We start from the raw sequence: 48,703 nt of genomic DNA, 5'->3' as shown, positions 1-48,703 counted from the left end.
GCAGCAGGTCGAGCTCGGCCCCTCCTCCGTCGGCGTCGTACTGGCGGCGCAGCAGCTCGGCGGCGGTCTTCTCGACGCCGTCGACCAGTGAGCGCATCACGTCCCGGATGTGCTCGTCGTAGTGGCTCAGCATCCGCAGCACGGCTTTGCGCAGCGCCGGAGCCACGGCGTTGCGTCCGCCGCCCGCGCCGACATCGGGTGCGCGGTGCAGCGCGTGCCGAGCCGCCAGCAGCGGGTGCAGCGGGTCGTCGAGGTCGCCGTGGCGGTCCTTGGCCCATTTGGTGCGCCAGTTGCGGTAGGCGTGCTCGACGTGTTCGCGGAGCCGCGCGGCGGCATCGCCGACGTTGTGCTCGGCCAACAGGTGGTCTCGGGCGGAGAGCCCGAATTCGGCGGTGCCTTCCGGGTCGTCCGCGGCCGCGCGCAGCATCGCGGATGCGGCGTCGATGTCCGGCTCGCCCTGGTCTCGGCAAGGCACCAGTTTGGCGCCGCGGGCACCGAGGAGTTCGCTGACCGCGCCGTAATCGCCGCTGATCACCGGCACGCCGTGCGCGGCCACGTCGAGCAGCCGCATCGCGTAAGCGTCGCCGCCCTCGGCGCGGTGCAGCGAGCAGACGCAGTCGGAGGCGGCGAGCAGCACTCCGGCGCCGATCTCGTCCTCCACCAGCCGGATGCGGGGATCGGAGACGGTCGCCAGCCGGAGGCGCTCGGCTGCTTCGGGGTGCTCGGCCGCGCCGGTGACGGCGATCAGCAGGCAGCTGTCGTCGCGGTCCGGGAAAGCCGCGAGGAACGCGGTCACCAGGCCGAGCACGTTGTCGCGGTGCTCGTCGGCGTGATCGGCGAACGCGCCGATCACGAACTCATCGGAGAGCCCGTAGCGGGCGCGGGCGCCCTTGCGGGTCGGCAGGTCGACCGGGCCGGGATCGAGCACCGGTAGCGACACGACCCGCGCGGCCGGACCGCCTGCCCGCCGCGCCTCCTGCCGGGTGGCCTCGGAAAGCACCCAGGTTTCGACCGATTCGGTGGTCGTGTCGGGGTGCACGTCGATCAGGTGGCGCCCGGCGGGCACCGCGAGGCCGGGTTCGCAGCGGAGCACGACCGGGTAGTACGGCGTGTCGGCGGAGGGCAGGCCGGAGGCGCGCACCGCGGCGCGCACCAGTTCCGCGGTGCGCCCGGAGCCGAGCACGGCGACTCCGAGCTGGTCGACCAGTGCGGAGCGCTCGGTGTCGCCGAGCCGCCGGACGGCGGCTTCCGGTACGCGACCGCTGGCCACCCCGACGCCCGCGCACCAGTCGTGGAACGCGTCCGCGTCCGCGCCGAACGGGTCCGGGTAGTCCTTGCGCAACACCGGATCGTCGCACCACACGGCGGCGGTCCAGCGCGAGCCGCCGTGCCCGCGCTGCTGCTCGTCAGCCGGTTCGCAGGCCCAGCCGAGGAATTCCCGCGCGGCGTCGCCGGACTGGAAGGGGCTGGCCGGTGCCGCATCGCGCTGCCAAGCGTCGAGGTAGTCGCGGCGCAGCGCGTCCGGCAGCGGTGTGCCGTCCGGCAGCGCGTCGTAAGGATGTGGCTGTTCCCGGGTGTAGCCGGCTTCGACCAGCGCGTTGCGGTAGCTGGCGCAGAGCCCCGCCAGCACCGGGTGCTCGGACAGCAGCACTCGCGGTCGATCCGCGTAGTGCGTCGACAGCAGCCACGGCCGCTGCGGCTGGAAGCCGTCGAAGTGCACGCTGCGCAGCAGCGAGCCGTCCACCGCGTGATCGCCGTCGCCGGTGGTGATCAGTTCGCGCTGCGCCGCGTTCCACACCGACAGGCCCACGCCCGGATCGCGCAGCACCAGGTGGTCGACCAGCGCCGGGGCGCTGTCCAGCAGCATCCCGACGGTCGGGTCGGCGCGGACCTGGTCGGACCAAGCGTTGAGGAAGTCCTCGGCGCCGGGCCGGACCGCGAGCACGCCGGGATCGAACGGACCGCACTCGGCGAGGTCCGTCGCGCTCGGGCGGAACCCGTCCGCGTAGAGCGTGCGCAGCACCCGCGGCACCAGCGCGACCGGGCGGTCCGGGGTCAGTTCCCGCAGCAGGTCGTCGAATTCGTTGAAGACCTGCACCGACGGTTCCAGGTACAGCACGGTCGCACCGGAGGCGAGCAGGTGCTGCAGCAACCTCGGGCGCAGCACCGCGCGCAGCTGCTCGGCCGTGCACGCCATGGCGAGCCGGGCGAACTCGTCCGCGGCGATCCCGACCCGGTGCGGCGGGACGACCTCGCCGGGCATGTCCGCCGAGTCCTCGAGCGCCAGCACGACGAACCGCGCACCCGGGTGGTTGCGCAGGAAGGACTGCCCGAGCACGCGGGCGGCGGGCAGCTGGCTCGGGCCTGCGACCGTGCATCCGACCAGGAGTGCCTGCTCGGCGTCGCCCGCGGGTTCTGCGAAGCCGCCTGCGGACGCTTCGGCCTCGTCGGGGTTCTCGGCGGGCCACTGCGGCTCGTCCGACCGGTGCTCCAGCAGGTCGGACGTTGCTTCGGGGTCGGGACCACCGGAGGGCTCGGGGTGCGCCTGCGAATCAGTCACGGGCCGAACCTATCGCCCCGCGGTGCGTGCGCCGACAGCGTGATCCCCGGCGGCGTGGTGCCGGGCGGGATACCCCGGGCGCGGGATGGCGCACGCACCGGACGATCACAGCATCGGCATGAGGCTCTGCAGCTCGTACGGCGTGACGCGGCTGCGGTAGTTGTTCCACTCCTCGCGCTTGTTGCGCAGGAAGAAGTCGAAGACGTGCTCGCCGAGGGCTTCGGCGACCAGCTCGGAGTTCTCCATCTCGGCCAGGGCCTCGTTGAGGTTCTGCGGCAGGCTGTCGTACCCGGCGGCCTTGCGCTCGCCCTCGGTCAGCGACCACACGTCGTCCTCGGTGGCGGGCGAGAGCTCGTAGCCCTTCTGCACGCCCTGCAGGCCGGCGGCGAGGGTCACCGCGTACGCCAGGTACGGGTTGCACGCCGTGTCGAGGCTGCGCACCTCCACCCGGCGCGACGAGGACTTGCCCGGCGAGTACATCGGCACCCGCACCAGCGCGGAGCGGTTCGCGTGCCCCCAGCAGACCGCGGTCGGCGCCTCACCGCCGACGATCAGCCGCTTGTAGGAGTTGACCCACTGGTTGGTCACGGCGCTGATCTCGCGGGCGTGCGTGAGGATCCCGGCCACGAACGCGCGGCCGGTGTCGGACAGCTCGTACGGGTTCTCCGCGTGGTAGAAGGCGTTCTGGTCGCCTTCGAACAGGCTGAAGTGGGTGTGCATCCCGGAACCGGGCTGCGCGCTGAACGGCTTGGGCATGAACGACGCCTGCACGCCCTGGGTCAGTGCGACCTCCTTGACCGTGTACCGGAAGGTCATCACGTTGTCGGCCATGGTCAGCGCGTCGGCGTAGCGCAGGTCGATCTCCTGCTGGCCGGGCGCGCCCTCGTGGTGGCTGAATTCCACCGAGATGCCCATCTGCTCCAGCGTCTCGATGGCGTTGCGCCGGAAGTGCGGGGCCGCGTCGTGGCTGGCCTGGTCGAAGTAGCCGCCCGAGTCGGCGGGCAGCGGTTCGGAACCGTCGGTCGGCTTGTTCTTCAGCAGGAAGAACTCGATCTCCGGGTGCACGTAGCAGGTGAACCCGGCTTCGGTGGCCTTGGACAGGGTCCGGCGCAGCACGTGCCGCGGGTCGGCCCAGCACGGCGACCCGTCGGGCATCGCGATGTCGCAGAACATCCGCGCCGAGTAGTGCTCGCCGTCCGGGGTTTCCCAGGGCAGCACCTGGAAGGTCGTCGGGTCGGGTTTGGCGACCATGTCCGACTCGTAGATGCGCGAGAACCCTTCGACGGCCGAGCCGTCGAACCCGATGCCCTCGTTGAAGGCCCCTTCCAGCTCGGCGGGCGAGATCGCCACCGATTTCAGGATGCCGAGGACGTCGGTGAACCACAGCCGCACGAAGCGGATGTCACGTTCCTCCAGGGTGCGGAGCACGAACTCCTGCTGCCGGTTCATGCTGGCAGCCTAAATCCTGGCCCCGGCGCAGCGTCCGGCCGTGCGTGTTGCGGCCGGGTCACCGCGGGATTCGTGCACGCGGCGTGACCGGATGTTGCTCGCGGGGTCAGCCGCACCGGGTGCCTTCCGCGGGCAGTTCGAGTTCGGTGAGGTAGTCGATCCCGGCCTCGTCGACGCAGCTGTCGCCCTGCAGGAAGGCGGTGTGCTGGGTGCCTTCGTAGGTCAGCAGCCGCCCGTGCAGTGCCTTGGCCAGGTTCACCCCGGCCTGGTACGGCGTGGCCGGATCGCCGGTGGTGGAGATCGTCAGGGTCGGCGGCAGGCCCTGCACCTTCGGCTGCTCCGCCTCGCCGGTCACCGGCACCGGCCAGAACGCGCAGCTGTCGGTGTCGCTGCCCGCCGGGCGGCCGTCGTCCAGGAACGGTGCCGCCTCGCGGTAGCGGCGGTCGGCTTCGCGCAGCACCGCGGGATCGGTGATCCGCTGGTCGTCGACGCAGCGCACGGCGTTGAACGCATCGGTGACGTTGGTGTAGGAGCCGTCCGGTTCGCGCCCGTAGTAGGAGTCGGCCAGCGACAGCAGCAGGCTCCCGTTGCCCTGCTTGAGCTGCTGGAGCCCGGTGTTCAGCGCGGGCCAGAGGCTCTGCGCGTACAGCGCCTGGATCGTGGCGGTGGTGGCGTCGCTGTAGGACAGCTGCCGGTCACCGGACGGCGCGGGGTTTTCCAGCAGCGGGCGGGTGAGGCGTTGGAACTCGCCGACCGCCTGCGCCGGGTCGGTGCCCAGCGCGCAGTCGTCCTCCCCGGCGCACCAGTGCGCGAACGAGTCGAACGCGCGCTGGAAACCGTCGCCTTGGGCGACCTGCGAGTCGATCGGGTTCTGGGTCGGGTCGATCGCGCCGTCCAGGATCATCGAGCGCACGTTCGCGGGGAACTGCTCGGCGTATTCGGAGCCGATGCGGGTGCCGTAGGAGTAGCCGAGGTAGTTCAGCTTCGGGTCGCCGAGCGCGGAGCGCAGCACGTCCATGTCCTTGACCACGTCGCGGGTGCCGACGTGCGCGAGCACGTCCGCGCCGGTGCGCTGCACGCACTTGTCGGTGTAGTCGCGCACTTCCTGCGCGGTCTGCGCCACGCCGGAGCCGGAGCCGTCGGAGCCGGAACCCAGGCGGTCGGCGTCCTGCTCCGGGCCGTTGAGGCACTGGACGTCGGGCTCGCTGGCGCCGATGCCGCGCGGGTCGAAACCGACGAGGTCGAACCGCTCGCCGAGGTCGTTGCTGCGCACGGTGCCGGCCAGGCTGGCGGCCGAGCTCATCCCGGAGGCACCGGGCCCGCCCGGGTTGACCATGAGCGAGCCGATCCGGGAGTCCTGGTCGGTGGCCGGTTTGCGCAGCACGCCGATGGTGACCTGCTTGCCCTGCGGTTGCTTGTAGTCCAGCGGCACGCGCAGGCGCGCGCATTCGAGCGTGCGGTCCTGGTAGGCGCTGCGGTCGCTGCTGCTGGTGGCGTACTCGGTGCAGGGCCCCCAGGCGAGTTCCTGGCCGTAGTACTGCTCCAGCCCGGCGGGCACCGGCCCGGCCGGACCGCTGTGCTGCGTCCGCGGCGCTAGTTCGGGTCCCTCGGAAGGTCCACAGGCGGCGGCGCCGCTGAGCAGCAGCAGTGCGCAAATGGCGGGCAGCAGGCGACTCATCCGGGGGATGGTGTCACGCGCACGGCGTCGAGTTCGTCACGGGCGGTGGGCCAGCGCGGAGCTGGTGCGCGAAGATTGCGCCATGCCGCAGTTGCGACTCGCTCTCGCCCAGGTCAACGCGACGGTCGGGGACATTTCCGGGAACAGCGCGATGGTCCTGGAGTGGACCCGCAAGGCCGTGCAGGAAGGCGCCCACGTGGTGGCCTTCCCGGAGACGGTGCTGGCCGGCTACCCGGTGGAGGACCTGGCGCTGCGCAAATCGTTCGCCGCGGCGAACCGCGCCGAGGTGGAGGCGCTGGCGGTGCGGCTGCGCGAAGCCGGGTGCGGTGACGCGCTGGTCGTGGTCGGGCACCTGGACCGCGACGACGAAGGGGTGCGCAACTCCGCGTCGCTGCTGCACGGCGGCGAGGTCGTGGCGACCTACGACAAGTACCACCTGCCGAACTACGGCGTTTTCGACGAGGCGCGGTACTTCGCGCCGGGCTTCGATCTGCCGATCGTGAAGCTGCACGGCCTGGACGTCGGCGTGGTGATCTGCGAGGACATCTGGCAGAACGGCGGGCCGGTGGCCGCGCTGGGGCAGGTGGGCGTGGATCTGGTGGTGTGCGTGAACGCCTCGCCGTACGAGCGCGCGAAGGACGACGTGCGGCTGCCGCTGGTGGCCCGCCGGGCCGCGGAGGCGGACGCGCCGGTCGCCTACGTGAACATGGTGGGCGCGCAGGACGAGCTGGTCTTCGACGGCGATTCGATCGTGGTGGACGCCGCGGGCGAGGTGCTGGCGCGGGCGCCGCAGTTCACCGAGCACCTGACGGTGCTGGACGTGGACCTGGCCGCGGGCGGCCACACCTCGACGACGGTCCCCGACGAGCCGGGACCGATCCGGATGCCCGCGTTCGACGTGAGCCGCACGGTGCTGGCGCCGGATCCGCTGCCCGCCTACGAGCCGCTGCCCGCTCCGCGGCCCGCCGAGCCGCTGTCCGACGCAGCCGAGGTGTGGGCGGCGCTGGTGACCGGGCTGCGGGACTACGTGCACAAGAACGGTTTCCGGTCGGTGACGTTCGGGTTCTCCGGCGGGATCGACTCGGCGTTGTGCGCGGCCTTGGCCGCGGACGCGATCGGGCCGGACCGGCTCTACGGCGTTTCGATGCCTTCGCACTACTCCTCGGAGCACTCCAAGTCGGACGCCGCGGACCTGGCGCGGCGGCTGGGCTGCCACTTCGAGGAGGTGCCGGTCGCCGACAAGGTGGCGGCGTTCGTGCAGCCGCTCGGGCTGACCGGGCTGGCCGAGGAGAACGTGCAGGCCCGCGCCCGCGGCGTGACGTTGATGGCGATGTCGAACCAGCACGGGCACCTGGTGCTGGCGCCGGGCAACAAGACCGAGCTCGCGGTCGGCTACTCCACCATCTACGGCGACGCGGTCGGCGGTTTCGCGCCGATCAAGGACGTGCCGAAGACGCTGGTGTGGGAGCTGGCGCGGTGGCGCAACGCGGAGGCGGAAAAGCTCGGCGAGGTGCCGCCGATCCCGGAGAACTCGATCAGCAAGGAGCCGTCGGCGGAGCTGCGGCCGGGCCAGGTCGATCAGGACTCGCTGCCGCCGTACGAGGTGCTGGACGTGGTGCTCAGCGGCTACGTGGAAGGCGATCTGGGGTACGCGGACCTGGTTTCCGAGGGGTTCGACGCGGAGCTGGTGGAGCGGGTGATCCAGCTCGTGGACCGGGCCGAGTACAAGCGGCGGCAGTACCCGCCAGGCACGAAGATCACGTTGAAGGCGTTCGGCCGGGACCGCCGCCTGCCGATGACCAACCGCTGGCGGGAGAGCCGCCCCTGACGTTCGCGGCGGGAGTCCGCACGACTACGTGGCCGACTCCGATCCCCGGTGCGGTGAGCTCCGGGTGTGTCGGGCGCGGACCGCGGCAGCTCATCCCGGCGCGGGCTCGTCCCCGAACGCGCGAGCATCGTCGACCTCGGCGAGCGCGGCGTCGACCCGCTGCTGTTCGGCCCGGGTGAGCGAGAGGCCGGCCAGCTCGTGGCGCAGCGCAGGAGCTTCGCGCTCGTCGTCGAGTGCGACCGCGAGCGTCAGCAGTGTTGCGATGGCGAGTGCTCGGTCCACGGCCGGGGCATCGTCGCGATGCCTGCGCAATGCGGATTTGAGATGCCGGAAGGCGGCGCGGTCGTCGCTTTTGAACTCGCTGTAGATGCGCGCGTTGTCCAGCGCCTTGGCCAGGCCCGTCAATGTCGCAGACCCGCCGTACTCCAGTTCAACAGGCTCGTCGCGCCGGACGAGGACGATGTTGTTGCCCGACGGGTCGAAGAGGCTGAACCTGGAGGCTCCGGGACGCAGCCTGGTGATCCTGGGCAGGCCCTTCGCGAGGATCTTGCCGTGCGCAGCCTGCATCGCCGCCACGAAGGCCGCGTAGTACGGGGTGACGGCGTCCACGAACACGATGGCCGCGCCGCCGTCCTCATCGGCCGGGTCGATGCCGCGCGGGGCCTTCCGGAAGTGCAGTTCGAATCCGCTGAAGGCGACGACCAGGTAGCGGTACGGCCGGTGCTGCTCGTAGGTGGTGCGAAATCCCAGGCATTCGTAGAAGTTCTTCGTTTCTTCCACGGACACGCACGGCAGGATCGGTGTGGTCGACTCGTTCGCGATGACGCTCGGGCCCAGCCCAGCAGCGGCGTCCGGCGTGGTGGGATCGGTTGCCATTCCTCGACTTTAAGGACGCGGCGGCGCCGACGGCGACCTTTCGTGATCCTTCCCCGCAGCGCTGGCCTGCGGAAACAGTTTGCTATCGAGCACTCGAACTCGGCGCTTTCGAGCACTGCGCCGATGGGTTTCGATCCCGCCGTCGAGCGCGGCTCGGCAACCACGGCGCTTGAATCCGGAACACACCACCCGAGGCCGTCTCGGCTCAGCCGAGACGGCACGACCGTTCTTGCGGCGAACGGTCCGCTCACTCCCATCGGGAGCGGTGCGTTCGGGTGGTGTGCGGGCGTGTCGGCAACGGCTTGTGCAGCCGTGCCGGTCAGTGGAAGGAGTGCTCCGGGGCCGGGAAGGAACCGTTGCGGACGTCGTCGGCGTAGCGGGACGCGGCGTCGGCGAGCTGGCCGCCGAGGTCGGCGTAGCGCTTCACGAACCGGGCGGTGCGCCCGGTGTTCATCCCGGCCATGTCGGTCCACACCAGCACCTGCGCGTCGGTGTCCGGGCCGGCTCCGATGCCCACGGTCGGCACCCGCAGCTCGGCGGTGAGCCGCTTGGCCGACTCGGCGGGAACCATCTCCAGCACCACCGCGAACGCGCCCGCCTCCTGCAGCGCCTCGGCGTCCGCGAGCAGTTCGTCCGCCTGGTCGCCGCGGCCCTGCACCCGGTACCCGCCGAGCCCGTGCTCGCTCTGCGGGGTGAAACCGAGGTGGCCCATCACCGGGATGCCGGCCGCGACCAGCGCTTCGACCTGCGGCGCGTAGCGCCTGCCGCCTTCGAGCTTGACCGCGTGCGCGCGGCCTTCCTTCATGAACCGGCTCGCGGTGGCCAGCGCCTGCTCCGGCGATGCCTGGTAGGAGCCGAACGGCAGGTCGGCCACGACCAGCGCGTGCTCGGCGGCTCCGGTCACCGCGCGGACCAGCGGCAGCAGTTCGTCCACGGTCACCGGTAGCGAGGACTCGTAGCCGTAGACGTTGTTCGCCGCCGAGTCGCCGACCAGCAGCACCGGAATCCCGGCCTGGTCGAAGATCCGCGCCGTGTACATGTCGTAGGAAGTGAGCATCGGCCAGTTCTCGCCGCGCTCCTTGAGCTGTTGCAGGTGGTGGATCCGCGTGCGGCGCCGCGCCGGGCCGGTGCCGTAGGGCGCCGCGGTCTCACCGGGCGAATGTGCAGCAGTCATCGTCGACCGTCCTTTTTCCTCAAGGCCCGCCGAGCGGGTCCCTGGGCGTTGGAGAACGTCTTGCACCGCCAGCGTCGCACGGTCCGCGCGGCATCCGGAGGGCTCGACGACGGAAGTCACAGCGCTGGGCGGTGGCAGCCGCCGGGCGGCCGCAGCGCGAGGCACCGGTGAACCGGTTCGGGTCGGGCCCGCGCGCGGAGCTGATCATCAGCGGGACCATCCGGCGGTGACCGCGCGCAGCGAAGGAGGGGTATCAGGATCCCGATCGGCGCAGTGCGCTGCGCCCTCCGGGCCATTTCAAGATCCACTACTGGACGCTGTTCTGCGAGCCTGCTTAGCCTGATCAGGTTTCGCACCGCACCATAGAGGGAGCAGCATGACGGCCCCGCCCAGCGAAGCCCCGGACATCCTTTCGCCGGAGTTCCACGCCTGCCCGTACCCGTCGTATCAGATCCTGCGGGACGAATATCCGCTTCTTTGGCACGAGCCGACGCAGAGCTACATCGTCTCCCGCTACGACGACGTGAAACGCGCTTTCCGCGAACCCGTGTTCACCACGCAGAACTACGACTGGCAGCTCGAACCGGTGCACGGCCGCACGATCCTGCAACTGGACGGGCGCGAGCACGCCGTGCGCCGCGCGCTGGTCGCGCCCGCGTTCCGCGGCAGCGAGTTGCAGCAGAAGTTCCTGCCGGTGATCGAGCGCAATTCCCGCGCGCTGGTCGACGAATTCCGCGGGACCGGCCGGGTCGACCTGGTCAGCCAGTACGCGACCCGCTTCCCGATCAACGTGATCGCGGACATGCTGGGCCTGCCGGAGGAAGATCGCGTCCGGTTCCGCGGCTGGTACACCTCGATCATCGCGTTCCTCGGCAACCTCAGCCAGGACGAAGAGGTCGCCGCGGCGGGCCTGCGCACCCGCGAGGAATTCGCCGAGTACATGATCCCGATGATCCAGCACCGCAGGGAGAACCTGGGCGACGACCTGCTGTCCACGCTGTGCACCGCCGAGATCGACGGCACGCGGATGAGCGACGAGGACATCAAGGCGTTCTGCAGCCTGCTGCTGGCCGCCGGTGGGGAGACCACGGACAAGGCCATCGCCAGCATGTTCCGGGACCTGCTGCAGAACCCGGAGCAGTACGCGGCGGTGCAGCGAGACCGCGAGCTGATCCCGCAGGCGTTCGCCGAGTCGCTGCGGTTCTCCCCGCCGGTGCACATGATCATGCGCCAGCCCGCCGAGGACGTGGAGCTCTCCGGCGGCGTCGTGCCCGCGGGCAGCACCCTCACCTGCCTGATCGGGGCGGCGAACCGGGACGACCGGCACTACACCGAGCCGGAGAGCTTCAACATCTTCCGCGAGGACCTGCCCGCGCGCACCGCGTTCACCGCCGCCGCCGACCACCTGGCGTTCGCGCTCGGCAGGCACTTCTGCGTCGGCGCGCTGCTGGCCAAGACCGAGATCGACGTCGGGATCAACCACCTGCTGGACGCGATGCCGAACGCCGAACTGGAACCGGACCACGAACCGGCGGACCACGGGGTGTTCACCCGCGGCCCGGTGTCCGTCCCGGTCCGATTCACGCCCGCATAACGCTGGGCCGAGGGAGCGCAGGCGCCGGACGCGGCCGGCGCCTCACCCGGCGACGTTGCCCGCGCTGAACTCGACCGGCAGCGCCGCCAGCCCGCGCATCCACACCGAAGGCAGCCACATCAGATCGTCCGGCTCGATCGCCAGGTCGACGTCGGGCAGCCGGTCCAGCAGCACCTCGATGGCGGTGCGGGCGATCTCCGCACCGATCTCCGGCCCCGGGTGCGGGCAACCGTGCTCACCGTGCCCGAACGACATGTGCGCGTGGTTGCCCACCGAGTCGGAGTAGGCGTCCGGGCGCACCTGCGGGTCGGTGTTGGCACCGGCGAAACCGAGCACCAGCATGTCGCCGGTCTGGATGCGGTGGCCGCCGAGCTGGGTGTCGCGGCTGGCGAACCGGCCGATGAAGTTCTGCGTGGGGGTGTCCTCCCACAGCACCTCGTTGAGCGCCTGGCCCACACTGCGGCGCCCGCCCGCCAGGGTGATCGCGAACCGTTCCTCGGTGAGCATCAGCCGCAGCGCGTTGCCGATCCAGTACGCCACCGGCTGCTGCGCGGCGGTGAGCACCACCAGCAGGTCCTGCACGATCTCGTCGGCGGTCATCCCCGCGGAGTGCGCCAGCAGGCGGGACGGCACGTCCGGGCCGGGCCACTCCCGCTTGCGCTCGACCAGCCGCACCATGCGGTCGTTGATGCGCTGGTGCGCGGCGACGCCGTCATCGCTGGCGACGGTGTCGGTGAGGTCCTGCATCAGCGGCGCGGCCTCGGCCTCGGACAGCCCGAACAGCCGCGCCATCACGTACAGCGGCATCGGGTGGGCGAACTGGCTCATCAGGTCCGCCGAGCCGCTGCCAGCGAAACCGTCGATCAGCCGGTCGGCGACCCCTTCGCACAGCTGGCGCAGCTCGAACTGGTCCATCGCGTCCAGCGCTTCCCCGATCGCGCCGGTGCGGCGCTGGTGCTCGGCGCCTTCGGTGAACATCAGCGACGGCTGGTAGCCGACGAACGGCAGCAGCGACCAGTTGTCCGGGACCCGGTCCCAGCTGTTCCAGCGCCGGGTGTCCCGGGCGAACAACTCGGGGTTCGTCTCGACCTGGTGGATCTCGCGGTAGCCGAGCACCAGCCAGGCGGGCAGCCCGCCTTCCAGCTCGATCGGCGCCACCGGGCCGTACTGGTTGCGCATTTCGCGGTAGAGCCTGGCCGGGTCCTGCTGGAACCGCGGCCCGTAGAGGGGGATGGAACCGTTTTGCACCGGGCACTGTTCGGGGTCGGTGCCGGTGGCCGGAGGCCAGATCTGTTCGTCGGCCGAAGGGTTCGTCATGGGGGTGGGAACTCCCGGATTTCCGTGGACTGGAAGGGCGTGCCGTGCCCGGTTCGCAACACCGTGCTGTCGGGGTCCGGTGCTGCGGAGGGCCTGCGCGTTCGGATGTCGGCAGGCGACGCCGGCTCGACGGTGCCCGGCAGACAGGCCGGAGCGCCGCCGCTGCCGCCGGCGACGGGAGTCGGCATCCGCCGCGCGCTCAACCCGAGCTGAACTCGAGCGGTCGGCCCGCGCATCCGCGCCGGCCGCGGTGCCGTCCTCGCCCGGCCGGCCCGCCCCGTCCTCGGCGGTGGGCCTGCCGGGCGACGGGCTCGGTCATGACATGGCCTCCTGGGTGGCCGTCGACAACGCGTACAGGTGGTTGACCAGCGTGATCAGCACCTGCTTGCTGGAGTCGCGGGCCCGCGCGTCGCAGTCGATCAGCGGCACGCCTTCGGGCAGCGACAGCGCGTCGCGCACGCTGTCCAGGCTGTGCTCCTGATCGCCGAACTTGTTGCGCGCCACGATGAACGGCATCCCGTGGTGCTCCAGCCGGTCGATCGCGTACCAGGAGTCCTCCAGCCTGCGGGTGTCGACCAGCACGACCGCGCCGAGCGTGCCGGAGAACAACCGGTCCCACAGGAACCAGAACCGCTGCTGGCCGGGGGCGCCGAACAGGTACAGCACCCGCTTGGCGTCCAGGCTGATCCGGCCGAAGTCGAACGCCACGGTGGTGGTGGTCTTGTCCTGCACCCCGCTGGCGTCGTCGATGCCGAGGCTGGCCTGGGTCATGGTCTCTTCGGTGCTCAGCGGCCGGATTTCGCTCACCGACCGGACCATGGTGGTCTTGCCGACCCCGAAACCGCCGACGATGACGATCTTCAGGCCGTCGTTGGCGGTGCTGCGCAGCGGTGCGCGGGTGTGCTCAGAGGTTGTGGAGTCCAACGAGAACCTGCTTCAAGATGTCGGGATCGGGCAGTTGCGCCTTCTTCTTCGACGCGGACGACGGGTGCCGGGCGGTGATCCGGTTGGTGTCCAGCAGGTCGCACAGCAGGATCTTCACCACGCCGACCGGCATTCCCAGGTGCGAGGAGACCTCCACGACCGCCATCGGCTGCTGGCACAGCTGCAGGATGCGGACGTGCTCGGACTGCATCCCCGGGGACGGGTCGCACTCGCTGACGATCAGCGTGACCAGGTCCAGCGAGTCCTCGTCGACGCTGCTGCGGCCCTGGGTGACGGTGTAGAGCCGGTCCGGGTCTTCGTTGTCGAGGGGCCGCGGGCTCATGACAACCCGCTCGGCTGGGCTTGCCGGGGCGGCGCGCTGAGGTACTCCCCGATCTGCTCGACCAGTTCGTTCATGTTGTGCCCGATCACGCCGACGTCGGCGTCCTCCTCGGCGAGCACCGCCAGGTGGGCGCCTTCACCGGCCTCGACGATGAACAGCAGCCCGCCGTGGAACTCGTTCATGGACTGGCGGACGCCGCCGCTGCCGTCGCCGAATTCGACGGATGCGCCGTAGGACAGGCTCTGGATGCCGGAGGCGATGGCGGCGAGCTGGTCGGCCTGGTCGACGGACAGGCCCGGCGAGTGGCAGACCTTCAGGCCGTCCTTGGACAGCACCAGCGCGTGCTTGGTCCCCGGAGTGCGCCCCAAGAGGTTCTCCAGCAACCAGTCGAGATTGCGGTCGGTCATGAGTGTCGGAGCCGGCGCTGCGGTGGCGGCCCCTACCTCCAATCTTCGTGTGCTCGTGGGGGTCTAGCCGTTGTCTTGTAAGCGGCGAAGCCGCTTGCGGTGGGGGACTCAGCCGGCACCGCCGCGGGTTCTCAGACGTCTTCTGGCGAGGACAGCTCAGACGCCGAGTAGGGAGCTACTTAAGGATGAGATCCCGGAGCCAGAAGGCGTCTGAGGTTCCGCTACGCAACCCACTAAGCAAACCACTCTCAATCAACTTCATCCCCTAGCGCGCGTCGTCGGAGTCGCCGGGCTGGCGGTTGCTGGCCTGGCGGAACGCACCGAAGCGGTCGCCGGGGTTGGGGCGGGGCCGCTTGGGCAGCTCGGATGACGCGTCGCCGGCGGATTCGGTCTCGTCGTTCAACAACGCAGGCGAGGTCGCGGCGAGGGTTTCGCCGCGACGCCGTTTCGGCAGGTCGTGCACGTTCGCCTCCGTGCCTTCGGCCGCGGGTTGCTCGGTGGTGGGCCGTTCGTCGCGGGTGAGGGTGCCGGTCGCGGCGGGCGGCCGGGAACCTGCGGCTGCGGGCTGCGCGGATTGCGCGGCCTGCGCCGCCTGCTGCGGGTTGCCGACGGCGCCGACCGAGCGGGTCGGCACGGTCAGCTCGTCCTGCTTGCGCGGCTGGGTGACCAGTTTCCGCGGGATCATCACGATCACGCCGGTCCCGCCGCGCGAGGACGGCCGGAACGAGACGGTGAGCCCGTGCTTGCGCGCCAGGCAGCCGACCACGGCCAGCCCGAGCCGGGTGCCGTTGAGCGTGGTGAGGTCCAGCGGTTCGGGCCCGACGGCGTGCACCGCGCGGTTCATCGCGGCCTCGCTCATCACCAGGCCGCCGTCCTCGACGGTGACGACGATGCCGGAGTGCACTTCTTCGACGTAGACGTGCGCGAGCTCGGACGGCGGCGAGAAGCTGGTGGCGTTGTCCATCACCTCGGCCAGCGCGTGCATCACGCCTTCCGCGGCGTAGCCGACGATCGCGGCGGTGCTGGTGGAGTGCAGCCGCACCCGCTTGTACGCGGCGATCCGGCCGACAGCGCCGCGCAGCACGCTTTCCATGACGATCGGTTTGGTCCAGCGACGCCCGGAGCGGGCACCGGTGAGCACGGCGATGCTGTCCGCGAGGCGGCCGGCCTGGGCGGTGGTGTGGTCGAGTTCGAGCAGGTCGCCGAGCACGGATTCTTCGTGCCGGTCCTCCATCTCGCGCAGGCTGGCGAGCATCCCGGTGGACAGCGCCTGCATCCGGCCCGCGGCGTTCGCGCAGGCGAGCATGGCCGCGGCACGGGCGCGTTCACCGTGCCCGATCTCCTGGCCGAGGGTGCGCAGGATGCGCTGGAAGGCGGGATTGCGCGGGTGTTCGATCTCCGCGAGCGCAGTGTCCACAGAGGACCCGGACCGGAGCCGGGTGACCAGCGCGGGCAGCGTTTCGTCGGCGAGCTTGCCCGCGGCACCGTCGGCCTTCTCGGCCCGGGTGCGGTAGTAGGAAGCCGTCTGCAGGCCCCATGCGGCGAGCCCGGCGGCGGCGGTCAGCAGCACGGCGGCGACGCCGGTGCTCCACGCGACCAGCACGCTCGCCGAGTCGGGCACGGCTAACGCGGCCCAGGTGCACAGTCCGGCGGTGACGACCGCGGAGACCAGCACTACCAGCAGCGTTCGAGCCGCATGTCGGCGTTTCGCCGCGGATTGGGTGGGGGTGGTTGGGGACATCGAATCAGGTCCTCGTCGCGGTCGGTGGCTCTGGCCGGCGCACCGCTGGCGCTAGCGGTGCGCCGAGGGGTTCCGGGCGTGGGTGGTGTCAGCCGGCTGACCCCTGTTCCGGCGCACCGTCCACAGCGGAACCACGCGGGCAACCCCTCGGGTTCGCCGATGCTACTCAATAACGGATCTGCGGGAACACCGGCGGGTGATTCTAGGTGTGCCGGCGAGCGTTCCGAAGATTGTTGTGCCATGTGGACGGTTCGGTTGGCGGATCGTTACCGGGTGGTCATCCGATCCAGGGCGTGGTGATGCGGTCGTAGGTTCCGTCGTGCGTGCGCAGGTGCAGCCATTGGTTCACGAATTGCTGGAAGACCACGTCGCCGCGCGGCAGCAGATACGCCTTCTCGCTGAAGCTCAGCGGCCGCTCCGGGTGCACCGCGCACAGTTCCGGATGCTGCTTGGCCTGCCATTTCGTCTCGGTCGCGTCGGTGAGCATGACATCGGCGCGGCCGCTGCGGATGTCGTCGAAGATCCGGTTGTTGTCCGGGTTCAGCCGGATCTCGGCGCGGTGCAGATGTTTCCGCGCGAACTGTTCGTTGGTGCCGCCGGGATTGACCACGGCGCGGACACCCGGCCGGTCGATCCGCTCCAGCGCGCCGAACCTGGATGCGTTGGCGCACAACGTGATCGGCGCCTTGCCGTCGACGAGGTAGGGCTCGCTGAAGAACGCCTCCCGCGCCCGCTTCAGGGTCACCGACACGCCGCCCGCGGCGATGTCGCAGTTCTGCTGGAAATCGCGACTCAGACCGGACCAAGTTGTCGGCACAATAGTTGCGCGCACACCCAGTTCTTGCGCCAAGTCGCGCGACATGTCGATGTCGATACCGCTCCACGTGCCGTCCGGGGCGCGGTAGGTGAAGGGCCGGTAGTCGCCGGTGCTGCACACCCGCAGCTCCCCGCGGCGGATCACTTCGTCCAATCTGGACGGAGCGGGATTTCCCGCAGTGGGGCCGTTCGGCTGCACCGTTGCAACGTCCGGTTGCCCTGTTGCATCGTTCGGTTGGCCCGCTGCGTTTTCCGGCGGCGCCGCGTCCTCGCGCCCGCCCGCCGGGCGCCCGCCCGCCGGGACACTGCATCCGCCGACCGCGAGCACCGCGCTCAGCACCGCGCCGAAAACGGCTTTCCGCCAACCCATGGCGCACCTCCCCTCCGGCCGCGGCGCGGCCGGTGGGCACGCTATCGGACATCCGGACCGGCTCAGCGCATGAACCGGTCCAGAAAGTGCCGCCATGCGGCGGAATCGAAGCTCAGCCGCGGGCCGGACGGATCCTTGGAATCGCGGACGTCCATGCCGCGCGGGGTGCGGCGAGCTTCCACGCAGCTGTTGTTGTAGGTGCCGCTGTAGCTGCTCTTGAACCAGCCCTGCACACGCTCATACGCGGGCATCTGCCAACTCCTCTGCCTGCCGGGCGACGAAGGCGCGAGATTCGTCGAGGCCGAGCGCGACGGCACGCAGCTTTTCGAATGCGTGCGAGCACATGTCCACGTCCGAAGCGTCGACGAGATAGGCGCCGCCTCCGAGGAAGGTTGACTGGTGCGCGACATCAGCGGCAACCCCGCCGAAACGAAGAATCTCGATATTGCATCCGAGCAGCGGATGGTCCGTTGCTGCCAATGGCGCAACCTGCACGAAGACGTGCGAGTGCCCTTCGATCAAATCCAGCAGGTGCGCGAGCTGGCCGCGGAGTACGGATTCTCCGCCGACCGGGCGACGCAGAGCCGCCTCGCCGATCACGAACCACATCCGCGGCGGTTCGGCCTTGGCGAGAAGTTCGCTGCGCTCCATCCGGAACTGGACGCGGGCTTCGACGTCGTCCTGGTGCGGTTTGAAAGCACTCGGCTTGCCGAACTCGACCACCGCTCGCGCATAATCCTCGGTCTGCAACAGCCCCGGGATGAGTTCGCCCTCGGAGCACAGGATCTCGGTCGCGTCCTGTTCGTGGTCGCTGAGGCGCCGGAACGCGCCGGGCATCGCATCGGAGTACATCCGGCGCGGCTGGCGCTGCCGCGCGATCCTGGCGAGCGCGGTGATCTGCGCGCGCTCGGCGGCGGGCACCCTGTAGAGGTCCAGCAGCGCTTCGATCTCGCGGACCTTGAACGAGCGGTCGCCGCTTTCCACGCGGCTGACCTGGCTCACGTCGCATTCGAGGACGCGCGCGACCTCCTGCTGCTGCTTCTCGGCGGCTTCGCGGAGCCTGCGGAGTTCGGCGCCGAGCTGCCGGCGCTCGAGGGTGGCGCGGGTTCTGCCCATCTCGAAGATCAGCCTTCCGGGGACATGTGGCAACGCACGTGGCCGCTATCGCACGATTCCGCAGCGTGATCGAAAACATGCGGTACGTAATCATAGCCACCCCGCGAGGACGTGATCCAAGTGCGGGTCCGCTGCTCGTTCGTGCAGCGGCGAGGACGAACTTCCAGCCGTGCACGCCGAACGCGCCACGCGAGCACCGCGACGCCCGCGGCGCTGCCGTGATCAGCCGAAGGGCGAGCCGCCGAGGGCTTCGCGCCCGTGCGGGGTGTGCCAGCCGGACAGGTCCGGGCCCGCGGGGATGATGCCGGTCGGGTTGATCTGCGCGTGCGTGCCGTAGTAGTGCCGCTTGATGTGCTCGAAGTCCACGGTCTCGCCGAACCCGGGCGTCTGGAACAGGTCGCGCGCGTAGGCCCACAGCACCGGAAGCTCGGTGAGCTTGTGCCGGTTGCACTTGAAGTGCCCGTGGTAGACGGCGTCGAAGCGGACCAGCGTGGTGAACAGCCGCACGTCGGCCTCGGTGATGTGCTCGCCGACCAGGTAGCGGCGGTTCTGCAGGCGGTCGGACAGCTCGTCGAGGCGGTTGAACAGCTTCTCGAAAGCTTCCTCGTACGCCTGCTGCGAAGTGGCGAAACCGCAGCGGTAGACGCCGTTGTTCACGTCCTGGTACACCGCCGCGTTGATCTCGTCGATCTCCGTGCGCAGGTGCGCGGGGTAGAGGTCCGGAGCGCCGGGCCGGTGCAGCTCGGCCCACTCGGTGGCGAAGTCCAGCGTGATCTGCGGGTAGTCGTTGGTGACCACCTGCCCGGATTCGACGTCGACGATCGCCGGCACGGTGTAGCGGCCGCTGAACTCGGGGTCGGTCGCCAGGTACGCCTCGGACAGGAACGACAGGCCGGTGACCGGGTCGCGGCCCTGCGGATCGAGGGTGAATCGCCAGCCGCGCTCGTCGCGCAGCGGATCGACGACGCCGAGCGAGATCGCGTCCTGCAGGCCGAGCAGCCTGCGCACGATCACCGAGCGGTGCGCCCACGGGCACGCCAGGCTCACGATCAGCCGATAGCGGCCCGGTTGCACCGGCCTGCCGGAGGAGCCGTCGGCGGTGATGCGGTCGGTGAACCGGTTCGCCTGCCGCACCCACGCGCCGCCGCGGGAGGTTTCACTGCCGAACTGCGCGGTCGCCATACCGCCAGCCTAGGAGCCGACCCCGCTTCGCGACGACCTTTCCCACTCCCCGGAGGGGACGTACCGAGCGAACGGACCGTTCGTCCCGATAGATCAGGCGAAGGTTCCGCTCACCCGGAACCGCCGGGGTTGGCCCGACACGCGCGGACGTCATCCGCCGGGAGCGGTCGCCTGCGCAGCGAACCGTTGGTCCGAATGGATTGGACCAACAGGCCGTTCAGTCCGGAAGAAGGATCAGCCGGCGCGGTGGGCCAGGACGTCGGCGTGGCAGGGCTTGGGGGCGCACCAGCAGCCGAGGGCGCGGCCGGAGAGTTCGCCCTTGCGGATGCGCTCGAGCAGGTTCGGCTGTTCGTCCAGCCACTGGTCGTAGTGGCGCACCATCGCCTCGCGGTCCGACTTCGCCTCCTTGATGAACGGGCTGGCGAAGTCCGAAGCGGGCCAGGAATGCCGGTTGCCGGAATGGCCGACGTAGCTGAGCAGGTCCTCGTCCTGCAACCAAGGCACCAGGTGCTTGTGCGGGCCGCTCTTGCGGACGTTGACCACGACCGCGTGGCCGTCGAGCAGCTGCTCGGCGCGTTCCCGCTCGTCGTCGGTCCAGCGATCGGCCTCCGCGGGCAACTGCTCGACCTTCTTGGCCATGTCCACCACCTCCCGGCCGCAGGATGCCCGGCGGCTGCCGCGGCTCACACGTCGGTGATGCGCAGCCCGGCGTGCGCCTTGTAGCGGCGGTTGATCGCGATGATGTTGGCGGTCAGCGCCTCCACCTGGCGCGCGTTGCGCAACCGGCCGCCGTAGATGCCGCGCACTCCGGGGATCGCGTCCGCGAGACCGCGCACCACGTCGGTCGCCTCCCGGTCGTCGCCGAGCACCAGCACGTCCAGGTCGACATGCGTGACCGACAGGTCCGCCAGGGTCACCGCCGAAACGTGGTGGAACGCCGCGGTGACCCGCGAGTCCGGCAGCAGCGCCTCCGCCTGCTGGGCAGCGGAGCCCTCGGGCACGTCCAGCGCGTACGGCCCCTTCTTATCGAAACCGAGCGGGTTCGCGCAATCGACGACGATCTTGCCAGCGAGCTGCTCCCGCACCGACCGCAGCGTGTCCTCGTGGCCGTCCCACGGCAGCGCCGCGATGACGATGTCCGCGTCGGCGGCGCAGGTCGCGTTGTCCGCACCGGTCACCGAACCGCCGGAGGTCTCGGCGATCTCCGCGGCGGCCTCCTGCGCCCGCTCCGCCTTGCGGGAACCGATGACGACCCGCCTGCCCTCGCTCGCCCAGCGGATCGCCAGGCCCTTGCCCTGCGCGCCGGTGCCGCCGAGCACCCCGATGGTCAACTCCTCAGCCACGACGGGCCTCCTCGTCATCAACTCGCAACGCTGCACTCCCACCATCCGCACCCCGGCGCGGCAGCGCCAGAGCGGCCCGCTGTGCTTCGCGACACTGAACCGCACATCGGCGGGCCGCTGATCCGGTGCGGATGAATGTCCCATCCGCACCGCCGGAAAGATCAACTGCCCCGGCGCTCGCAACGTTCATATGCCCTTGCAGTCATATACCGGTTTGGTTATATTGACCCCATGACCAGCCCGTTCGAGGTGCTCGCGGAACCTCACCGCCGACGAATCCTCGACCTGCTGCTCGAACGGCCGCGGCTGGTCGGCGACCTCACCGAACAAACCGGCTTGACCCAGCCCGGGACGTCCAAGCACCTCCGGATGCTGCGCGAGGCCGGTCTGGTGCGGGTCCGCCAGGACGGCCAGCGCCGGTGGTACGAACTGCGACCCGAACCGCTCGCGGAAGTCGACCGGTGGCTGAACCCGTACCGCGAGCTCTGGGAGGACCGCCTCGACGCGCTCGAACGACACCTGGAAACGATGGCCGACACCGACCCGACGGACTGAGCACCGAGGCGCCACCAGCGCGAACTTCTCGAGGAGGCCGGACAGATGGAGCACCATCTCGGAAACCTGCGCACCGTCGACGGGCGGCCGGTGCTGCGGTTCGAACGCGAACTCGCCCACCCGCCGGAGAAGGTCTGGAAAGCCGTCACCGACCCCGCCGAGCTGGCGCACTGGTTCCCGGCGAACATCGAATCCGAACCGGCGATCGGCGCAGCGATGCGGTTCAGCTTCGGCGACGACGCGCTGGACGGTGGCGGGCAGTACGCGCACGGCGAGGTCCTCGAGTTCGACCCACCGAAGGTCTTCGCGTTCCGCTGGGTCGACGACGTGCTGTGCTTCGAGATCATCGCGGACGGTGCGGGATGTCGGCTCGTGTTCACCTACACCATGGGCGGTACGGACACCACCAACGACCGGCCGTCCGTGGCGCGCACCGGACCGGGGTGGGACATCTGCCTCGCGTTCCTGGCGGCACGGCTGGATGGCGGTCCTGCACCCCAACCGGACGATGCCTGGTTCCTCGACCGCGCCGAGCGCTACGTCGAGGAGTTCGGCCTGGGTGAGGGCGAACTCCGCGATGCAAGAGATGGGTACCTCGTGCGCTTCGAGCGCGATCTGACGCAGTCGGTCGAACAGGTGTGGGCGGTGTTGATCGACGGCCGCCAGCCGGTCACCGGCGAGGTACCCCCGCTCCGGTTCACGCACGGCTACTTCGACGCCGGTGCGGTCACGACATCCGATGCACCGCACGCCCTCGAATACGTGTGGATCCGGGGTGGATCCACGGCAGGCCACGTGCGCTTCGAACTGAACCGCCAGCAGCCGCTCGGCTGCCGCCTCGTGGTCACCCAGGCGCTGCCCGCCGAATCGGCCGAGCTCGTCCCCACCGCCCTCGCGGCGTGGCAAACGCACCTCGAATTGCTCTTCGCGACGCTGAACGGCACGGCTCGCTGCTGGCCTGCGGACCGAACCGATCAGCTCGCCGCGATGTACGCCGGGCGACTCGAACCCTGAGCCGCAGGCCCGCCGCAAGATCGGGCAGTGCGACTTTCAGCAGTGTGAGCCGGGACTTCGCGACCAACGCGGGGCTTCCGGGGAAGGGTTCAGGCCGCGGAGAAGGCGACCGAGCGGCGCACCGGATCGGCGTCGGTGAGGCGCACCCGCACCCGCTTGCCCTCCGCGAGCCCGTCGCCCGTGCAACGCGCGATCACCGGCGGATCCGGCACGAACACCTCGGCATCACCGGAACCGCTGCGCAGCACCGTCGCCGGGAACACAGCGCCGACCCGGCCGGACAACGCCCACGCCTGCGCCTGGGCCAGGCACGCGCGGTCCACCTGGGTGGCGACCCGGTCCGAAGTGCCCATCGCCGAAGGCAGCGCGGTCAGCGCCGTACGCACCCACTCCGGAACCTCGCGGCCCGCGTCGACCGCGAGGCAGACCTCCGCGCCGTAGCGGTCGACCAGGCGCCGCAGCGGGGCGGTGACGTGCGCGTAAGGAGCTCCGATGCCGGCGTGCCGCGGTTTCGACGGTGCGCCGCGCTCGAACGAGGTGTAACCGGCACCGCGCAGCAGCCGGGTCGCGGCCACGTGCACCGCCAGCGCCTCGGGACGCACCGGGTCCAGCCCGGCCAGCGCCTCCGCGGGCGGCAGATCCTCCGGCCACTCCACGCCCAGCTCGGCCGCCGAGCGGCGCAGCGCAGCCACCGTCGCGGGCTCCGGGTCGGGCACCGTGCGCAGGATGCCGAGGCCGGAACCGAGCATCATCTCCGCCGCGCACATGCCGGTGAGCAGCGAGATCTCCGCGTTCCACTCCTCGACCACCAGCCGCGGCCGCAGCGCCAGCCGCCAGCCGCCGGTGCTGTCCGCCTCGACCTGCTGCTCCGGCACGCCCAGCTCGATCGCGCCGCGCGCTAACGCCTGCGCGCGGCGCAGCTTGCCGACCTGCGGCAACAGCTCGATCGACGGGTGCGCGCGGCCGGCCCGCAGCGACCGCTGCACGCCCTCGTAGTCCAGCTGCGCCACCGAGCGCACCAGCGCGCGGCGCACGTCCCACCGCTGCGCGACGCCATCGGAGTCCAGGTCGATCGTCCAGAGCGCAGCCGGGCGCACCTGGTCCGGGAGCAAGCTCGCGGCCCCTTCGGACAGCAGCGTCGGATGCAGCGGCACGTTGCCGTCCGGCAGGTACAGCGTCTGACCCCGGCGCCGCACCTCGGCGTCCAGCGCTCCCCCGGCCGGCAGGTAGGCGGCGACGTCCGCGATCGCGTAATGGATCCGGAACCCGCCGCGGCGACGGCGCAGCAACACCGCCTGATCCAAGTCCTTCGCCCCGGGCGGATCCACCGTCACCAGCGGCAGGTCCGTGGCGTCGAAGCGCTCACCCGTCGATTCCGGCTGGGCGACGGTGCGCTCCACCTCGCTGAGCACGGCTGCCGGGAACTCCACCGGCAAACCGAAATCCGCGCGAACGGCGGCGAAATCGCGATCGGGCGAACGGCGCTGGCGCGGGGTGCGGCCCGGCGGACCGGCGACGACATCGGTACCACCACGTGGAACCTGTGCCGTCGCCATCGCGGCTCAGTCCTCGCCCTCGGACCAGCGGCGCTCGGCATCGTCCGCGGCTTTCGTGCGCTCCCGGGCTATCTCCAGGGCGTGCTCGGCGGACTCGCGGTCGGCATACGGCCCCAGCCGGTCGGCTGCGCGGCATCCCGCGGTGGGCTCGACCTGCTGGTGCTTCAGGCAGAAGTACCAACCTTTGGCGGCCATGGTCCGAGCCTCGCACGCGGGGCCGTCACGTGTCACGCCTTGAGCGCGCCGAGCCGCATCGCGTCTCGAGCGATCGGGCGCCGATCACCACGCCGGAGGCGGTGGGGCGCCCGGGGCCGGCTGCGATCCGCCCGGCGGCCTGCCCGGGATCGGGTCGAGGCAGGACACCAGGACGTGGTGGTTGGCCGGGTCGTCGACGCGCCTGCCGTCGCGCATCCGGTACTCCAGCTCCCCGTCGTCACCGACCTCCACGGTGCAGCCGACCTCGGCCAGCTGGTCGTCGTCCAAGTCCGAGAGCCGCTCGTAGCGCGAGGGAACCACCCGGTACACCGGCCACTGCAGGTGCCCGAACGCCTGGTGCAGCTCCGCCAGCAGGTGGCGCATGTGCTGCTGCCACGGCAACGGCATCGACTCCGCCAGCGAACGCGGCAGCACCGCGTAGTTGCCGTCGACCCCGTGCCCGGACCGGGACAAGTAGTCACCCAGGGGCGTGCTCGAGGCCGGGGGTGCGGAACGCCGCGGAATGGGGTCAGGGGTGAACATGCTTCCTCCCGGTGTAGGACGCCGTGGGGCGCGGCCCCGGATCAAGGTTGCCACACCTGGCGATCGCGATCAGCCGGTCCGAACCACCCGTGTCGGTATCAACCGGCCGCCTGCGCGGGGGTGTCCGCGGCCGGGCGCACCACCGTCGGAAGCAGCTCGCCGCCGTCCCACATCTTCGTCCGCTCCACCGACTCACCGGGCTGCGGCGCGTGCAGCACCTCGTTGTTGCCCAAGTAGAGCGCCACGTGGTGGATCGCCGCGGGTTCCCGGCCGTGGCCCCAGAACACCAGGTCCCCCGGCTGCGCCTGCTCCAGCGCGATGTGCGCGCCGCCCTGGGTGTACTGGGACTGCGAATACTTCGGAATGTCCACACCGGACGCTTTCCAGGCCATCTGGGTCAGCCCCGAGCAGTCGAACGCCGTCGGTCCGGCCGCGCCCCACACGTACGGCTTGCCGACCTGGTCGTCGGCGTAGTCGATCGCCTTGCCGGCCAGCACGTTCGACGAGGCCATGTCCTCGCAACCGCTGAACCCGGGAACCTGGCCCTTGGTGCTGACCAGGTGCGCGGCCATCGGCTCCCACTGGTGGTAGCGCATCGGGTAGGCGGATCGCTCCACCCGCTGGGCCGCGGCGCCGGGCCGCATCTCCTCCCAGCCCGGCACCTCCAGCAATGTGTCGTAGAACTTGTTGATCTGGTAGTTCACGTCGGTGATCTGGGCGACGCTGCCCCAGCCCATCGACGGCCGCATCTGGAAGATGCCCAGCGAATCCCGGTCGCCGTGGGTCAGGTTCGCCAGGTTCGACTCGGTCTTGCCCGCCTGGATGGCGATCTGCATGGCCCGCGGCGACATGCCGCGCTGCTGGCCGATCTCGATGATGCGCTGCGCGATGCCGACCGACTCCTGCTGCAGCGCGGCGGCGTCGCGCTCACCGCGCCCCTTGCCGTCGCCCCACGGGCCGAGGCTCGCGCTGCAATCCCCCCAGCTCTGCGCGCCGCGCCCGGCCGTGAGCAGCACGCTGAGCGCACCGACCCCGACCAGCCCGGCGAAACCGGCCAGCACGACGATCGCCACCAGGAGTTTTCGCATGTCAGCTCACCTTGTCGTAGCCGGAGACGCGCCATCCCTGCGGTGTGTTGATCACTTCTACCTGGACGTCCCCGCCGTCGGTGGGCAGCCGCACGTCCATCGAGTTCGCGGTGGAACGCTGCGCGGCGGGCGGGCCGGTCACCGCCGTGGCGGGCACGTTCGCCGGGTCGATCGTGGCCATCTCGGTGATGAACTCTTCGGTGGTGTACGGCGCGAGGCGCTGCACCCACTCCGGCGCGGCCGTGCCCGGCGGGTGGTTCACCCACTGCTTGCCCCACGCCTCGACCACCGATAAGCCCTGCGGGCTCGGCGGCGCGGGCGGGGCGGGAGTGTTCGGCACCCGGAACGTCGGCGGTGCGGCGACCGGCGTGCTCGGCGCGGCCGGGACTTCCTGGCGCTGGCCCGTCGTGTCCGGCCGCGGGGTGCGGCTCACCGGCAGCGGATCGGGCAGCAGGATCCCGATGGTCGTGGCCAGCGCCGCCAGCACGATCACGGTGCCCACCAGGTGCTTCGGCGAGCGCAGCGGCCAGCCCCACAGCCTCCGGTAGACCGCGGCGCGCCCGCGGTGCGTTCGGATCGGCATCGCGCGTTCCCCTTCACACCACCGGGCGGGTGCGCGCCCGCCCGGGTCGTTGCTGCTCAATCCTCATCGGCGACCTCCAGGCCGCGCGATGGCCGGTACACCACGTGCATCGACCTGCCGGAGACCACTTCCATGTCGGACCGCCGCGACGTCGCGGGCTCCGGCACCACCGGAGTCACCCCGCTGTCCACACGGGACGGAACTAGCACCGGATCCTCGTCGTGGCGCCGGTCCCACGAGGCATCGGCCACCGGTGCGGTGTCCACGACCCGGCTGACCCGGCCTTCCGGCAGCGCCGCGGCGCCACCCGGCCGGCGTGGCGCCGCCGGTCCGGACGCGGGCAACGCCTGACCGGAGGAGCCGCCCCCGGTCGCGGCAGAGGCACCCGGCAGCGCGGTCCACGGGGAACCCTGCTGGTCCAGGCGTTGCGCGGTCGCCGAAACCGACTGGTGCTCGGCCTCCGGCCTGCCCTGGCGCCTGCCGCGCTGCGCGGCCGGGTCCGGCGGCGGCGCGTCCGGATCGGATTCCCGCACCTGGTCCCAGAAATCCCCGCTCGGATCGTCGCGCCTGCCGGAACGGCCGCGGAACCGGGAGAACACGCCGCGGGAAGCCTGCGCGACGCCGCCGGAGCCGCCGATCGAGAGCTGCACCATCTGGCCCATCCGCTGCACCGGTTTGCCGACCATCAGGAACACGACCGTCACCAGCCCGGCCAGCAGGATCTGCGCCAGCGGCTGGAATCCGCGCAGCGGGTTGAAGATCCACGCCAGCACCCAGGTGTGCAGCCCGGCCATCGCGGAGATCACCAGCACGTTGAGCATCGCCGCGCCCGCGACCCGGCCGACCGCCCGCAGGATCTGCTGGTTGAGCAGCGCCACCAGGCCGATCAGCGGACCGGCCAGCACGATCACCCGCAGCAGCACCTGCGCCAGCAGGATCGCGACCTTCGCGATCAACTGGAACGAGGCGAACGCGAAGCTCTGCAGCAGCGCGAGCACCGACGCGCCGACGCGGCTGCCCTCCACCCCTTGGAAGGTGCCGTAGGCGCTGCCCATCCGGCCCGCGACGTTCTCGAACGCCTGCTTCTTCGGCTCCGGTGAACCGGCGTCCAATCCGGCCCGGACCTCTTGCTTGGTCCAGGCTTGCGCGCGCAGCAGTTCCCGGCCGAGCTGCTGGGCCTGCGGCCCCTCCGGATCACCGAACTCGCCGCGCAGCCAGTTCTGGTAGACGACCTGGTCGTGCAGCAGCGTCGGCAGCGCGTTGACCCGATCGACGCCGACGTTCTGCAGGAACCCGGCCTGCACCGCCGAAGTTCCCTTGATCACGACCTCGTCCAGGGCGTGGGTGTAGAGCAACGGCGTCAAGTAGGTCGCCGAAGCCAGCCACAGCCCCGCGAGCGCCCACATCGTGCGCTTGCCGATCGTGGCCAGGTCGCCCTGCCAGATGTAGCGGAACAGCAGCACCGCCAGGATCAGCGCGGCGACCCCGAACCACGGCGTGAAGACGCTGTCGTAGAGCGCCACGGTGCCGGTGGAGATCAGGTCGTCCAGCGGAGCGACCAGCCCGGTCCCGAGCAGCGAGTAGTGCAGCCCGTTGGTGATGCCGACGACGTTCTTGGCGAGGTTGAACAGCTCGTTGCCGAGCCAGGTGTCCACCAGCGCGTTCGGGTTGGTCACGCCCTGCGGACCACAACCGAGGTCGTAGGTGTTCCACACTAGACCGGCGTAACCGACCTCGTCGTAGGCGCTGCCGGGCGTGCCCACGCCCAACGGCGCCCGGTCGAGCTCGCCGACCATCCCGGACCCCGGCCGCTCCGGGTTCGGCGCCTCCTTGCAGTCGAAGCCCTGCGCGGAGGCGGGTGCGCCGATCAGCGCCTGGATGCCGACCAGCACGGCCAGCACCAGCAGCGTCGACCGGCTCGCGCGACCGCGGGTGCGGCGGCGGACGAGCAGCGCCACGGCCACGATCAGCGCCGCCATGATCGTGGGCGCGACCAGCGAACTCACCGCTGCTCTTCTCCGCCTCGACCGGACCGCTGCTGCGGGTCGGTGCCGTTGCCGTGCTGTTCACCCTGCCCGATGCCGACGGTTTCCAGTTCGAGCTCGTCGAAGCCTTCGAGCTCTTCGTCGTAGTCGTCCTCGGGCGGCGCGGACGGTGGCGGTGGCCTGTCCGAGTTCGCCGCACCCTCGCCGCCGGGCAGCGACAGCCGCTCGGAGCTCTCGTCCTCGCCGACCGGCGTGGTGTCCAGCGCGTTGCGCAGGTGCTCCAGGTGCGGGCCGCCGAAGTCGATGCGGATGCGCTCCACCCCGCCCGCGCCGTCGCCGAAGATGAACTGGCGCGGCGAGCGGTCCCGCTCGCTGTTGTTGCGCGCCGGCCCCGGCCTGCGGCCCAGCGCCGAGACCACCTGCTCGTAGCCCGCGTCGACCGGCACCTTCAGCAGCCGCAGCGCGTCGGCCTGGGCCTGCTCGTCGTCCAGCCTGCCCACGAACACCGAGTCCAAAAGGGACACGAAGCCCTGGATCCGCAGGAAGTCCGCGGGGATCTGGCTGGACAGCAGCACCCGCACGTTCCACTTGCGGGAGTCGCGGGCGAAGCGGTTCATCAGCACCCGCCCGGTCGGCACCTCGGACAGGAAGAACGCCTCGTCGATCCAGACGCCCTTGCGCTCGTTCTTCGGCCGCTCGTAGACCGAGCGCTGGGTCAGCCACGCCGCCAGGTTCAGCATCTCCACGCCGAGCGCTTCGGCGTCGGTCCAGTGCTCGCGCCCGACGCCGTCCTTCGGCAGGGTCAGCCCGGCCATGGTCAGCACGGTGAGCCGGTCCTCGCGGGTCTCCGAGTACGGGTCGGCGTCCGCCTCCGGGATCAGCAGCGACATCCGCTCGCGGAGCTCGTCCAGGAAGTCGGCCACCACCACGGCGTGCTCGTGGTGTTCGGACGCGTCCCGGCGCAGCGCCTCGAAGACCATGCCGGGGTGCGCGTCCGGGCGGCCGCCGACCGCCCGCACCGCGCGCAGCAGCACGATCCTGGTCTGCGGCAGCCGCGCCACCTCGTAGGGCAGCAGCCCGGTGAGCACGTCCAGCACCAGGCGCCGCCGGGTCGCCGCGGCGAGCGCGCGTTCGCGCCGCCAGCCGCGCTCGGGGTCTTCCTCGTCGACGAAGTGATCCAGCTGCGGCTCGGCCACCACCCGGTACGGGTTGAGGATGCCCGGCTGGGCGTTGAGCAGGTTGATCGGGCGCGCGTACGGCCGCAGCTCGGGCAACTTGCACAGTTCCGCCAGCGGCCCGGACGGGTCCAGCAGCGTCCAGTGCGCCCCGGCGCGCAACGTCTTGTAGACGAGTCCGCCGCCGAGGAACGACTTGCCGCCACCGAGTCCGGCGACCATGGCCGTGAGCCCGGATGCGTCGCGGATCTCCTGCGCCATCCACGGGTCCCACGCCACCGGCCGCCGAGTCGCGGTGCAGGTCTCCCCGAGCATCACGCCGCGCCGGTCACCGACCTCCGCGGTCGCCTGCGGCACCGCCGCGGCCGCCCACACCACCGAACCGCGGCGCAGGTAGGCGCCGGAGGCCAGCTGCTCGCCCGGGATGAACTCGCGGGCCATCGCGTACTGCGCCTCGGGGTGCTCGATGGCGACCTTCGGCTTGTACAGGTCCAGGATCTGCTGGGCCAGCTTGAGCGCGTCGCGCTCGGTCGGGCCGGAGACCGCCAGCCGCCACCACGAGCGCACGCGGGTGGCGAGCGCGGTGAAACCGGTGGTCATCTCGTCGTCGATCTCCAGCACCCGGCCCGCCTGGCGGGACAGCGAGGTCGGCGGCTCCAGGCCGTGTTCCTCGGTGTAGTGGCGAACCTGCGAGCGCACCTTGTTCATCTGGCGCTGCAGCTCGCCGCCGACGTCCTCCGGGCGGCGCACGTAAATCCGCGCGGACCACTCCACCGGGGCGGGCAGCCGGTCGGAGTGCTGCAACCACGGGTCGTCGACCTCCGGGACCTGCAGGCCGTGCGTCTGGCCCACGGTCAGCACCGCGACGTGCCTGCTGACACCGGCGTTGGAGCCGGTGCGGCCGCGCACCGTGGCGGTCGGCGCGTACGGCTCCTGGTGCAGGTCGGCCGCATCGGTGAACGAGGCCAGGTCCTCGGGCTCCCACGCCGCGCCGGGCACCGCGGGCATGTTGCGCGGCGCGGGCAGGCCCAGCGAGCAGGACCGGTGCATCAGCCAGGACATCTCCTCGGCGGTGACCGGGCGGCCGTCCAGCCCGGCGGATCCGATCACCTGGTCCAGGTGCTCGATCTCGCTGTCCAGGGCGACGAGTTCGGCGTCCACGGCCTCCGGGAACACCCTGCGCAGCAGCGGCGCGGCGCGCTCGACCGCGCGGTCCACCACGTTGCGGGTCTGCACCTGGACGCCGAGGTAGACCTCCTTCTCCGCCATCGACCGGCCCATCAGCTGCTGCTGCTCGCCGACCATGTAGTCGTCGAAGCTCAGCGCACCCGGGCTGTCCGGCAGCGCACCGCGGGCGTTGTGCACGTGCGCCTCGGCCCACATCCGGATCGGGTACGGGCGGCTGGTGACCCGCAGGTGCATCCAGCGGCCCTGCAGCTCCGCGTACTGCCCGGCGATCGCCGCGATCAGGTCCTGGCGCTGCGAGTCCGAGCGGAACGACCAGCGCTGCGAGGACAACCGGTACCAGGCGAACACGTCCTGCCCGGTGCGCAGCAGGTGCCCGTCGATGGAGCGGGCGGCGATCGACGGCGTGTAGCTGGGCAGGCTCTGCTCGTCGGGCAGCCTGCGGTCCTTGCGCTTGCCCTTCGATCCGGCGCCCTTCGCCCCCGCGCCGCGGGCGCGCTGGGGCGTGCCGGGAACCTGAGCCTGGCGCTCACCGCCGCGACGGCGACCGAACACCGCGAACCTCCTTGCTACGCGCTCGCCCGCGGGTGGGCCTGCCTTGGCCCGCGGACCTCCTGGGGCGGCGGACGGGCTGCTGCCCCGTCCCGGTGCTGCGCTGGGATCGGGCGGGCCGCCCGCCCCGCCCGGCCGCGCCCTGCTGCTCGGCCGGGCCGGTGCGCTTGCTGGTCTGCTTGGGCTTGGGCCTGGGACGTTCGGCGCGCACCCGCAGCTTGGCCGCGCCTGCCGCCCCGCCGCGTCCCGCGGTGCTCTCCCGTGGCGCGGTCAGCTCACGCAACCACATGGTCAGCACCGCCCCTAGCGGCCGTTCGTGGGTGATCCGGGAACACACGATCCGCGTAACCACGATCGTGATGATCACCGCCCACGCGGTGGAGAAGAACCCGAAGCCGATGTTCATCCGGCGTTCCACCGCGAGCACGGCCAGGAACACCACGGTTCCCACGCCCCATGCCACGTAGCGGGCTCGCCACGGGAAGGTCGCCTTCGGCGGGCCGAGCCAGACGGCGTCGACCCGGTAGACCTCGTCGTCGGTGCGGATCCGCACGGCCGATCACCCGCTGGTGCTGAACAGGCCGGCGATGAAGGTGCCGATGTCCACGCCCGCCCCGGTGACCGCGAAGCCGATCAGCGCCAGCGCGACGAAGACGCCGACGACGCGGCGCATCACTCCGGCGTTGTCGCCCTTGCCGCCGCCGAGCCACAGCAGCAGCAGCGCAACGGTCAGCAGCAGCAGCGGCAACAGATTGTTGATGATCCACCCGCGGATGCCTTCTGTGCCGAGACCTGTCTGCTGCGCCAGCGGATCCATCGCAGCTTGCACGTGCGCCAACGTTTCCAGCGGCATGGCGGTCATCTTGTTACCCCTGAGTGCGTGAAGGGTCGTCGGGTAGGTGCTGCGGCCCGCCGGATCTTCCCGGCACGCCGGTACGAGTAGAACATGACATGGTCACCAGCAGTAGTGTTCGGCCGGGCGGGCTCGGCATCCCGGACCGCGGATCACCACTCCGCTGGTCCATTCGGGGTTGGCTCGTTCGGAGCAGCGGGCGGGTAAGGGCGAGGCCGGTCGCGGTGCCGGATCGCGAATCCCTGCTCGTTCACCCTGTTGCGAATCCCTTCCACACGCACCGTGCACGAAACGGCCGGTCAGTGGAATTGCGCACACCACGCCGCCGTGCCGGACCACCGCCTGCGGCCCCCTTCCGGGACCCGTCCGGCAGTGATCTTGACTGCATCCAGCGTAGCGTTCCGGCCCGCCACGCTGCCGCGCAGGTCGCGGCACGGGCGGTGACCAGCGGGCTCCCGGTGGGCGGAACGCGGGAGCGGTCGAACACCGCCGGACGGCGCCGTTGAACGTCCACACAGGACGGCTAAGGCGGCGCCGGTTTCGCCCGATCCGCCCTTCGAGGACCACCAGCCGTGGCGCCACCCCGCGGAAATCACGCCGCGGACGCGAGTTCCTCCCGGAACACACCGAGGGCGGCAGCGAGGTGCTCCTGCGCCGCCCCGCCGAGGCTCCATCCGTCCACGGTGGACTCCAGCGACCGGTCGCGCACGAAGCACGCGGGCGCGATCCGCTGCGCACCGTGCTCGCGCAGGAGCCGCCGCGCGGCGTAATCCACCCCCGATGCTTGAGCCTGCGTCGCGCCCAGGCCCACGACCTGCACCGTTCCCCGCAGCGGGGGCATCAGCTCCAGCCAGGTGCGGACCAGGCGGCTCATCGGCGCCTCGTAGCACGGCGTGATCAACACGACGCCTGCGGAGCCGGTGAGCAGCCGCCGGGTCCAGCGCAGCGCGGGCGCATCGGTGTCGCCCGCCAGCAGCGCGGACTCCGGCAGCTGGTGCAGCGGGACGGCGCGCAGCCGGAAACCGTTGCCGTGCAACGCTTCGGTGCTGACCCGCGCCAGCTCTTCGAGCTTCGAACCGGGACGTGCGGCGGCGACGACGGTGATGATCGGTGACATGACCGGACTTCCTGCTCGGCGTGCACGGGCGCGACGGGTTCAGCAGGAAGAACAACGAGCACCGTTGACGCGCGCGAAGTCCACGTAGCGGCGACGGGTCAACGCGGCGGCGGTCATGGCGCCAGTAGAACCGGCCGCGGCGGCCCGGGCAACGACGTCCGCGCATCGGAACGCCGGGTGCCGGGAACGCCGGCCGCCGGGGTGCTGGATGCCGGGACGCTGGGTGCCGGGGTACCGGGAGGCGGCGACTAGAATGGACCGGCGCGGATGAGTCGACCGGGCGGTCGCGGCGCGGGCGCGACCCGCGTCGAGGAAAGTCCGGACTCCACAGGGCAGGGTGGTTGCTAACGGCAACCCGGGGTGACCCGCGGGAAAGTGCCACAGAAACCAGACCGCCCGGCCCGATTCGGACCGGGTAAGGGTGAAAAGGTGGTGTAAGAGACCACCAGCGTCCCGGGTGACCGGGACGGCTCGGTAAACCCCACCCGGAGCAAGGCCAAGAGGGCACCGCGAGGTGCCTGCGCAGGTGCTCGAGGGCTGCCCGCCCGAGCCTGCGGGTAGGCCGCTGGAGCCTGCCGGCGACGGCAGGCCGAGATGGATGACCGCCGAACGGGACGGCCGCAAGGCCCCCGGGAACAGGATCCGGCTTACAGGTCGGCTCATCCGCGCACTAGCCGGAAGAACGAGCGGCCCGATCGACCGGATCCGTTGACTCCTCGAAGCCGGCCCGCCCGAGACGCCCGCACCTCCCCTCGCCGCGGCGGCAACGGAGTCCGGAGTGAACCCCGCGCTGTTCGGGCACTGGCCGACACGCGCGCACACCGCTCGATCCAGGGCGAACTTCCCGGAGTGAACGGACCGTTGGTCCGGCTAGATTGGACGAACAGGCCGTTCACTCGGAAACGGCCGCCGGGTCAGGGCAGGTGGGAGATGTCGTTGACCAGGCGGACCGAAGCGTTCGCGTCGGGGTAGAACTCGACGATCGACAGCGACGCGAGGTCCAGGTGCAGCCGGTAGAAGATCTCCGGGCCGACGCCGAGACCGAGTCGCAGCAGCGCCTTGATCGGGGTCACGTGGCTGACCACGATCACCGTGCTGCCCGCGTGCCGGTCCAGGATCTCGTCGCGGGCCGCGGTGACCCGACGGAACGCGGCGTCCAGGCTCTCGCCATCCGGCGGTTCCACGGTGGAGTCGCCGAGCCAGCGGCGGTGCAGCTGGGCGTACTTCTCCGCGGCCTCCGAGAACGTCAGCCCTTCCCACGCGCCGAAATCGGTCTCCAGCAGGCCGTCCAGGTACGACGGCTCGCCGCCGGTGGCCGCGGCCACGGCCTCGGCGGTCTGCCGGGTGCGGGTCAGCGGGGAGGCCACGATCGGCGCCGCACCCGCTTCGGTGCGCACGCCGTCCATCCCGGCCAGGCGTTTCGCCGCGGCCGCGGCCTGCCGCTGCCCGAGATCGGTCAGCGGCACGTCGCCGCGCCCCGAGTAGCGGCGGTCCACCGACATCTCGGTCTGCCCGTGCCGCAGCAGCAGCAGCTTCGTCGGGGAACCCGTGGCGCCGGTCCAGCCAGCGGGCCGCGTGCGGGACTCGGCCTTCGCCGGTTTCGCAGCAACATCCGTGGCCGTTCCGGCGGAATCGCCCGCAGCCGATCCGGCAGCAGTACCGGCCGAAACATCCGCGTCCGACCCGGCGAAATCGTCCGCGGCAGCGCTGTCCGCAGCCCCGGCAGCGGGTGTGCGCTCGATCCCGGCCTGGCTGTCCATCGCCGCGTTGGCCAGCCGGTCCGCGTGCGCGTTGCGCTCCCGCGGGATCCACTCGAACCGCACCGCGGCGAACGCGGCCACCAGATCCTTCGCCTGCGCCGCAAGGGGTTGCAGCGCCGCGTGCTTGATCCGCCAACGCCCGCTGAGCTGCTCGACGACCAGCTTCGAGTCCATCCGGACGTCGACCTCGTCCGCCCCGAGCTCGGCAGCGGCCCGCAATCCGGCCAGCAGCCCCTCGTACTCGGCCACGTTGTTCGTGGCGACCCCGAGCCCGAGCGAGCGCTCGGCCAGCACCGCCCCGTCGGCGTCGCGCACCACCGCACCGCAGCCGGCCGGTCCCGGGTTGCCCCGCGAACCGCCGTCGGCTTCGACGACCACCCGCATCAGGAGCCCTTGCGGACCAGGATCGCGCCGCACTCCTCGCAGCGGACCACGTCATCGGCGGCGGCGTCGCGCAGGTCGGTGAGCTTGGCGCGGTCCAGCTCGATCCGGCACGCGCCGCAGCGGTTGCCCTGCAGCAGCCCGGCGCCGACGCCCTTGGCCTCGCGGATCCGGTCGTAGGTGGCCAGCAGCTGCTCCGGCAGGTCCGCGGTCAGCACCTCGCGCTCGGACTTGCGCTTGACCTCGGTGCTGTCCAGGTCGGCCAGCGCCTCGTCCCGGCGGTGCTGGGCGTCGGCGAGCTTGTCCTCGGCGGCGGTGACCTCGCCGCGGGCGTGCTCGACGTCGGTCTCCACGGCCTCGCGCTGCTCCATGACCTCCAGCAGCTCGTCCTCCAGGTTGCCCTGGCGGCGGGCGAGGGTCTGCAGCTCGTGCTGCAACTCCTCCAGCTGCTTGGACGAGCCGCCGGAATCCATCAGCTGCCGGTCCCGCTGCTCGCGCTTGCGGACCTGCTCGATCTCGGTCTCCAGCCGCTTGGCGTCCCGGTCGATGTCGCCGAACGAGGTCTGCGCGGCGACCAGCGCGTCCCGCTTCGCCTGCGCGTCGCGTTCGGCGCCGCCGATCTCCTCCAGTTCGGGCAGCGTCCGGCGCCGGTGGTTGACCCGGTTCAGTTCGGCGTCCACCTCCGCGAGGTCGAGCAACCGGTGCTGCACGGCGGGGTCGGCTTTCACGCGAGCGTCCTCCCTGCGTCGGGGGCCGCACCGGAGGCATGGGTGGTCCACGGATCGGTGCGGCGAGTGGAGACAAGAACCTCGACAGTATCCGGCAGCGCCGCGCCGACCACGTCGGCCGCCTGCTGGCACCACGGCCACTCGCTGGCCCAGTGCGCCACGTCCACCAGCGCGGGCACCTGCTTGCCGGGGAGGTCGCCGCGAGCGATGTGCTCGCCCGCCGGGTGGTGGCGCAGATCGGCGGTCACGTAGGCGTCCACCTCGGCGGCCAGCGCGGTGTCCAGCTGCGAGTCGCCCGCGCCGCCGCAGACCGCGACGGTCTTGATCTCCCGTTCCGGATCGCCCGCGCCGCGCACGCCCCATGCGGTGCTGGGCAGGTTCGTGGCCACCCGCTCGACGAAGCGCGCGAACGGTTCCGGCTGCGGCAGCGAACCGATCCGGCCGAGCCCGGTGCTCGCGCCCTCCTGGTGCGGCGCCAGCGGCGCGCTGACGGTCAGTCCGAGCGCGTCGGCCAGCGCGTCCGAGACTCCGACTGCGGCGGTGTCGGCGTTGGTGTGCGCGCAGTACAGGCCGATCCCGGAGCGGATCAGCCGGTGCACCAGGTGCCCCTTGGGGTCGTCGGCGGGCACCCCGTGCACGCCGCGCAGCAGCAGCGGGTGGTGGGAGACCAGCAGTTGTGCACCGAAGTCCGCGGCTTCGTCCACAGTGGCCTCGACCGGGTCGACGCAGAACAGCACCCGCTGCACCGCGGCCGCCGGATCGCCGCAGACCAGGCCGACCGCGTCCCACTGCTCGGCCAGCTCCGGCGGGTACGCCGCCTCCAGCGACTCCACGACGTCCCGAATCCGCACGGTCATCCGATTCGCACCCCTCGCTGCCGTTCTCGCACTATCCGAGCAGTTCGCGCATCGCCCGGACCAACGTGGCGTTGCGCCCGGCGTCCCGCACCGCCACCCGCAGGTGGTCCGGGCCCAGACCGGGGAAGGTGTCCCCGCGCCGGACCGCGATGCCGCGGTCCCGCAGCGCCGATCGCACCTTGGCGCCATTGTGGACGTCCAGCAGCAGGAACGGTGCACGGGCCGGGCCGATCACCGAAACCCCCGGCACGGCTGCCAAATCGGCCGCCTGCCCGGCGCGCAGCGCGTCGAGTTCGCGGGCGGCCGCTGCGGACTCGGCCAGCGCCTCCGGCGCGCAGCACGCGTTGATCGCCTCGAGCGCGAGGGTGCCCAGCGGCCAGTGCGGGCGGGGCGCGGCCAGGCTGCTCAGCAGCTCCGGTTCGCCCAGGGCGTAACCGGCGCGCAGCCCGGGCAACCCCCACATCTTGGTGAGGCTGCGGACCACCAGCAGGCCCGGGATCGGCGAGCTCGCCAGTCCCTCCGGCTCCCCCGGCACCGCGTCCAGGAACGCTTCGTCCACCACCACCAGCCTGCCGGGGCGGATCAGCTCCCGGATCGCGTCGGCCGGGTGCAGCAGCGAAGTGGGGTTCGTGGGGTTGCCGAGGACGACGAGGTCGGCGTCCGCGGGCACCAGCGCGGGATCGAGCCGGTAGTCCTCGCCGAGCAGCACCCTGGTCACCGGCACACCGGCGGAGCGCAGCGCGAACTCCGGTTCGGTGAACGAGGGGTGCACCACGGCCGCCGAACGCGGGTTCAGCTGCGGCAGCAGCGCGAAGCACTCGGCCGCGCCCGCCAGCAGCAGCACCTCACCGGGATCGCGGCCGTGCCGTTCGGCGACCGCCGTGCGCGCGGCCAGGTCGTCCGCGGCGGAGGGATAGCGGCCCAGATCGTCCAGCGCAGCCGCGAGCCGGTCCCGCAACCATCGCGGCGGCTGTTGCAGGCGCACGTTCACCGCGAAGTCGAGCAGGCCGGGTTCGGCATCCACGTCGCCGTGGTGGCGCAGCGATTCGTCGTCCCCCCGGCTGGTCATCCCGGGCAGTTTAGCCACCGGCGCGCGCGGGACAGGTGCCGGGAACGGCTCCGGCTCCGGCACGTACCGTCGAAGCCCGGTGGAAGCCGAGGTTCCGCCGCGTCGACACGACGGCCGCAACGAGAGCACCCACGACAGAGCGGGAGCACCGCCTTGCACATCTCCTTCGTCTGCACCGGGAACATCTGCCGCTCGCCGATGGCGGCGCTGGTGTTCGGCGAGCACCTGCGCCGCGAAGGGCTCGCCGGGCAGGTCGAAGTGACCAGCGCGGGCACCGGCCCGTGGCACGTCGGGGAAGGCGCCGATCCGCGCACCGCGAAGGTCCTCGCCGACCACGGCTACCCCACCGAGCACGTCGCCGCGCAGTTCGATGAGCAGCACGCGGGCGCCGATCTGCTGCTGGCGATGGACGCCGGGCACCTGCGGGTGGCGCGGGACGAGGCGGACGATCCGGCGCGGGTGCGGCTGCTGCGCTCCTTCGACCCGGCCGCGGACGAGTGGGCGGAGGTGCCCGATCCGTACTTCGGCGGCGACCGCGGCTTCGAGGACTCGCTGGCGATGATCGAAGCGGCGATGCCCGCCCTGCTCGACTGGGTCCGCGCCCACCTGCACGACGAGTGACCTTCCGGGCCGACACGCCCGTGTCCCACACGATCAGCGCAGAACTTCTCGGAGCGAACGGACTGGTCGCCCAATCTATTCGGACCAACAGGCCGTTCACTCTGATCGGAGCGCTCGCCGGCGGGTGATGTGCGGGCGTGTCCGGTCCGCCGCGAGGCGCGGGGGCATCGGAATGAGCGCCGGGTTCCTGCGCGCTGTGCAGGGCTGGGGAAGCCGCAAGCAAAGCCGGAGGTGAGGTCAGGATGGGACGGACCGCGGAGGTCGCGGAGCACTACACCGGGTCCGCGGCCGTGCAGGTGCGCACGCTGGGCGGCGGAGACGCCGGCGCGTCCTACAGCGTGCGGCTCGACGACGGCCGCGACGTGTTCGTCAAGACGAACCCGCCGGGACTGCCGGGCGCCACCGAAGCCGAGGCCGCCTCGCTGCGCTGGCTGGCCGAGCCGGGCGTGATCCCGGTTCCCGCTGTGCACGGCAACAACGACCGGGACCTGGTCACCGAACACCTCGATGCAGGCAGCCCCACCGCGGCCGCCGCCGAAGAACTGGGCCGCGGACTCGCCCGGCTGCACGCCGCCGGAGCGCCCGCGCACGGCGCCCCGCCGCCCGGCGGTCCGGCCGACGCCTGGATCGGGCTCGCCCCGATGCGCAACGAGCCGTGCGCGGACTGGCCGTCGTTCTACGCCGAGCACCGCGTGCGCCCGTACCTGCGGCAAGCCGTCGACGCCGGTCTGATCGGCGATTCCGAGGCGCAGATCTTCGAGCGCGCCTGCGACGGGCTGCCCGAGCTCGAAGGTTCCGCCGAGCCGCCGTCCCGGCTGCACGGCGACCTGTGGACCGGGAACGTGCACTGGGGCGCGAGCGGCGCCTGGCTCATCGACCCTGCCGCGCACGGCGGCCACCGCGAGACCGACCTGGCGATGCTGGCGCTGTTCGGCTGCCCCCACCTGGAGCGGGTGCTGGCGGCGTACGAGGAGGTCAGCCCGCTGGCCGACGGCTGGCGGCAGCGGGTGGGCCTGCACCAGCTGTTCCCGCTGCTGGTGCACACCGTGCTGTTCGGCGGCGGTTACGCGCGGCAAGCGGTGGCCGCGGCGCGCTCCGCGGCCTGAGCGCGGTGTGACGGGGTCGCCAGGGACCTCGGCGCACCGTCGGCCTACCGTGGGGGCGTGCGCCTGAAGTTCTTGCTGCAGCCCGGCTGGATCGCGTTGATCTTGCTGGTCGCGGCGTTCACCACGTTGTGCTTCACGTTCCTCGCGCCGTGGCAGTTCGGCCGGAACGACGAGCGGAAGGTGCGCAACGAAGCCATCGCCGAATCGCTGCACGCCGCCCCGAAACCGCTGGCCGAGGTGCTACCCGCGGGCCGGGCGCCGGACCAGCGGCACGAGTGGGCGAAGGTCACCTTCTCCGGGAACTACCTGCCCGCTGGCGAGACGCTGGCCTGGCTGCGTTCGGTGCAGGGCGAACCGGCGCTCGAGGTGCTCACCCCGTTCCGCACCGACTCCGGCGAGACGCTGCTGGTCGACCGCGGGTTCCTGCGCCAGCGGGGCACCCACGCGCCGGACTTCGACGCGCCGCCCGCCGGCCGGGTCACGCTGACCGCGCGGGTCCGGGTGGACGAGCACGACGACGAGAACCGGCCGACTTTCCAGCGGGAAGGGCATCGCTGGACGTACTCGATCGACTCGAGCGTGCTCTCGCAGGGCACCGGCATGCAGTTGCGGCCGGGCTACTTCGCGCTGGTCGACGGCCAGCCCGGAGTGCTGGGGCCGCTGCCGCTGCCGCAGCTGGAATCGGGCCCGTTCTTCTCGTACGCGTTGCAGTGGATCTCGTTCGGGATCATGGCGGTGGCCGGGGTGGGCTACCTGATCTACGCGGAGACGCGGCCGGAGGAGCGGGTCGGCTCGGTGCGCAAATCGCGCAAGATGTCGGTCGCGGAGGCGGTCGCCGAGGACGAGCGGCGCGAACAGGAACAGCGCGAGCAGCAGGGCGAACAGCAGCAGGACGCGCAGCAGGACGCCACGAAGGGGCGCTGACCGCGCCCGGCGCTCAGTGCTTGCCGGGCGGGCGCCGGTAGCTGAAGGTCAGCAGCCACACCACCGCCAGCACCGCGAACAGCACGATCAGCGACGGCACGATCGCCAGGAAATCGGTCATTCCGACCACCTCCACTGCCTCCAGTCCTACCCGCGCACCCGGCTGATCGCCGCTCGCCCACGGCGGGTCACAAGCCAGTGAAGGGCGGTTTCGTCGCAGCGCACAGGGACCAATGGCCTGGCAGCCCGCGTCGCTGCAACGCTGCTGCGCCCCAGCATTCCCGCTGGTCGCAGTGGTGGCATTCCGGCAGGCGCAGCGATGCGCTCAGCGGCCGCGCGCCAGTGCGGCAGCGGCGGCGAGCAGCCCGGTGACCGAGCCGATCACGCGGGACAACTCGACGCTGCGGGTCACGTCGCCCGCGTCCGCGGTGCGCCCCTCGCCCATCACCGGCCGGTGCTCCACGGCCTGCCCGTAGACGGTCCGGCCGCCCAGCCGGACCTGCAACGCCCCGGCGAACGCCGCCTCGATCTGCCCGGCGTTCGGGCTCGGGTGCGCTGCGGCGTCCTGCCGCCAGGTGCGCCACGCCCCGCTCGCCGAACCTCCGACGACCGGCGCGCACAGCGCGGTGAGCAGCGCGCCCAGCCGGGCCGGTGCCAGGTTCAGCAGGTCGTCGGTCCGCGCGGCGGCCCAGCCGAACTTCGCGTACCGCGGCGAGCGGTGCCCGACCATCGCGTCGAGCGTGTTCGCCGCTCGGTAGGCCAGCAGGCCGGGCATGCCCCCGACTGCGCCCCAGACCAGCGGCGCCACCACTGCGTCGCTGGTGTTCTCCGCGATCGATTCGACGGTGGCCCGCGCCAGCCCCTGCTCGTCGAGGTGCTCGGCTTCCCGGCCGCACAGGTGCGCCAACCGCTCCCGAGCGCCGTCCAGGTCGCCCGCGTCGAGCAGGCGGCCCATCGCCGTCCCTTCGTCCGCCAGCGAAGCGCCGCCGAGCACGATCCAGGTGGTGAGGCCGGTGCAAGCGGCTTGCAGCACGGGGCTGCGGCGGGTCGCGCGTTCGGCGGTGGCGCCGAGCACCGCGGTACCGCCGACGAGCAGGCCCGCGTAGGCGATCCCGGTGCTGCGGCGATCGCGGTGCAGCCTCCGCTCCGCCGCCTGGGCAGCGCGCCCGAAAGCAGCCACCGGATGGCACCGCCGCGGGTCGCCGAACGCGGCATCGGCCGCCACTCCGAGTAGCAGCCCGACCGCTCGTCCCGCGCTCACCGGTGCCCCGCTCCCCTCGTTCAACCCACAGCGTTCACCCGTCCAGGCAGCAGCACGCTACCGCCGCGCCACCCGCCCGAAGCGGGCACCCGCACCAGGTTCTGCTCCGGAGCGGCGAAGCCGCTTGCGCCGGCCACCTCGGCAACCGGGACCGCCGCGGGTTCTCCGACGCCTGCGGTTCCGCCGAGCGACCACCTACGCAGAACCCTTCCCGGCCTCTCCGAAAAGGCACAGGTGACCGGCCGTGTCGGGTGGGCGGGTTATCGTGGCCGACCGTGACCGCCCCGGATCATGAAGCCGACGTGCTGCGCGCGGGGGTGGCGGGCACCGAGGCCACCGCGCCCGGGCACGCCACCTCGGACGCGCGCGCCGATGAGCGGCGGCTCGCGCTGTTCACCTACCTCGGCGAGCCGAAGCACCGCACCTACCTGGCGATCATGCGGTTGTTCACCTCGACGCTGCTGGCTGACCTGTCGGTCGGCGAGGTGACCGCGGCGCTGGCCGCCGCCGAGCGGGACGGCCGCATCGACCCCGGTGAGTCCGATGTGGACACCGTGGTGGACCGGCTGAAGCAGCTGCGCCGCTGGGGCAACCTGGTGCTCGGCCGCCGCGAGACGATCGCCGCCAGCATCGCCGAGTTCCAGCACGGCAGCGTCCGCTACCAGGTCAGCAAGCTCGCCGTGCGGGTCCAGCGGGACGTGGACGCGCTGCTGCGGGTGCCCGAAGGCGCCCGCGAGGTGTCCCGCGAGCTGCTGCCCGCGATCGAGCGCGGCCTCGGCCAGATCGGCTCGCTGCTGTCCGACGCGCTGGCCGCGGAAAGTGCGGAACCGCGCTCAGCGCCGTCGGAAAATACGCAACCGCGCTCAGCGCCGTCGGAGAGCGCGGAGTCGCGCTCTCTGCGCGCCAAGCAGACCCGCGAGCGGCTGGCCGAGCAGGTCACCACCGTCTTCCTGCAGCACGCCGAACTCGCCGCAACGGTGCGGGATTTCTACGCCTACCTCGGCGAGGTCGTCACCCGCCACCACTTGGCGCCGGAGGAGATCTCCGGGTTCCGCAACCTGCTGGTCGAGTACATCCAGATGGTCGTGGAGGACGTGCTGCGGCACACCGAGACGATCGCGACCTCGCTGGCCGGGCTGGCCGCCGACCGCGCTGAGCTGCTGCGGCTGCTCGGTCCGGCCGATCAGCTCGGCACCGAGGTGGAACGGGCGCGCGGGCGCACCGCGGCGGACTGGCAGGAACTCACCGATTGGTTCGTGGACGCGCCGGGCAGGCCCAGCCAGGTGGCGGCGCTGCGGGAGGCCACCGCGCGGGCCATCGGTTCGCTGCTGGCCAGCGTGAAGCGCGCGACCTCGGGCGGCGGGCTGCTGCCGGGCAGGCGCGGTGAGCTGTTGAAGCTCGCCCGCTGGTTCGACGAGTCGCAGCCGCAGCAGGCGCACCGGCTCTACGCGGCCGCGTTCGGCCTGTACTCGGCCCGGCACCTGCTGCCGGCCCCGGACTACGACAGTGACAACCACGAAGTGCCGTGGCGCGACGGCCCGGTGCAGGACGTGACGGTGAGCGTGCGCAGCCGCGGCGATCGCGGCGCGCGCGGGCGCACGTCGCGGGTGCTGGACGACCCGATGACCGAGGAGACGCTGCTGGCCGAGGCGCGCGAGGAGGACGCGCGGCGCAGCGCGGCGATCTCGGAGCTGGCCGCCGCCGGGCCGGACCTGCAGGGCACCAGGCTGTCCGGGGACGCCCTCGGCGTGCTGTGCGAGCTGCTGACGCTGGCGATGGCGCAGCGGGACAGCTCCGAGGACACCGGTTCGGCGCTGGACCCGGTGCACCGGCTGCGGGTGACGGTGCGGCCGGAGGACGGGCAGCACACCAGGATCGGCAGCGTCGGAGGCACGCTCACGCTCGACCACGCGGTGGTGGACGTGCGCGGCGACGGCGCGCTGCCGGACGCGGGCGGGGACGACGCGACTTCGGATGAGCGCCGGGACGGCGCGGTGTCCGATGGGCGCCCGGACGGCACGGTGTCCGATGAGCGCCGGGACGACGCGGTGCCCGAGGAGCGCCACGACGGCGCGTTCACCGAGCAGGCGACGGAAACGACCGGAGCCGCCCGGTGAACGCGACCAAGGTCTTCGACGAACTCTCCGAGATCGACGCGGGCAACGTCGTCCGCTGCGCGCGTGCGCTGCTGCGCAGGCCGCTGCTGCGGCCCGGCTCGCCGGACGGCGACCTGCTGCCGATGATCTACCGCCAGCGCGCGGCGCTGCACGAGTTGTTCTCCTCGCTGCTGGGCTACCGGCTCGTGGTGGAACGCAGGTTCGCGCGGCTCTACAAGGCCGGTCCCGGCGAGGACGCCACCCGCGGCGAACCGTCGCTGTCCCCGCGCGGGTACGCGTACCTGGCGTTGACGCTGGCCACGCTCACCGGCATCGGCCGGCAGGTGCTGCTGTCCCGCCTGGTCGTCGACGTGCGCGCGGCGGCCGTGGAGGCCGGGGTGCCGGTGGCCGACGACACCGGCGATCGGCGCGCGCTCACCGCCGCGCTGCGGCACCTGGTCAGCCTCGGAGTGATCACCGAGACCGAGGGCACCGTGAACGCCGCGGACTCCTCGGCGGAGGCGCTGATCACCATCGACACCGACCTGCTGGGCAGGCTCCCGGCCGGACCGATCGCCGAGGCCGACGGTCCGGAGGACCTCGTCGCGACCGCCGCGCAGGCCGGTCCGCGCAGCGTGGAGCACGCGGTGCGGCGCAGGCTCGTGGAGGACCCCGTGGTGCTCTACGAGGATCTGCCCGCGCAGCAGCGGGAATGGCTGCTCAAGCACTTCGGGACCGAAGCCCGGCTGCTGGAGCGGTTCTTCGGGCTGGTCACCGAGGTCCGCTCGGAAGGCGTCGTGGTCAGCGACCCGGAGGACTACCTGACCGACACGCTGTTCCCCGGCCCCGGCACGGTCGCGCGTATCGCACTGCTGGCGCTGCCGGAGCTGCTGGCCCGCGGCGAACCGCGGGAGGGCACCGGGGCGCATCCGGTGACCTGGCAGGATCTCCGGGAGGTCTGCGGCGAGCTGGTCGAGTCCTACCCGGCGGCGTGGTCCCGGCAGGCGACCGAGGACCAGGAGGAACTGGTCGGCGACGTCGCAGGACTGCTGCAGCGGCTGGGGCTGCTGCGCGCGCCGGACACCGCGGAGCCGGGCGGCGGAGACCCGGCAGCCGACTCGCAAGGCTCGGCCGCCGACGGCGAGACCTGGTGGCTGAGCCCGGCCGCGCACCGCTGGCTGCCGGAGCCGGACGCGACTCCGGCACCGGGCCGCGAACCGGAGCCCGCTCCCGCGCCGGAACCGCCCGGCTTGTCCCTGTTCGACGACTTGGAAGAGGACGGTCCACGGTGACCCCCGACGAGGCGAACCCGGCGAACCCGGACGGCGCGATCTCCGACGGCGCACTGTCGAACGGCGCGACCTCGGACGATGGCGCCGGTGGTGCGGCCCCGCCCGCGAGCTCTTCGGCCACCGATGCGATGCGGGCGCCGGATCTCCCGGCTGCGAACTCCGCCGCGGACGGCTCGCACGAGTTCGCCGCCGACGACCCCGCGGCGCCCGGGGTGCACCGCTGGCGCCTGCACCGCGGCGGCATCGTGAACATCTGGCAGTACGCCGAGAACACCTTCGACCTCTCCGGCGGCCGCGCGATCTTCCAGGGCACCAACGGCTCCGGCAAGTCCCGCACCCTGGAGCTGCTGCTGCCGCTGTGCCTGGACGGCGACCTGCGCCAGCTCGGTTCCAAGGGCTTCGACACGGTCAGCATCCGCCGCCTGATGCTCGACGAGTACCCCGGCGGCCCGAACCGCATCGGCTACGCGTGGGTGGAGCTGCGCCGCGATCGCCCCGACGGCGGCGAGGAGTTCCTGACCTGCGGGGTCGGCGTGAAGGCGTCGAAGACCTCGCAGGCGGTCAGTGACTCGTGGCGCTTCATCACCACCCGCCGGGTGGGCCACACGCTGCACCTGATCGGCCCGGAGCGGGTGCCGCTCGGCCCGGCGCAGCTGCGCGACGTGCTCGGCGCCGACTGCGTGCTCGACGACCAGGCGTTCCGCGCGAAGATCGCCGCGCAGGTCTACGGCGTGCCCGCGGCGCGCTACGGCGATCTGCTGCACCTGCAGCGGACGCTGCGCAACCCGGACGTCGGCCTGAAGGTACTGGAAGGACAGCTGGAGCAGATCCTCTCCGATGCGCTGCCGCCGCTGGAGCCCGCGCTGATCGAGCGGCTGGCGACCTCGTTCGACGACCTGGAGTCGATCCGGGAGAACATCGTCCGGCTCACCGGCGCGGACAAGGCGCTGGGCGCGTTCCTGTCCGCCTATTCCGGTTACGCGCTGGGAGCGCTGCGCGAGCGCGCGGAGGCGATGCGGACCGCCCGCGACAAGCTGCGCTCGCTGCGCAACGAGCTGGCGAAGCTGGAGAAGCAGCTCACCGCGCACCGCGCGGACCGGGACGCCGCGCAGCAGTCGGTGACCGAGCTGGAGCAGCGCGAAGGCCGCCTGGAATCGAGTGTCGAGGCGCTGCGCTCGCACCCGGCCTACGCCGAACTGCAGAACCTCCGCGACCGCGAGCGGGTCGTGGAAGGCGCCCGCTCGGCGGCCGCGTCGGCGCTGGACACCGCAGCGCGGCAGCGCGGGCAGGAGGACCGCTCGCTGGAGTCGGTGCTGGGCACGCTGCGGCGGCTGGTCGGCGACGGCGAGTCGGCCGAGCAGGCGGCGCAGCGGGCGAACCGGCAGTTGTCCGCGGCCGGGCTGGACGGCGGCCTGGTGCCGCGCCCGCCGGAGGTGCCGAAGGCGGAGCCGGTGAGCACTCCGGACCGGGTGCGTGCGGCGCCGGAGGCCGACGCCGAGCCGCTGGAGATCGAACGCCGCAGCGCCCCCGAGGTCGGCACCGACGCGCTGGCCGAGCAGTACCGCGCCGCGGCCGATCGCGCCGCGCACGCGGGCACGGTCGCGCAGCAGCGCGGCGCGTTGACGCTGGCGCTGCACCAGCAGGCCGTGGAACTGGACGGCCAGCAGGAGCAGGTCGCCAAGCTGCAGCAGCAGGCGCGCCAAGCGCAGCTGATCGCCACCGAAGCCGCCGGGCGGCGCAACGAAGCGCACCAGGGGCTCTCCGAGGCCGCGAGCACGTGGCGGGACAACGTCCGGCGCTGGGCAGCCGACTGGCCGCTGTCCACTTCGGACGATCCGGTGCCGGAGCCGCCGGAGGCCGAAGCGCTGCTGGCGGACCGCGCGGCGACGCGCCAGGCGCGGGAACTCACCCGCCGCTGGGCGCGGCCGAAGCTGCAGGAGGCGCGGCAGCGGATCTCCGAGGTGGACCGCGAGCTCGACGAGCTGCGCACCCGTGCGCGCACCGGCGAGCAGGAACTCGCCGAGCTGCGGGCGGGGCACGAGCGCGTCCCGGATCGCCCGGCTTGGGCCACGGCCGAGCGGGATTCCGCCGCCGGGCGCGCCTTCTACCGGCTGGTCGACTTCCAGCCGTCGCTCGGCGCGGACGAGCAGGCCGGTCTCGAGGCGGCGTTGCAGGCCAGCGGGCTGCTCAACGCCTGGGTCACGGAACGCGGCGAGCTCGCCGAGCCTGCCGACCTGCTGGCGGTGCCCGTAGCCGCAGCGACCGGCGGCACGCTGGCCGACCTGCTGACTCCGGCCGCCGAGCCGGATTCGCCGGTGCCCGCCGAGCGGGTCGCCGCACTGCTCGCCTCGGTGTCCACTTCGGACGCGGCGGCCGCTTCGGACGAGCGGGGGCTGGGCGTCGCGGTGGACGGCCGCTGGCGGGCGGGCGTGCTCGCGGGCCGCTGGCACAAGGACGCCGCGGAGTACGTCGGCGCCGGCGCGCGGGAAGCATCACGCGCGCGGCGGATCGCCGAGCTCGAAGAGGAACTGGCCGCGCTGCGCGAGCGGATCGGCGACGTCGAGCGGCGCCACCGCGAAGCGACCGAGCAGGCCGAGGCACTGGACAAGCACCTGGAGTCCTACCCCGACGACGGCGACCTGCTCACCGCGCACGCCAAGCTCACCAGCGCCAACGAAGCCGCCGAGGACGCCCAACGGCACGCCGCGCAAGCCCGCGAACAGCACGACCAGGCCGATCAGCGGTGGCAGGCCGCCCGCTCGGAACTGGTGCGCGCGGCCGGTGAAGCCGACCTGCCGCCGGAGACGCAGGCGCTGGAGCACGCCAACCGGGCGGCCACCGACGCCCGCTCCGCGATCGACGCGCTGCACGAGGCGATCGAGTCCCGCTGCCTGGCCACGCTGGCCGACCTGCGGGACATCTCGCTGCACCACGACGCGGCGGTGGCCGACCGGATGGAGGCGGAGTCGCAGGCCGAGCAGCGCTGCTCCGAGTTCGCCGAGCAGGCCGCCGGACTGGCCGAGCTGAACGAGGCCGTCGGCGGTGAAGCCCGTGAGATCGCCGACAAGGTCGGTGCGCTGGACCGCGAGCGCGCGCAGCTGCGCGAGGACCTGCCTGCCGCTCGGGAGCGGATCAGCACCGCGCGCGAGCAGGTGGTCCGGCTGGAGACGCAGTGGGAGACCAAGCACGGTCAGCTCGAAGGCCGCGAGTCCGAGGCGGATTCCGCCGCGGAGGCCTTCGACGCCGCGCTGCGCATCCCGGGGCTGTGGGCGGCCGCGCAGGTCGTCGGCGAAGAGGACGCCGACGACGCGCCGCAGGCCGAAGCTCCGTCCGAACTCGACAGAGCCGCCGAGCTGCTGGCGGCCGCAGGCGAGCGCAAGACCGCGGGCGAAACCGCCGTGCTCAACCGGTTCCAGGCGTTGCAGCAGTCGCTCAGCGGCGGCTACGACATCAGCGCGGGCGACCAGCACGGCGTGCTCACGGTGACGG

General features: G+C 71.9%; 41 protein-coding genes and 1 other RNA gene (2 of these 42 cut by a window edge). 11 read left to right on the top strand and 31 right to left on the bottom strand.

What is annotated here, in order from left to right; all coding sequences use genetic code 11:
* The 3 genes from V1457_RS15260 to V1457_RS15250 form a co-directional block, all read right to left on the bottom strand.
* Positions 1–2,560: the 5' portion of an FkbM family methyltransferase gene (locus V1457_RS15260; protein ID WP_338604714.1), read on the bottom strand. Its footprint begins 1,175 nt before the window's first position; only the first 2,560 of its 3,735 coding nucleotides appear in the window; the start codon lies at positions 2,558–2,560; the stop codon falls past the left edge of the window.
* Positions 2,561–2,665: 105 nt separating this feature from the next.
* Entirely contained in the window at positions 2,666–4,009 is a 1,344-nt protein-coding gene (glnA, locus tag V1457_RS15255; protein ID WP_200071127.1) for a type I glutamate--ammonia ligase, read from the bottom strand.
* A 106-nt stretch (positions 4,010–4,115) separates the two neighbouring features.
* Positions 4,116–5,687, bottom strand: a complete 1,572-nt coding sequence (locus V1457_RS15250; RefSeq protein WP_338604710.1) for an alpha/beta hydrolase — start codon at positions 5,685–5,687, stop codon at positions 4,116–4,118.
* Positions 5,688–5,769: 82 nt separating this feature from the next.
* Here V1457_RS15250 and V1457_RS15245 point away from each other — a divergent pair, with 82 nt between their 5' ends.
* Complete coding sequence (locus V1457_RS15245) at positions 5,770–7,515, top strand: NAD+ synthase (RefSeq protein ID WP_295143817.1); 1,746 nt, start codon at positions 5,770–5,772, stop codon at positions 7,513–7,515.
* A gap of 90 nt (positions 7,516–7,605) precedes the next feature.
* Here V1457_RS15245 and V1457_RS15240 read toward each other — a convergent pair whose 3' ends face one another.
* Positions 7,606–8,391: a glyoxalase gene (locus V1457_RS15240; RefSeq protein WP_338604705.1), complete on the bottom strand. Its 786-nt coding sequence runs from the start codon at positions 8,389–8,391 to the stop codon at positions 7,606–7,608.
* A 319-nt stretch (positions 8,392–8,710) separates the two neighbouring features.
* Positions 8,711–9,565 (bottom strand): 3-methyl-2-oxobutanoate hydroxymethyltransferase, encoded by an 855-nt coding sequence (gene panB / locus V1457_RS15235; protein WP_338604702.1) that lies wholly within the window; start codon positions 9,563–9,565, stop codon positions 8,711–8,713.
* Between the two features lie 376 nt (positions 9,566–9,941).
* On the opposite strand from panB, the gene V1457_RS15230 reads away from it, so the two are divergent.
* On the top strand, positions 9,942–11,159 hold the full coding sequence (locus V1457_RS15230) for a cytochrome P450 (protein WP_200071122.1): 1,218 nt from the start codon (positions 9,942–9,944) through the stop codon (positions 11,157–11,159).
* 42 nt (positions 11,160–11,201) lie between these two features.
* Here V1457_RS15230 and V1457_RS15225 read toward each other — a convergent pair whose 3' ends face one another.
* The 11 genes from V1457_RS15225 to npdG all read right to left on the bottom strand — a co-directional run bounded on the left by V1457_RS15225 (position 11,202) and on the right by npdG (position 20,736).
* Positions 11,202–12,476: a cytochrome P450 gene (locus V1457_RS15225; protein ID WP_295143830.1), complete on the bottom strand. Its 1,275-nt coding sequence runs from the start codon at positions 12,474–12,476 to the stop codon at positions 11,202–11,204.
* Positions 12,477–12,791: 315 nt separating this feature from the next.
* The gene (locus V1457_RS15220) at positions 12,792–13,400 is read right to left on the bottom strand and encodes an ATP/GTP-binding protein (protein WP_200071121.1); all 609 of its coding nucleotides are present in this window, start codon (positions 13,398–13,400) and stop codon (positions 12,792–12,794) included.
* Positions 13,381–13,743, bottom strand: a complete 363-nt coding sequence (locus V1457_RS15215; protein ID WP_200071120.1) for a DUF742 domain-containing protein — start codon at positions 13,741–13,743, stop codon at positions 13,381–13,383. The genes V1457_RS15220 and V1457_RS15215 overlap by 20 nt, the downstream gene beginning before the upstream one ends.
* Entirely contained in the window at positions 13,740–14,150 is a 411-nt protein-coding gene (locus V1457_RS15210; RefSeq protein WP_200071119.1) for a roadblock/LC7 domain-containing protein, read from the bottom strand. The genes V1457_RS15215 and V1457_RS15210 overlap by 4 nt, the downstream gene beginning before the upstream one ends.
* Positions 14,151–14,415: 265 nt before the next feature.
* Positions 14,416–15,891 carry a sensor histidine kinase KdpD gene (locus tag V1457_RS15205; RefSeq protein WP_200071118.1) on the bottom strand — a complete coding sequence of 492 codons (1,476 nt, stop codon included), beginning with the start codon at positions 15,889–15,891 and terminating at the stop codon, positions 14,416–14,418.
* A 277-nt stretch (positions 15,892–16,168) separates the two neighbouring features.
* Positions 16,169–17,077: a transporter substrate-binding domain-containing protein gene (locus V1457_RS15200; RefSeq protein ID WP_338604695.1), complete on the bottom strand. Its 909-nt coding sequence runs from the start codon at positions 17,075–17,077 to the stop codon at positions 16,169–16,171.
* 62 nt (positions 17,078–17,139) lie between these two features.
* Positions 17,140–17,328, bottom strand: coding sequence for a DUF397 domain-containing protein (locus V1457_RS15195; RefSeq protein ID WP_200071116.1), 189 nt, complete (start codon positions 17,326–17,328; stop codon positions 17,140–17,142).
* On the bottom strand, positions 17,315–18,193 hold the full coding sequence (locus tag V1457_RS15190) for a helix-turn-helix transcriptional regulator (protein ID WP_338604691.1): 879 nt from the start codon (positions 18,191–18,193) through the stop codon (positions 17,315–17,317). Before V1457_RS15190 ends, V1457_RS15195 begins: the two co-directional genes overlap by 14 nt.
* Positions 18,194–18,415: 222 nt before the next feature.
* Positions 18,416–19,375: a glutathione S-transferase family protein gene (locus tag V1457_RS15185; RefSeq protein ID WP_338604688.1), complete on the bottom strand. Its 960-nt coding sequence runs from the start codon at positions 19,373–19,375 to the stop codon at positions 18,416–18,418.
* A gap of 234 nt (positions 19,376–19,609) precedes the next feature.
* On the bottom strand, positions 19,610–20,014 hold the full coding sequence (locus tag V1457_RS15180; protein WP_200071113.1) for a DUF4326 domain-containing protein: 405 nt from the start codon (positions 20,012–20,014) through the stop codon (positions 19,610–19,612).
* 44 nt (positions 20,015–20,058) lie between these two features.
* Complete coding sequence (gene npdG / locus V1457_RS15175; protein ID WP_233627648.1) at positions 20,059–20,736, bottom strand: NADPH-dependent F420 reductase; 678 nt, start codon at positions 20,734–20,736, stop codon at positions 20,059–20,061.
* Positions 20,737–20,949: 213 nt separating this feature from the next.
* Here npdG and V1457_RS15170 point away from each other — a divergent pair, with 213 nt between their 5' ends.
* Together V1457_RS15170 and V1457_RS15165 are read left to right on the top strand one after the other, a co-directional pair.
* On the top strand, positions 20,950–21,273 hold the full coding sequence (locus V1457_RS15170) for a helix-turn-helix transcriptional regulator (RefSeq protein ID WP_200071111.1): 324 nt from the start codon (positions 20,950–20,952) through the stop codon (positions 21,271–21,273).
* 45 nt (positions 21,274–21,318) lie between these two features.
* A complete protein-coding gene (locus V1457_RS15165) occupies positions 21,319–22,287 on the top strand; it encodes an SRPBCC family protein (protein WP_200071110.1) in 969 nt (322 codons plus the stop codon).
* An 89-nt stretch (positions 22,288–22,376) separates the two neighbouring features.
* Here the strand turns inward: V1457_RS15165 and V1457_RS15160 are convergent, their stop codons facing one another.
* The 10 genes from V1457_RS15160 to V1457_RS15115 all read right to left on the bottom strand — a co-directional run bounded on the left by V1457_RS15160 (position 22,377) and on the right by V1457_RS15115 (position 33,119).
* Positions 22,377–23,843, bottom strand: coding sequence for an RNB domain-containing ribonuclease (locus V1457_RS15160; RefSeq protein ID WP_200071109.1), 1,467 nt, complete (start codon positions 23,841–23,843; stop codon positions 22,377–22,379).
* Between the two features lie 6 nt (positions 23,844–23,849).
* Positions 23,850–24,038 carry a hypothetical protein gene (locus tag V1457_RS15155; RefSeq protein ID WP_200071108.1) on the bottom strand — a complete coding sequence of 63 codons (189 nt, stop codon included), beginning with the start codon at positions 24,036–24,038 and terminating at the stop codon, positions 23,850–23,852.
* A gap of 84 nt (positions 24,039–24,122) precedes the next feature.
* On the bottom strand, positions 24,123–24,581 hold the full coding sequence (locus V1457_RS15150; RefSeq protein ID WP_200071107.1) for a hypothetical protein: 459 nt from the start codon (positions 24,579–24,581) through the stop codon (positions 24,123–24,125).
* A gap of 98 nt (positions 24,582–24,679) precedes the next feature.
* Positions 24,680–25,669 (bottom strand): C40 family peptidase, encoded by a 990-nt coding sequence (locus V1457_RS15145; protein WP_200071106.1) that lies wholly within the window; start codon positions 25,667–25,669, stop codon positions 24,680–24,682.
* A gap of 1 nt (position 25,670) precedes the next feature.
* The gene (locus V1457_RS15140) at positions 25,671–26,252 is read right to left on the bottom strand and encodes a hypothetical protein (RefSeq protein ID WP_200071105.1); all 582 of its coding nucleotides are present in this window, start codon (positions 26,250–26,252) and stop codon (positions 25,671–25,673) included.
* 56 nt (positions 26,253–26,308) lie between these two features.
* Complete coding sequence (locus V1457_RS15135) at positions 26,309–28,258, bottom strand: hypothetical protein (protein ID WP_338604675.1); 1,950 nt, start codon at positions 28,256–28,258, stop codon at positions 26,309–26,311.
* Entirely contained in the window at positions 28,255–31,152 is a 2,898-nt protein-coding gene (locus V1457_RS15130) for an ATP-binding protein (RefSeq protein WP_200071104.1), read from the bottom strand. Before V1457_RS15130 ends, V1457_RS15135 begins: the two co-directional genes overlap by 4 nt.
* Positions 31,127–31,702, bottom strand: coding sequence for a hypothetical protein (locus V1457_RS15125; RefSeq protein WP_200071103.1), 576 nt, complete (start codon positions 31,700–31,702; stop codon positions 31,127–31,129). Before V1457_RS15125 ends, V1457_RS15130 begins: the two co-directional genes overlap by 26 nt.
* Positions 31,703–31,708: 6 nt before the next feature.
* Positions 31,709–32,011, bottom strand: coding sequence for a hypothetical protein (locus V1457_RS15120; RefSeq protein WP_374220949.1), 303 nt, complete (start codon positions 32,009–32,011; stop codon positions 31,709–31,711).
* Positions 32,012–32,594: 583 nt separating this feature from the next.
* Complete coding sequence (locus V1457_RS15115; RefSeq protein WP_338604669.1) at positions 32,595–33,119, bottom strand: NAD(P)H-dependent oxidoreductase; 525 nt, start codon at positions 33,117–33,119, stop codon at positions 32,595–32,597.
* A 268-nt stretch (positions 33,120–33,387) separates the two neighbouring features.
* Here V1457_RS15115 and rnpB point away from each other — a divergent pair.
* An RNA gene (rnpB, locus tag V1457_RS15110) (RNase P RNA component class A) lies at positions 33,388–33,785 on the top strand.
* A 248-nt stretch (positions 33,786–34,033) separates the two neighbouring features.
* On the opposite strand, the gene V1457_RS15105 is transcribed toward rnpB, so the two are convergent.
* From V1457_RS15105 to cobC, 4 genes are read right to left on the bottom strand one after another with little or no spacing between them, the layout of a single operon-like run.
* Complete coding sequence (locus V1457_RS15105) at positions 34,034–35,263, bottom strand: bifunctional RNase H/acid phosphatase (protein ID WP_338604667.1); 1,230 nt, start codon at positions 35,261–35,263, stop codon at positions 34,034–34,036.
* On the bottom strand, positions 35,263–35,988 hold the full coding sequence (locus V1457_RS15100; protein ID WP_200071100.1) for a zinc ribbon domain-containing protein: 726 nt from the start codon (positions 35,986–35,988) through the stop codon (positions 35,263–35,265). The genes V1457_RS15105 and V1457_RS15100 overlap by 1 nt, the downstream gene beginning before the upstream one ends.
* Positions 35,985–36,845, bottom strand: a complete 861-nt coding sequence (locus tag V1457_RS15095; RefSeq protein WP_338604663.1) for a Nif3-like dinuclear metal center hexameric protein — start codon at positions 36,843–36,845, stop codon at positions 35,985–35,987. Before V1457_RS15095 ends, V1457_RS15100 begins: the two co-directional genes overlap by 4 nt.
* A 31-nt stretch (positions 36,846–36,876) precedes the next feature.
* On the bottom strand, positions 36,877–37,914 hold the full coding sequence (cobC, locus tag V1457_RS15090) for an Rv2231c family pyridoxal phosphate-dependent protein CobC (RefSeq protein ID WP_338604660.1): 1,038 nt from the start codon (positions 37,912–37,914) through the stop codon (positions 36,877–36,879).
* A gap of 153 nt (positions 37,915–38,067) precedes the next feature.
* Here cobC and V1457_RS15085 point away from each other — a divergent pair, with 153 nt between their 5' ends.
* From V1457_RS15085 to V1457_RS15075, 3 genes are all read left to right on the top strand, one after another.
* Entirely contained in the window at positions 38,068–38,535 is a 468-nt protein-coding gene (locus V1457_RS15085; RefSeq protein ID WP_200071097.1) for a low molecular weight protein-tyrosine-phosphatase, read from the top strand.
* A gap of 242 nt (positions 38,536–38,777) precedes the next feature.
* Positions 38,778–39,641: a fructosamine kinase family protein gene (locus tag V1457_RS15080; RefSeq protein ID WP_200071096.1), complete on the top strand. Its 864-nt coding sequence runs from the start codon at positions 38,778–38,780 to the stop codon at positions 39,639–39,641.
* A 57-nt stretch (positions 39,642–39,698) separates the two neighbouring features.
* Entirely contained in the window at positions 39,699–40,565 is an 867-nt protein-coding gene (locus tag V1457_RS15075; protein ID WP_200071095.1) for an SURF1 family protein, read from the top strand.
* Between the two features lie 325 nt (positions 40,566–40,890).
* On the opposite strand, the gene V1457_RS15070 is transcribed toward V1457_RS15075, so the two are convergent.
* A complete protein-coding gene (locus V1457_RS15070; RefSeq protein WP_338604652.1) occupies positions 40,891–41,826 on the bottom strand; it encodes a cobalamin biosynthesis protein in 936 nt (311 codons plus the stop codon).
* A gap of 275 nt (positions 41,827–42,101) precedes the next feature.
* Here V1457_RS15070 and V1457_RS15065 point away from each other — a divergent pair, with 275 nt between their 5' ends.
* The 3 genes in view from V1457_RS15065 to V1457_RS15055 are tightly spaced (each overlapping or abutting the next) and all read left to right on the top strand, a layout consistent with a single transcriptional unit that may run on beyond the window.
* Positions 42,102–43,943, top strand: coding sequence for a DUF2397 domain-containing protein (locus V1457_RS15065; protein ID WP_338604649.1), 1,842 nt, complete (start codon positions 42,102–42,104; stop codon positions 43,941–43,943).
* Positions 43,940–45,214: a TIGR02678 family protein gene (locus V1457_RS15060; RefSeq protein WP_200071092.1), complete on the top strand. Its 1,275-nt coding sequence runs from the start codon at positions 43,940–43,942 to the stop codon at positions 45,212–45,214. Before V1457_RS15065 ends, V1457_RS15060 begins: the two co-directional genes overlap by 4 nt.
* A protein-coding gene (locus V1457_RS15055; protein WP_338604646.1) for a TIGR02680 family protein crosses the window boundary here: on the top strand, positions 45,211–48,703 show its 5' portion. It continues 848 nt past the right edge of the window; the window shows 3,493 of its 4,341 coding nt (coding positions 1–3,493); its start codon is at positions 45,211–45,213; its stop codon lies off the right edge, out of view. Before V1457_RS15060 ends, V1457_RS15055 begins: the two co-directional genes overlap by 4 nt.

The sequence above is a fragment of the Saccharopolyspora sp. SCSIO 74807 genome, assembly GCF_037023755.1.
Lineage (GTDB): Bacteria > Actinomycetota > Actinomycetes > Mycobacteriales > Pseudonocardiaceae > Saccharopolyspora_C > Saccharopolyspora_C galaxeae.
Note: the sequence above shows the minus strand (reverse complement) of the source record. Positions and strands in the feature narration are given on the sequence as shown.

What these genes read in the sequence shown, in the direction of transcription:
- glnA (WP_200071127.1), bottom strand. Translation starts at nt 4,009, where the DNA reads ATGAACCGGCAGCAGGAGTTCGTGCTCCGCACCCTGGAGGAACGTGAC.
- V1457_RS15250 (WP_338604710.1), bottom strand. Translation starts at nt 5,687, where the DNA reads ATGAGTCGCCTGCTGCCCGCCATTTGCGCACTGCTGCTGCTCAGCGGC.
- V1457_RS15245 (WP_295143817.1), top strand. Translation starts at nt 5,770, where the DNA reads ATGCCGCAGTTGCGACTCGCTCTCGCCCAGGTCAACGCGACGGTCGGG.
- V1457_RS15240 (WP_338604705.1), bottom strand. Translation starts at nt 8,391, where the DNA reads ATGGCAACCGATCCCACCACGCCGGACGCCGCTGCTGGGCTGGGCCCG.
- panB (WP_338604702.1), bottom strand. Translation starts at nt 9,565, where the DNA reads ATGACTGCTGCACATTCGCCCGGTGAGACCGCGGCGCCCTACGGCACC.
- V1457_RS15230 (WP_200071122.1), top strand. Translation starts at nt 9,942, where the DNA reads ATGACGGCCCCGCCCAGCGAAGCCCCGGACATCCTTTCGCCGGAGTTC.
- V1457_RS15225 (WP_295143830.1), bottom strand. Translation starts at nt 12,476, where the DNA reads ATGACGAACCCTTCGGCCGACGAACAGATCTGGCCTCCGGCCACCGGC.
- V1457_RS15215 (WP_200071120.1), bottom strand. Translation starts at nt 13,743, where the DNA reads ATGAGCCCGCGGCCCCTCGACAACGAAGACCCGGACCGGCTCTACACC.
- V1457_RS15210 (WP_200071119.1), bottom strand. Translation starts at nt 14,150, where the DNA reads ATGACCGACCGCAATCTCGACTGGTTGCTGGAGAACCTCTTGGGGCGC.
- V1457_RS15205 (WP_200071118.1), bottom strand. Translation starts at nt 15,891, where the DNA reads ATGTCCCCAACCACCCCCACCCAATCCGCGGCGAAACGCCGACATGCG.
- V1457_RS15200 (WP_338604695.1), bottom strand. Translation starts at nt 17,077, where the DNA reads ATGGGTTGGCGGAAAGCCGTTTTCGGCGCGGTGCTGAGCGCGGTGCTC.
- V1457_RS15195 (WP_200071116.1), bottom strand. Translation starts at nt 17,328, where the DNA reads ATGCCCGCGTATGAGCGTGTGCAGGGCTGGTTCAAGAGCAGCTACAGC.
- V1457_RS15190 (WP_338604691.1), bottom strand. Translation starts at nt 18,193, where the DNA reads ATGGGCAGAACCCGCGCCACCCTCGAGCGCCGGCAGCTCGGCGCCGAA.
- V1457_RS15185 (WP_338604688.1), bottom strand. Translation starts at nt 19,375, where the DNA reads ATGGCGACCGCGCAGTTCGGCAGTGAAACCTCCCGCGGCGGCGCGTGG.
- V1457_RS15180 (WP_200071113.1), bottom strand. Translation starts at nt 20,014, where the DNA reads ATGGCCAAGAAGGTCGAGCAGTTGCCCGCGGAGGCCGATCGCTGGACC.
- npdG (WP_233627648.1), bottom strand. Translation starts at nt 20,736, where the DNA reads ATGACGAGGAGGCCCGTCGTGGCTGAGGAGTTGACCATCGGGGTGCTC.
- V1457_RS15170 (WP_200071111.1), top strand. Translation starts at nt 20,950, where the DNA reads ATGACCAGCCCGTTCGAGGTGCTCGCGGAACCTCACCGCCGACGAATC.
- V1457_RS15165 (WP_200071110.1), top strand. Translation starts at nt 21,319, where the DNA reads ATGGAGCACCATCTCGGAAACCTGCGCACCGTCGACGGGCGGCCGGTG.
- V1457_RS15160 (WP_200071109.1), bottom strand. Translation starts at nt 23,843, where the DNA reads ATGGCGACGGCACAGGTTCCACGTGGTGGTACCGATGTCGTCGCCGGT.
- V1457_RS15155 (WP_200071108.1), bottom strand. Translation starts at nt 24,038, where the DNA reads ATGGCCGCCAAAGGTTGGTACTTCTGCCTGAAGCACCAGCAGGTCGAG.
- V1457_RS15150 (WP_200071107.1), bottom strand. Translation starts at nt 24,581, where the DNA reads ATGTTCACCCCTGACCCCATTCCGCGGCGTTCCGCACCCCCGGCCTCG.
- V1457_RS15145 (WP_200071106.1), bottom strand. Translation starts at nt 25,669, where the DNA reads ATGCGAAAACTCCTGGTGGCGATCGTCGTGCTGGCCGGTTTCGCCGGG.
- V1457_RS15140 (WP_200071105.1), bottom strand. Translation starts at nt 26,252, where the DNA reads ATGCCGATCCGAACGCACCGCGGGCGCGCCGCGGTCTACCGGAGGCTG.
- V1457_RS15120 (WP_374220949.1), bottom strand. Translation starts at nt 32,011, where the DNA reads ATGACCGCCATGCCGCTGGAAACGTTGGCGCACGTGCAAGCTGCGATG.
- V1457_RS15115 (WP_338604669.1), bottom strand. Translation starts at nt 33,119, where the DNA reads ATGTCACCGATCATCACCGTCGTCGCCGCCGCACGTCCCGGTTCGAAG.
- V1457_RS15105 (WP_338604667.1), bottom strand. Translation starts at nt 35,263, where the DNA reads ATGCGGGTGGTCGTCGAAGCCGACGGCGGTTCGCGGGGCAACCCGGGA.
- V1457_RS15095 (WP_338604663.1), bottom strand. Translation starts at nt 36,845, where the DNA reads ATGACCGTGCGGATTCGGGACGTCGTGGAGTCGCTGGAGGCGGCGTAC.
- cobC (WP_338604660.1), bottom strand. Translation starts at nt 37,914, where the DNA reads ATGACCAGCCGGGGGGACGACGAATCGCTGCGCCACCACGGCGACGTG.
- V1457_RS15080 (WP_200071096.1), top strand. Translation starts at nt 38,778, where the DNA reads ATGGGACGGACCGCGGAGGTCGCGGAGCACTACACCGGGTCCGCGGCC.